Below are 57,671 nucleotides of genomic sequence, written 5' to 3' on the forward strand. Positions count from 1 at the left end.
GTGGAAACGGGGTAGAACCCCCTCGCCTCCCTGATCGAGCAGGTGGCACAAGGTGGCAAGAATGGTATGATCCACACCCTTCGCTGCTCTCCAAATTTGGATATAGTCAGCGAAAGAGGATTTAGGTGAATGACGACACCTTCATGCGTCAGAAATTTTACAAACCCGCTTGTTGGTACATGTGTTGGTATGAAGCAAAACCGAACTGGGATATCTTTATTTATATCAGACAGTTACGCACCCTATTTGAGTCCTCTCCTCGCACCAATTTCGAAAGGGCTCCCAGACGGGGGCCCTTTTTCGTTTCTGGCCTGCCGTCACCCGTCTCCCGACATTCGATGAGGTCGCTATTACCATGATACTGATGCGTAATCTGCTTGCCGCCTGGGTACTGGCCACCGGCCTGTTCCTGGCACCGGTTTCAGCCTGGTCTGCCAACAGCCCCGAACAAGGCGCCCGCAGCAGCGAGATCCATCCGGCCATCGCCGCCGCCGACGCCCAGCGCGAAAAGGAAGCCCGCCGCAAGCGTTATCTGCTGCTGTTCCCTGCCGCAGTGGTGGTGATCACGGTAGGCCTGATCGTCATCACCCGTCGCAAATAGTCCCCCGCCGCCGCCATCGCTGATGGCCACTGCGGCAGACGGATCAATGCGCGTGTGAGTGCGCCGGTGCCTGCATCGGTGTGCCATCGGCCTGATAGAACCCGCTCGCACCATGCTCCACAAAGCCCAAAGCAATCATGCGGCGCAGGAAGGGATCGGCTTCGTTATCCCCGACATCCGCAAAATCCGTGCTCTGCCAGGCCGACCAACGGGCAAAGGTGTCACTCTCGGCGACCTGCTCCAGTGATACCAGCTGCCAGACCGTGTCGTTTTCGGCGATCCGGGCCGGCAGTCCTGCCGTCTCCAGCCACAGCACCCGGGCGCCTTCGGCATTCTCGAACTCACCCGCCTCGCACCCCTGCACGACCGCCACCTGATCACTGACTCGCTGATAACCATTCTCCTGCGGCACCGGCCAACCGGTTACCGCACCCCACTCTGAGGACTTGCCCAGCGCCCGCAAGTCCCCGGCGGGATACCAAATGGTGCGCTGATACTGGGGAAACACCCGCAACAGCGACACCTGATCATCCTGCTGTGACCAGGCACTGATCACGTCTCCACGCTGCCAGGCAACCTGATCATCCCCACGATAAAAGTCCACGCTGTAACGCTGGGTGCCGTTATACACATCATATCGGGCATGAATCACGCTCCCCGCCGCAGGCTGAAGACATTGAGCCTGAGCCAGCGGCGAAAGCACCAGCAGCAAAGCGATCCCAATCGTTTTTTTCATTGTGACTCTCCCATTGGCCACACAACCCAGTTTCATATTAGCTCCATACAACAAGGAGGCCTCGCCGGCCTCCTGTTGCCACTGCCGAAGGGTTACTCGGGCAGCAGACCACCCGCATGGGCCATCACATGGAAGATCAGGCTTTGCTCGTTGGTCCCGGTGAGCAGGTGCGCCCCCGGACCGCGAGCCCACACTCCCACATCTTCACCCGCGTGGGTTTCAGAGCTGAGCGGCACCAGTGTTTCCTGGTGGTAACCCGGGCTCTCGGTGTTGACGGCGGCCAGATCCTTGCGACCGGCATCAATGGCAGAGCCGTACCGGGCGTCCGCATCGTGCTCATCGCCCAGCTCGGCAAAACCCAGGCCATTGGTGTAGCCCAGCGTGGTGTAGGGCATGGAATCCGCAGCCAGGGCGGGGGTGCTTTCCGGCTCACCGCTACCGTCGTTGGTCACCACCTTGCCAAGGATCGGGTTGCCCCGGGTCGGATAGCCCGCAATCGTGAACACATGGCTATGGTCAGCGGTGACGATGATCAGGGTGTCTTCTTCACTGGTCTTGTCCATGGCGGCCTGAATGGCGTTAGCAAACTCCACCGCATCCGTCAGGGCGCTATAGGCACTACCCGCATGGTGGCCATGGTCAATCCGGCCAGACTCGACCATCAGGAAAAAGCCGTCCTCATCCTTGGACAGGATATCGATACTTTTGCTGGTCATCTCAGACAGGGACGGCTCATCCTTGCTGTTGGCCTGACGGTCCGAGTCGTAGCTCATATGGCTGCTACTGAACAGACCCAGCACCTGGGTAGCGCTGGCGGCATCCAGCGCGGCCAGCTCGGTTCCCGTTTGCAGGTAAGAGCCTGAAGGATGCGCGGTTTTCCACTCGTCGGTCAGGTCGCGATTGTCAGTACGCTTGCCTCCGTCTGCGGCAGGCAAGAAGTGACGGCGGCCGCCCCCCATCACCACATCAATACCATCACCAATGTCGAACGACACCAGCTGATCGGCGATGTCCTTACAGCCATTGGTGGCAGCTTCTGCAGTCAGGTTATCGTCGGATTCCCAGTTACGCTCGGGGCTCTTGGAATAGGTAGCCGCCGGGGTGGCATGGGTAATACGGGCAGTGGAAATGATACCGGTGGCCTTACCCTGATCTTCAGCCAGCTCAAGGGCGGTTACCAGCTCCTTGCCCTGACTGGAGGCACAATCAGACCGTACCGCGCCTTCCGCTACGCCAATCACCCCAGCCTTGGTTTTCACACCACTCATCATGGCCGTCATGGTGCCGGCCGAGTCCGGGGTTTGCTGGTTGGTGTTATAGGTCTTGATCAAACCGGTAAACGGCATTTTTTCGAAGCTGAGCTGATACTCTTCACCATCGAGACCCTGCATTTGCCCGGCCAGGATGCGTGCCGCCGTCACGGTGGAGATGCCCATACCGTCACCGACAAACAGAATCACGTTCTTGGCCGCACCCACCTCGTTATTAACCTGTTTCTGTGCCGCCGCGGCAACTACCGCCTCACCCTGCTCGTACCAGTCGCTGGCTACCTGTGACGCCGGGAAAGACAGCGCTGCCTCGCCGCCGACATCGCGGCCACCGTCCCCGTTTTCATCGTTGTTACTGTCGCCCCCACAGCCGTAAAGCAGTGCCGAGGCGGAAATGGCCAGTGCCAGATATTTGATTTTCATTGTCTTGCTCCTTTACTCAGCAGGGGTCACGGAGGTGGCGGTGGTCATGATATGGAACACCGTGTTTTGCTCCACATTCCCCTGCACCATGTACGCGCCGGCGCCGGCGGCATGCAATGAGATATCCTCACCCGCATGGGTTTCAGACCCCATCGGAATCAGGGCCTCCTGGTGATAGCCCGGCGCTTCGGTATCCACTGACGAGATATCATGGCGACCGCCGTTTGGCGCCATGGCATAGATGGCATCCGCATCCGTTTCTGCCCCCAGATCGGCAAAGCCAAACCCGTTGGTGTAGCCCAGTGTGGTGTAGGGCTGGCCATCTGCAGCCAGGTAGGCATCAGATTCCGGCGCACCGGAACCGTCGTTGGTAACAACCTTGCCAAGAATCGGGTTGCCCTTGGTGGGGTAACCGGCGATGGTGAATACGTGGCTGTGGTCTGCCGTCACGAGAATCAGGGTATCCTCAAGGTTTACCTTGTCTTTGGCTGCCTGCACCGCATCGGCAAAGGCGACCGCATCGTGCAAAGCGTTATAGGCATTGCCGGCATGGTGACCGTGATCGATACGGCCGCTCTCGACCATCAGGAAGTAACCGTCTTCGTTCTTGCTCAGCACCTCAATCGCCGCTTCCGTCATTTCTGCCACGGTGGGCTCATCCGCACCGGTTGCCTGGCGGTCAGCGTCGTAGCTCAAATGAGAGGAAGCGAACAACCCGAGCAGCTTGTCGGTGACCGCCAGATCCGCGCTGGCCAGCTCCGTGCCCGTCTCGATGTACAGCGCGCTCTGCTCGGTATCGGCGTAGCGGTCTTGCCAGATCTGGGTCAGATCGCGGTCGTCGGTACGCTTGCCGCCATCGGTGGTGGTCTGAAAATGACGTCGACCGCCGCCCAGCACCACATCAATGCCGTCACCATAATCGTAGGACACCAGCTGATCTGCGATATCCTTGCAGCCGTTGGTTTTGGCTTCATCCGTCAGACTGTCGTCGGACTCCCAGTTACGCTCGGGAACACGGGCATAGGTCGCCGCTGGTGTCGCATGGGTAACACGGGCTGTGCTGACCACCCCCGTGGAGCGCCCGGCTTCTTCCATCAGATCCAGAAAGGTGTTGAGCTCATTTCCCTGAGAGGAAGCACAATCTGCGCGCATACCCGCATCAGAAATGTTGATCATGCCGGCCTTGTTTTTCACACCACTCATCATCGCCGTCATGGTGCCGGCGGAATCCGGGGTCTGCTGATTTGTGTTATAGGTTTTGATCAGTGCGCTGTAGGGAAAGGTTTCAAAGGACAGGTAGTTCTCTTCACCCTCATCACCTGCCAGCTGCCCCTGAAGAATTCGGGCCGCTGTGAGGGTCGAAATCCCCATCCCGTCACCCACAAAAAGGATGACATTCTTCGCGGTCGCGGCCGTACGTTCCAGCTCCGCTTTTTCTTGTACATTTGATTGGCCGTCGGTGAACCAGGCACTACCGGACTGATAAGCCGGAATGGCGACATCTGCATTGGCAGCAGCACAAACGCCAGCAGCCAGCCCACTAAGGGCAAACCGCACGATACGATTAGGCATGACAAATCCCCGATTGATGAATGAACCAAGAGGGCACTATCTAATCGGGAAGTTATTGCAGTTTGATCTCAGCGAAACGGCAAAAGGATGATTTGTGAACCGGATCCGGAATAGATCCTGATTTACACACAGAGCCACAAAAAAGGGCAGCCGAAGCTGCCCTTGCGCATCATGCGAACGGATGTCGCTTGATGATGGTTTCTACCCGGTCCGGGCCGGTGGAGATGATATCGATCGGCGCGCCGGTCACTTCCTCAATACGCTTGAGGTAAGCCTGGGCATTGGCCGGCAGGTCTTCCACTGCCTTGACGCCAAGGGTGGACTCGCTCCAGCCTGGCAGACTTTCGTACACCGGCTTCACTTCTTCGTAGCTGTCCGCATCCCAGGCACACTCCAGGGAGTTGCCTTCCGCATCCTGGTAACCGATACAGATATTCACCTCTTCCAAACCGTCCAGCACGTCCAGCTTGGTCAGGCACAGACCGGAAATGGAGTTGATCTGGATAGAGCGCTTCAGTGCCACCGCATCGAACCAGCCACAACGACGGGCACGACCCGTGGTGGAACCGAACTCGTGGCCTTTCTCGGCCAGGTAGCGGCCATTCTCGTCGAACAGCTCGGTGGGGAACGGGCCGCTGCCCACACGGGTGGTGTAGGCCTTGGTGATACCCAGCACGTAATCCAGATACAGCGGGCCCACGCCGGAGCCGGTAGCGGTCCCCCCAGCGGTGGTGTTGGAGCTGGTCACGTACGGGTAGGTACCGTGATCGATATCCAGCAGAGTACCCTGGGCCCCTTCGAACATGATGTTCTCGCCCTGCTCACGAGCGTGATGCAGTACGGAGGTCACATCGGTCACCATGCCGCGCACGTCTTCACCCAGCTTGAGGGTTTCATCCAGGGTTTTCTGGAAGTCCACCGGCTCGGCGTTGTAGTAATTGCGCAGCACGAAGTTGTGGTAATCCATCACTTCGCCAAGCTTGGCCGCGAAACGCTCCCGGTGATAGATATCACCCAGACGCAGACCGCGACGGGCGACCTTGTCTTCATAGGCCGGACCAATACCGCGGCCAGTGGTGCCGATCTTCTTGTTGCCCCGGGCCGCTTCACGGGCCTGATCCAGTGCCACGTGCACAGGCAGGATCAACGGGCAGGAGGCTGACAGACGCAGACGCTCGCGTACCGGGACGCCGTTTTCTTCCAGGCCGCCGATTTCCTTCAGCAGGGCATCCAGCGCCAGCACCACGCCATTGCCGATGAGGCACTGAACATCTTCACGCAGGATGCCGGAGGGGATCAGGTGCAGGACGGTTTTCTTGCCGTCGATCACCAGGGTATGGCCGGCATTGTGGCCGCCCTGAAAACGGGCCACCAGCGACGCCTGATCGGTGAGCAGATCCACGATCTTGCCTTTGCCTTCATCACCCCACTGGGTGCCCAGAATGACTACGTTCTTACCCATGATTGCTAGCTGCCTGTTGAGTTAACGCTTGCACGCGGCGCGCTTGGCACACGACACGCTTTACCGTAAGTGAAGACCGGACAGACCGGTCACCACCCGTGAATTTACTTGTCCTGGATGACCCAGCCGTTGTCGCCCTGTACCAGCCTGCGCTGACAGCCCAACAGCTGGCCATCATTGTCTGCGCCCGGTAACGCCAGCACGACCCGCTCGCCCTGATCACGCAACGCGGCCACGGCGGCGGCGAAATCCGCATCCTGCAAAGAGCCTTCGGCGAGAATGCCATTATCGCCCGCAGCCACCGTGCGAGCCGACAGCATTTTCAGGTCGGCACTGAAACCCGTCGCGGGACGGGCACGACCAAATACTTCACCAATGTGGTCATAACGCCCACCCTTGGCCACCGGCTCACTTTCGCCGGGCAGGTACGCCGCAAAGACACAACCGGTGTGGTAGTGATAACCCCGCAGCTCACCCAGATCCAGATGCAGGGTAACGCCACGCTGGCTCAGCACCGAGACCAGCGTATCCAGTTCATCCAGGGCTGCCAGCGCTGCGGGGAAATCCTGAAATATCTCCCGTGCCTCGCCCAGCACCGCCGCATCACCCGCCAGCCATGGCAAAGCCGCAAGCGCCTTGCTGGCGGCGTCCGGCAGGCTGCTGTCGGCCAGGAACGTATCCAGCTCGACCCGTGCCTTGCGGACCAGAATATCTTCCAGCTGGGCCTGCTGCGCGTCACTCAGGGAGCAATCCGCCAGCAGGCCACTGAACAGGCCCACATGGCCCAGATCCAGCACGACCTCGTTGTCGACCCCTGCCAGCCGCAGGGTTTCCAGCAACAGGGAAATAACTTCCAGATCGCTGTCCACGCCAGAATGGCCGAACAGTTCAACACCAATCTGGTATGGCAGGCGGGTACCACCGGCCACGGCAGGACGGGTACGCAGGGCACTGGAGCAATAACACAACCGAGTGGGCGCATTACGGCGCAGGCTGTGAGCATCCATCCGCGCCACTTGCGGGGTAATGTCGGCACGCACCCCCATCAAACGCCCGGTAAGCTGATCGGTGATCTTGAAGGTTTCCCGCTCCAGATCCCGGCCAGCCCCATTCAACAGGGATTCCAGAAATTCGATCAGTGGCGGGAAGACCAGTTCGTAACCCCAGCGCTGGTACAGATCCAGGGTACCGCGTCGCAGTTGCTCAATCGCCCGGGCGCGGCCCGGCAAGACTTCTTCCACCCCATCGGGGAGTAGCCACTGTGCTTGCTGATTCATTTCATCACCACCAGAAGGACGGCACCCAACACCATGAGCACCAGCCCCAGTATTCTGAGGGACTGCCCGGGCATCCGCGCCAGCTGAAGCGCGGCCTGACGAGCCCGATCGGGCGCCAGGAAGAGCGGAATGCCCTCGATTACCAGCACCAGGCACAGGGCCTTTATCACTATGCTGAAATCCATGATTCCTGCCAGACAGCCACAAAAAAACCGAACCCTCGGGCTCGGTTGCCGCATTCTATCACGGTCTTACGGTATCAGGTAGGTTGAAGCGGGTGCCCCGGATCAGGGACTAACCCGCACATCGTAGACCACCGCCCCCTGATTACCCGGTAGCAGCTGGCCGCTGAACAACCATTGCAGCGCCCCCTCATAGCCCGCGGTATTGGGGCCATTCGGAGTGGTCAGATTACAACCGCCGAGATCTGCCGGTAAGGGGGTGGGACAAACGGCGGCCTGGCTCAGACTGCTGAACGCGGGCGTGCTGTCATTGATCGTCACCTCGGTCAGCGGCCGCACCCCTTGATTGGAGAAGGTCAGCCGGTAACGCAGCACATCCCCCGGGGAAGCCTGATTGGCGGTCCCGTCCTGGCTGTCCACATCATCGGCCGTGCCGGCCAGACCATCCGGACCGATGTTTCGCACAGTCTTGTCCAGAATCAGCTTGCCTGCCGTCAGGCGAGTGGTATCTAGCACCTGGACTGTGGACTGCAGTGCTGTACCTGCAAAAGTCTGGGTGGCGATCAGCGGACGACTGTGCAGTGCCTCAAGGGGCGCATCGGCAGGGGCAAACACCTTGACCAGCAGACACAGGCTGTCTCCTGCCTGCACCGCCACTCCGCTAACCGGTAGCGCCTCGTCTGCAGCAGACAGTTCGCCATCACAATCCGCATCACGGAACAGGGTATCGGTCCAGGCCGGACTCGCAGGGACGGTTTGGGCTGTACCGAGGCTGAAATCCACCGAACCGGCAGTGCGTGCCGTAAAGCGATGGCTGTAGAGCAGACTGTTACCGGCATCCACCACGCCCTGACGGTCCGGTTCCAGCACCGGCAACCCGGCATCACCAAACAGGATATTGTCCCAATCCACCCCGCTGGGCTGCACCTGCAACAACATTACATCATCATCCGCGGCACCGGTGTTGATGCTGGCTCCGCCATCGCCGGGATTCTCGCTGATGGAACGAAACCCGTTGGCTGTTTGCACGACCAGACAGGCATTCTTGCCCACATCCGCCAGCACCGGGACCAAACGCCAGCCCCCGTCCCCGTCGGTAAGGGTTTCAGCCAGAACCGTGTCGGTGTCTTCACACACACCGTTATTGTCAGCATCGTGATACAACACCACTCGCTGGTTGGCGATGCCGGGTTCGTTACCGGCCTTGATACCATCGTGGGCGGTGGCGCCGTCACCATTGTCCTCGTACACCCAGCCCGACAGAATCCCCCCGGTATTGCCGGAAGAAACAGTCACCAGGTAATCCTCCACCTCACCATCGAACACAACCTGGCCACCCGCCGGCACGTCCGGGGTGCTGGACAGTCGGAAGCGGGAATAGGTGTTGCCGATAAACGCGCCCGGCGGAACAAACAGGTTCAGCTCGATCACCCCCGGACTGCTATTGGCGTCCTGGGCATCATTATCACGAACGTTCAGGGCGATCTGTTCACTGGCATCGTCAAAGTCATTGTCCCGGTTCCAGTCGATCCAGCCTTGAACATAGTTTTCACCAACCACATCTTCGGTAAGGGTCACTGTGATCGTGGCACCCGCACCAGGAATCAGCGGCGGGAAACTGACCCCGTCTTCTTCCGGGCCATCGGCATCCGCGTTGGCGGAGTTCTGGTCTGCATCTTCGGGATCAGGACCAATCTCCCCCAGATAGGGCGTCGCCGGCTGCAAGGTCGCCACCGTCAGGGTATTAACATCCGTATCAGAGGTGGGTTTGCTCCCACCGGTGGCATCACGACGTGACACATGGCCACCGCTTTGCGGGTAACCACCCGCGATATCACCATGGTCTACCTGCAGGAAAACGCCAAACCCCACAGCCTGAACCCCCGAGCCATCCACAATGTGTGAGGTCTGGGTCGCATCTTCAGTCAAGGCGAGCAGAGTACCCGTACCTGGCGCCACCCCTGTAGTCAGCACCAGGCGGCGGGCACCATTTTCAAAACGCGCCTGAAGGTCAGACAGCGGAGCGATCGAGAAAATCTCCCAGGGCTCACCATCGGTCTCCCATGTGAGGCTCTCATTTTCATCTGTGTCTTCCACGTCAGCAGCAATGATGTCTGCCGGCACCCTCTGTCCATTGAGGTAAACTTCCCAACCAATATCAAAGTTAGGCTCTGCCCCATTGGTATTGGCAAGGCCAACCGGGTTGACCCCCTGATACAGATCATCAAAACGGTCGCCCGACCAGTTACCGCTGTTATAGATATTCAGCTGACTGGTAATGTTGTCTACAGTTGCGCGGATTTCCACCGGCCCGAACACCCAGCTTTTGCGAACCAGCTCACCCGGCAGATAATTGTTTTTGGTCCCGCAGTTCCAATCCAGCCAGTAAACGGACTCCCGATATCCTCCGGTGCCTCCGGTGGCGATCCCCCCGCCTGTGGCCTCTGACCCTTGCGGACAAAACACCACTTCCCGGGTATTGATCAGGTAATCTTCGACTTCACCATCATCTGCACCGTCATAGGCATTAAGGTCCTCGGTTGTCGACCAACGGAACCTGGCAATGACGTCATTGGCGTTTTCCGATTGCGCGGAAGGGGGAACCACAAAATCGATAAACCCGTCGCCATCTTCATCCTGGAGATTTTCGGCAATCTGTTCATCTGCATCATCAAAATCGCCATCGCGGTTCCAGTCGATCCAGGCCTGCAGGTAACCTCCTGCACCGGTTACCTCAACTTGCACAGGATCGACTCCCGGCAAGTTGGACGGGAATGTCACCCCATCGTCAAAGCTGTCTGCCCCGGCAGTCGCGCTATCGTAACCGGTCACATCTTCGGAAATATCGGCACCCAGACGAATACCGTCCACAATAATATGAGAAGGATTCTGGTAGCTGGCAGGCGCATCGCCATAATCAATCAACACCTGCTCAGGGGCATCGATTACACAGACTTTCTGTAGATTATTGGATCCCCCTGTGGATGCAGCCCAGCCAAAGAACACGTTCGGGTCACCGGCAAAGTCCAGATTGGTGAAGTCACGATTGACCACCGCCACCAGCGAACCATCAAACCGGTATTGCAATTGGTTGGTAACCGGATCCCAATCCAGCGAAACCGTATGCCACTCCCCATCTTCAATATTGCCAAGGTCCACAACAGAGCTGAGCAGGCTGCCGCCACCGGAACTATCAGTGTAATTGACCGGGTCGTAGATTACGGTGTGATCATTGACGATGTCACCGTAACCGGTACCGTTATTGTAGGTATCAAATTCCACCGCCACTGCGGGATCCAGTCCACCGACACCCAAGGCCCCACCAAACACACCTGTGGCATTACTTCCATCGGGATCACGCTGAAAGGCGAAGGCAATACCGTCTGCACCCGCGGCATCCTTGTCTCCCAGAAAGATCGAAAACTCTACCGTGAAGGGCGCCAACAAGCTGATGCGATTCTGTGACCAGGCAGAACCTGCCTGATTTCCCGACGCCTGGGTCAGCGTAATTTCATTTGTCACACCATCCCTTGAGGCGGTTCCACTCAAAGACAGGTTGCCACTGATTTCGGCATTACAGCTCTGCTGAGCCACCGTTAACCGGTAGTCCTCCACCTCACCGTCATTGGCATTCGAACCAATACCGGGATTGGTATTTCGGGTGAATTTAAAGCGGGCATAGGTCTGCCCCGCAGACGCGTTCTGCGGCACCGTCACGCTGACAGGTGTGGTTGTGATAAAGCTGCTCGAGCCATTACCGGAAGCGGTTTCACCATTATTGGTTACCTGGCGATTGGTAATCACCCGTTCCCCACTATCGTTGAAGTCACCGTCGCGATTCCAGTCAATCCAGGCATTGAGGTAACCACTACCAAACGTCGTAATGGACAGTTCACTTTGTTGACCCGGAAACACCGACGCATTGCTCAAGGTCGAGCCATTGAGAAAGACCCCATCTTCATCGTCGTACTCCGTCGGAGAACCACCACTGCCATCATTATCATCCCCCGTCGCAGCAGTGGTTGGCTGATTGGCAGCATCATGATCCGGCAGCAAGCCGCGCCCCAAACCTAAAGCCGTGGTCACATTCTGGCGTCCGGCTCCGTAACTGGAGGGCGCGTCACCGTAATCCAGGTTACCGTCGACCACGTCTTCAAAGTCGTTGATCCTGAATGACAGGTAAGACACTCGGCGGGCAGTACTCGTATTGGGGTCATTGCCATAGGCATTGTTGTTTTGCACCCTGACGGTGGCGGTGGATGTCTCCGCGAACACCACACTGGCCCGACACTCCGGCTGGGAATTGGTTGCGCCATCATCACAGTTGTCATCACGGCCCCGGATGCGGGTGTTATAACTTCCCGTGCCCGTCGTGGTGACCGTTGTCTGGGTATTGGTAGACACATAGGACCGGGTTGTCGGCCCGGTGGTAAAGTACATGTCATCCGTGTCTGTCTGGGTGTTGTCACTGTTGCGGTCCAGATCGAAACCCGTGACCACCATGCGATCCACGGTGACCGGCGTGGTGGTCCCTTGGGCCACCAGAGTCAGTCGCAAATCTGCGTAGGCGATATTCTCGCCGCTATCCTTGTCTCGCAGGCTTACAAACAGCACCCCACTGTCCACACCCACACACTGAAAGGAACCTGCCTGCTCGTTATCTTCCTGGATCACTTCCACCAGCAAATCCAGAGCCTGACCGCTGTAAGTGGTATTCGTTCCAAAGCGATAGGTCGCAAGCGCACAATCACTGCCGCCGATAACCGTCCGGGTCCCGTTAAGGGCCACACTCACTGCGTAGGCTGGAGCGCTCACCAGGCAGATCCCAACCACCAATACCAGGATCAACATCTGCACAACCAGCAGTCTCATCACCAGCTTGCCTTTGTTCTTGTTGGGGCCTTTGGTTGTCATCGCTACTCTACCCTCAGACCAAAGATCAGCACCGCTTGCTGACCCGCTCTCAACTCACCAATGTTGACCGATACATCGCCGGTTGCAGCGTCCCCCGGCGCCACCACATCACCCGCACAATCCCCGGTGGGCGAAGAGCAGCGAGTTGCGGCACCCAGCATGCTGGTATAAGGCTGGGTTCGATCATTGATGGTTACCTCATACATACTCTGCGAACCGGTATTGGTTGCCGTCAGCCGGTAGATAACGCATTGCTCCCCGGGGGTCGCCTGAAACGGGGTATAGACAAAGCAGCCATCCGCGGAACAACTGCCGGGCCCATCAGGCACGCCGTCACAGTTTCCATCCAGCGCCTGTTCTTTGGTGATGGCCACATCCGTATTGTTAACCGTGGTGGTATCGGTGGCCTGATCAGAAACGGTCTGGGCCGCGCCCTCAGCCGTGACAGTAAGGGTTTTGATATTGACGGTACCGAAAGCGGCATTGGCTGGCGCAAACACCCGGGCAAACACGGAAATACTTTCCCCAACGGTGAGCACGCCATCACTGCCCGCCGTCTGCAATGGCGTCCCGTCAATGATCAAGGCATCATCCGGATCCCAAAGCCCATTGTCATTGCTGTCCTCATACAGGGTCACCGACCAGCCATTGTCAGCCGCCGCAGCCGGACTGGCAGACAGCAGCACGTTCGACAGATCCACGTTCCCGGTATTGGTTAGCTGATGGCTGTAGGTAGTGCTTGCTCCCGGAGCCACCTGCCCTACCTGATCGGGTTGTAACGATAGCGCCGGGCCAGCCACGACGGTAACTGCATCGTGCTTGATATCGCTGACGCCACTGGTCGGGGACAACGCACGCAGATAAAGGGAAACTGTTTGGTCGCCAGACTCGGTATCGGGCACCTTGACCTGAACACACATCAGTCTCTGTCCACCGGCAGGCACCAATCCGGAATTGGTTAGCGCCGGACCGAGACTGCTGCAATCGCCAGTACCACCATCGCGATGCCAGGCTACCTGCCATTGGGCCGGAAGCTGTCCCGGGGAGAAGTTGCTGCTGCTCACCTGAAGCTCATAGGTGTCCTGGCGAGCACCGGTGTTATTGATATAGACCACAAACGCCCCCTGCCCTCCAGGCGCAATGGACAGGGTTCGAACCGGGGTTGCTTCCGGGCCCACACCCTCACCCGGCGCACTACCATTGACCGGCTGGTCATTGGTCAGATCCACATTGTTGGTGGTAATGGCAAGCAGGATATCGCTCACTGCATTGCTGACACTGGTATCGCTTACCGAGCGCGCTATCTTGGTTACGGCAAACGGCCCTCCCAACACATCCGGCGGGAGGATCGCACGCAGGATTACCCGCACCCCGCAAGCGCCATTTACCGTATCGGTGACGTACCGCGCCGGGCACTGACCTGTGACAGCATCGGGCAATGGAATAGGGCCAGTGTCCGCGACGCCGTTACCATCGGTGTCCACCAATGGCGTAGCACCATCAGCCTTGTAGAGCTGAAAAACCGAATTCGCCGGGAAGGGAGTAGCCAGCGCATTGCCCTGACGGTCATTGACGCTATCCACCAGAATATCAAAGCTGTCTTCGCCGTCACCGGTATTCCAGATGAGATTGTCGAACGCGACAGTCCCGCCCTGGCCTACTGCCGCGACTTCAACCCGGTTACCCGTGTCGGAAACATCATCGTTACCGGTGACACTGTCTGACGTGTCATTGTTCGCCACAACCGCTGGCTGAAGCGCGCGGCCGATGACCCGGTAGCTGACGGAATTGGTACTGAAAGGGGAAGGCGAGCCAAACACTGTGTCGCCGGCCTGGTTGGCATAGCGAAAACGGGCGGTATTGCGTACCCGGTCGCCTGCGGCAATACCGCTGTCGATCATGACATCAAAAGTCAGAATGCCGATACCACCCGGCGGCAACTGCTGCACCTCGGCACGAACTCGGTCATGACAATCCGGATTCGTGGCATCCTCATCGTAAGCGCAGTAGTCGATCAGATCGGGAGCACTGCCCTGGCTGCCATCTTCACCATCGTCGGTCAGTACGGTACTCCCTGTCTGACTCCAGCGGGCCGAACCCGCTACGTATGTCATACCTCCGGCCACGCCATCCACCGTCACGGTGGGGAGAATGTCCTCAATAACGATATCTGTTGCTGTCTGATCAGACGCATTGCGATATTCCAGCGTCACCGTAACCGGTCCAGCAGGGGAGCGTCCTTCCCGTTCGCTCAGGGATTTAACCACCTCAATAACGGGACCATTTACGACATCCGCTTCATCCGTATTAGTGGCAACAATGACATTATCCTCATTGCTGCTGGCCAGAAGCCGCAGGGAGGGCTGCTGACCTGCTACTACGGCATTGGACAGTTCGGCTTCAATCACCAGCGAGAAGGTTTCATCGGCAATCAGTGTTCGCGTTAAGGAATCCCAACAGGCGTCGGCATCTGATTGATTGAAAAGGGCGCCACCCACGTCGGGTTGACCGTCACCATCCTCATCCCGATACACCGTCCAGGAGACAAAGTCGCTGCTGATCGTGTCGAGGCAGAATTGATACTGGTCCGGTCCATTCCCGGTATTGGTCAGTACGTGTGAGAAGTAGACATAGCCGCCCGGCACCGCGGGTTTGCCCTGATCACTGACCAGTTCCAGACCCGGCACATTACGAATCAGGGTTTGTACAAGGTTAGAGGTAACGCGCTGCGCCTCAGCCTGTTCGGTACATCCATCATCAAGACAGGCACGGTAACTGGCCGATGCCTGGTTCTTGATCAGGGTGCCCGCTGCCGGCGCAGCGGCCTGGGCCAACGCCCCAGCCATCACCAGACAAACAAGCAGAAAACGTTGCAGCATATTCACCCCGGACCTCCTGTCACTTCACCGGTGCCGGGGCGACAAACTCGTCACCACCGCTGTTGGCGAAGTCGGTACGCATCACCAGCGGACGCCCCCTGGAATCCAGCGGCATGAGTTCCACACGACGATTCACAATGCGTTCATCGGTGGTACTGCCTGCCAGCAGAGGCGCACCTTCACCAAGATAGGTGGCCTTGATTCGGCTGCCGCTGATGCCAGCCTCCTTCAGGTACGCCACCACACTGTTCATTCTTTTTATCGACAAAGCCTGGTTCAGCCCATCATTGCCTTTCTGATCGGTGTAGGCCTGAACGCTGATTTGCAATGCCTCGTAGCGATGCAAAACCGCAACGTTGCTGTCCAGGCGGGCTTTCTCGCTGTCTTTCAAATCGTCCATGTCGAAACCGAAATACACGGCAGGCTCCCAAACCTGACTCTCCGTTGCTCCCGCCGCCACGATTCCATTACCGGTGGTAGCGATCCCGGTCACCATCACCATTCCTGTATTGGTCACCCGAGCCTCTACCGGGCACAGCTCGTCGTATTGAGCGTACAGGGATTCAGTGGTGGCACAACCACTTACCCCCACTATCAACAAACTGGCCATGAGCGCTTTCAGCATATTCATCGCGCATCTCCCATGTAACTGCGCTGACCGGCGGCCTTGCTGCCCAGCCAGCCCAGATCGTCTTCATCAAACTTGTATTCCAGGCCCACATACACGCCTTCGGCGTTGTAGCCTTCCGGATCCAGGTCATCATCACGGAAGCCCTGGAAGTTGTAGCCAACGCCCATTCGCAGGTTGCGACGAATCAGGGCGTTGACGGTAAAACCGTAACTGTAGCGGCGCTCATCAACACCCTCTGTAGTGATCGCACCGGCATGCAAATCAAGATCAAAACGACGGGTCATGTCCCAGATAATGCGACCATCTGCTACATAAGCGTCTGTGTGCACATCCAGCGCACCCAGTTCCGTCTCCTGCCACTTGCCACCCACGCGGCCAGAGAAGATCCAGTCATCGTGAGGCTGGAAGTTATGGTGCGTAGAGAACAGGTGCACAGTGCGATCGGAGCCGGCAGCACCACCCCACTCTTCTTTCCACTTGTACATGAACAGCATGTGGTGACGGTTGTCACGGCGCGGGCGACGGGCCAGCCCCAGGGTCACAATGTTATCGCCTTCTTTGGGGTCAGCATCGAAGTACTGAAGGCGAAGATCGTCGCGAACAACACCGGACCAATCCGTATTCAGTCGCCAGATATTGGCCGCACTCAGACCGTAGTATTCACGGTCGTCCCCAAATCGGGTTTCCACCCGGGCGAGCGTACGACGGTTCTGATTACGGCGGTCTTCCGCACCAATCGACAAGGCTGTGGAATCCTGGCTGGTACTGCCTTCCAGGGTCTGAATCCATTCAAAGGTGGGACTCACCGTCAAACCCGGCTCGATTTCGATATCCGACTTCACACCGTTGGCGGCAGCCACATCCTCGCCACTGACCGCACCACGCAGACGGTACTCGGAGTAGACATCCGTGTTACGTGTCACGGCAGAACGCACCCCGGTGGTGAACTGCTGAGTCTCCACATCATCATCCAGAGTGTTGATTCCATTCAGGCTGTTGATGATTTCGTAACGGCTATACAAGCTGGTTTTCTCGGTCAGCTGCATATCTGCATCCGCTGCGATGCGACGGCGTCCTGAGTCCTGGAAGGCCTGTTCGTATTCACCACCTATCTGGAAAGGCTTGCCCAGCAGCGTAAAACCACGATCCGCACCGAGGATATAGGTCCCGAAACGCTCGGTATCCTGCGCGTCTTTCTGTTCGATACCCCGCACCCCGCCTCGCAATGCGGTGGCACCGATCCGCTTTTCGGCGATAGCGCCCAGGCTATTCTGTTCATCTGATGCATCCAGCTGCTTGGAGCGAATACCTTCGATCTCAACAGAGAAATCGTTGGTAATCATCTGCTCATGCCCCAAGCGCATTTCTTCACGAGCTTCGCTAATGCCTGCCGCAGGGTTGTCAAACCCGCTCTCAGCACGAGCCCAGCGCAATTCGGTGCGCGAACCATCGACCCACAGACGCTCACCATTAATGCTGTAGGCGCGACCTTCTGGCGTACCATCTTCATGCTCCATGGTACCGGTGGAAACATTCACCCGCGTATTTTCATCTACCTTGTACTGTGCTGACACACTGGTGAGATCATAACCGTCGGTATCGTGATCATCCTGGGTTCGGCTCACACCCACCTGCAACTGGTCTGTCAGATCGTAGTTGAGGCGAGCCCCCAACACGGTGTACTCCTCAGCGTCACCTTCCACGTTGTAGTTAACGCGCACGTACACCGGATTCAGGTTTTCATCGCGCGTCGGAATCACATCATGGAAACGGATATCGCCGGTGAAGTAGTTCACCGAATAATCCACGTACCGGGTCAGCGGCGTCGTCTCAACCACCAGCCCGGGGTTATTACGATCGCGAACGATGATTTCCACGGTTTCACTGTCACGGGCGGGGTTATTGCTCAACGTGAAAAGCAGTGCCGTACCGTTGCCGGGAATTTCTTCCGTAACCTGCTCCATTTCCGGACGGGCAGCAAACAACTGGAAGCGGGCGCGGCCGTTGTCATAGATACCATTCAGGCCGGTCAAGGTACGCTGCGTACGACCCAGGTCGTAGAATTCATAACCCGGATCGGTGAGGTAATCCCCCCACATCAGGCTGCTTCGGTCTTTTTCGATTTTTGCGTACAACTTGCTGCGGCTGCGTGCATCGTAACCCCGCACAGAGGCATCACCCGGGATCGGATAGTAATCCGCAGGATTCAAGTCACGACGTACCTCGTCTTCGGTATCCAGATCCTTGTCGGTATCGTAGGCCAGTGTCAGGTGAGCATCGCCACGTACCTGCCCCTTCATGAATACCGCCGCACGGCCATCAACACCGTCGTCAAATTCATCCGCCACATCCGCCGGTGCATTGCCGTTGTCACGCAGTCCGCCCGCGCGGCTCTGTACCTGCAGAAAACCGGTGGCCAGCAAGGGACGCAGCGGCGCAATCTGCTCAATCTGGATGCTGTCACTGAAGCGATCAAGGCTGGCGCGGATACGCACCGGCCCGGTGTATTCGGTGCTGCGTAAATGCACCAGTGCGCGACCATCGACCAGCTTCACCTGATGCCCGGGGGTATCGCTCTGCAGGTCCTCTTCCAGCCACCGGCCGCGATCGGTTTCCACGGTTACGAAGTGGTTGCCAACTGCGGGGTTCCCCGCAGCATCATTGAGTCGAATCCGAATGCCCAGAGTGGAGCGCCCGCCATCGGCAGGCAAAGTATCGGCTTCGGACTCAACCGTGATGGAGGTCGGCGCAGCCGGACGGATGAACGTGCCTTCTGCCATCACCCGGGTGTTACCGAACATGTCTTTGGTAGTCACCGTGAGAGTGTTTTCGCCTTCGGCGAGCTGTACCCCGTACCAGGTCGCCACCTGTGCCCGTTCGCGCTTGTTCACAACCTGCTCGCCCAACTGGGTTTTCGGCACCGGTTTGCCGTTCACATTCAAAATCGGATCGACCCCGGCACGCACCACCACCTGGAAACGACCATCACGGCTCACTTGTCCACGGGGCCACAGCCAGGCGCCCTGCTCGGCCTGTTCACGGGTAATAGTGGCGGCGGCTTCCTTGGTCTCCACCATGGCCGCTTCAGGGGTCTGTTCATCAACCAGCCGGGTCGCCCCGGTTTCTGCGCCGCTGACACGGGAGACCTGATCCCAGGCTTCGTTGAGGGAATCATCACCGGTCTGGGTGTAAACACCACTGCCAAGGTCACCGCTACCATCCGCCTGGCGAATGATCGGGTTGGTGGTCTGCTGGCGCAGCGGATCAAATCGGGCCGCTTCATCCAGCATCCAGTCACCGTTCATAGACGCATTACGCTGCTTGAGCTGTTCTGCCAGCGCCTCAGCCTGATCCCCAACAGGGCAGGACGCGGCAAAGTCCGCACGGTGGTATTCGCCGGAACGCAGGTCCACAAAACGGCTTTCCGGGTCCGCCGCATGACGATTATCAATCGGCTTGAGCTTGACCCCGGCTGGCAGTGTCAGCGGGTCAATCTTGATGGTGTGCAGCCCAGGCTCCAGGCCATAAATGCTGTACTGACCGTTTTCGTCGGTAATTACCCAGGTGCCATCCTGCATGTACAGCTTGACGCCACCGATGGGCCACTCACCGTCGTTCTGCAGGTTATTACAATCAGCATCCACATAGACCTTACCGAACAGCATGGCCTTGTCAGAAAGCACGCCTTCGTTACGGATTTTCACTTCAACCTGGTCTTCATTAGAGCGGTAGGTTGAACCGGAAAGCGTGTTTGCCTGAGCCGTTGCCCGGTTAATGCCGTTGCTGTCGACGGCACCCGCACTAAGACGCAACCCGTAATGCAGCGTGATGGTTTTGCCCGGCTGCAACGCCAGCGCATCCACATTACCACTGGCCAGCAAACGCTCAATCCGGAATGTCAGCTGGGGGCCCGGACGGCCGGCGGGCTCAGGCATTTCCACCCGATTGCCATTGACCTCCAGCCAGGCGCTGTCATTGATGTAGCGAAACCCGTACGGCAACGAGTCGAATACCCGACCCGCATACAATTCATCGGTATGGTTATTGGTAATATCGATGCTGTAGGCCACCACGTCGCCCACGGACGCGCTGTCTTTTTCTGCCCGTTTGTCGATAACCAGATTGCCCGCATTGAGCCCTGCCCCGGGATCAAGCGGAATATTGACAAACACATTGGCAGTACCCAGCAGGAAGGCGCCGTTATTGCTCCCTGCCACTCGTGCAGCCATGCGCCCAACCGGCGCCTGATACCCTTCGATTCCGTAGGAACTGTCATTGACGTCAGGGTAGAAAGCGCCCGCGGCTGCAGGCGCCACTTCTGACGGGAAGGTGTAACCCGCAGGCGGAATGACATCCAGGTAGTAACAATGCCCAGGGGTTGCAAAGGGATACTGGTAATCCCCCAACTTGGTGGTGTTATCGGCATTGGTGGTATTGGTGTTTTCACCATCCAGCGATTCCCCGGTATAGGGATCGGTACCGACTTCGTAATCGCTCTCGGCCAGGTCCGCACAGGAGCCTGCCCCGCTGGCAGACAAGGTTTGCCGGGACTGATAGAGAATGACCCGCGCGCCCCCAACAGGATTCCCATTGGTGGAGTCGAACACGGTACCGGCCGGATCCACCGCCGCGATGTCACTGATTACTTCATAGGTTTCGATGGTACCGCCAGCACCGTACACCGGCAGGGTATAGCGGGCGGTCAAGGTATCACGCTGAGTACTGTTCAACACACAGGCATTGGTCAGCGCATCGAGCGTCGTCGTTTCGCTGTCATACTGACGCACATCTTGCTGACTGGCGTAAGAAGGGCACAGCCGGTTATTCCCTCTTTCCTCTTCACTGAGGACGATGGGGAAAATGCTGCGGAACTCGCCGGTGTTGGCGCCGGTTTCCACCATCACTACCCTCACCGAGTCCCCCGTCAGCCGGGACTCCACGGTGACGATGACCAATTGCTGACCATTGGGGGTCTGCTGCAGAAAATCACGTTGGGTTTGCGATTGATTCAGTTGCGATGCCGTCAGGCGGATATAAACACCATCGTGCAGCACTTCATGGCTGGCTTCGGGCAACAGGCGATAGATATCGGCGGCTTCAAAATCGCCATCATTACTTAGATCCGGAGTGCCCTCGTTGCGCACTACTGCCGGTGTCGGGCGCTCAAAAAGGATGGCAGGTCTGACAGAGCCGCCCATCGTGTTACAGACCGTATTACTCTCAAAATCCGCCAGGCCATCGCCCTCCAGGTCCACATGGGCCTGGTTGAAGATACGGGTACCGGCGGTGGTGCCGGCAGCCACAGACACCCCGAAGGTGTAACTGCCACTCTCGTTCCTTTCGAGTGTCTCTGCCGGCATCAACATCGCAAACCGATCTACCGCCTCATCGGTATCCCATTGGGCGTAACTGATCCACTGATCTTCTGCGTCACCGGCACGGTGGACGAGCGGGAAAGACTGAACCGGAGACACATTGCTCACACTGGAGGGGCGCAGGGTCACGTTCCCGGGGATTTCATCCTCCACCAGCACGCCCTGGTAGGGCACGCCATTTACCAACACGGTACGCGCCTGCGGCGCAGTACTGCCGTTATTGGTAAAGGAAATCCGATAGTCCAGATTCTGGCCTGCCTGCAACGGCGCCTCACAGCTCTGGCTGGCTGATTTCGTAATATTCAGGAATGCCCCGCGGGAGACCGTAACCACATCCTGGCGGGTATCACTGATGGTATTGTCCTCAAGAGAAACGGCGCTCACCTCAAGCCGCAACCGATCATCCGCATTCTGACCAGCCGGAACACTTCCGGTTACCACCAGAGCCACGCTTTCACCCGGCTTCAGCTCGGCAGTTTCAAGCAGCTCCGGCTCACCGGGGTCTGCCTGGCCGTTACCGTTGACATCCAGATAAACGACGAGGTTTAGCAGGTCGCCCTCATCGCCGGTCAAATTACTGGCGCTGATGGCATAACGGTCAGCCACGTTACCGGTGTTGCTGATGACGTGTGGCAAGTTGACCGGCTGACCGGCCGCCACCGTCGCCAGGTTATCGGTATCCAGAGCGACGGCCCGCAACGGAGCGACCACAACCTGAGACAGGTTGGAACGCATGACGATGACTTCGCCATTGACCGGATCGAAATAGCTGACCTCCGCCTGATTGCGCAGAACCGTGCCTGCCTCGGTGGCAGCAACGACAACGCCGCTGGCTATCGCCAGCAGCGTCATCGCTACCATTGTCCACACGAGTCTGTTTTTCACGGTGTTGTCCGTCGTTCCCTGGTGCTGCCCGAATGCCGGGCGACAAATTGTTGGCTTCTTCTTGCTCCCCGGAGGGCTTTCCCAAACGCTGCCATGCAGCCCTTGGGAAAGCCCCCCTCTCCCGAAGGAGAGAGGGGCCCCTTGGGAGGGGCTTAGTTCACTTGCACACAGAACTGCGCATTCGCGCTGTCACCAGCTGCAAGGTCACCAATGACCCACTCAACCACTGGCGCGGTGCCGGAATTGGCCACCGTGTTGCTATCCGAGTTGCGAACAGAATCATTCGCCACCAGGAAAGTGGTGTAAGGCGTGGTTTCATCGGTGATGGTCACGTTCTTGGCCGTGGCCGCACCTTCGTTAGTCGCAGTCAGATCCCAGATCACACACTGACCCGGCTCCACCTGAGTGGTCTGGGTAGCAGCGAACGGGGTATCCGGCGTCCAGTCAGGCGTACCGGCATTACAGCTACAATCCGCATCGACACCGGCCAGCTTGTTCAGACGCACCTGACCCAGAATGACTTCTGTCACGTCGTTGGCAGTAGCCGACGCCGCTGCGCCTGCGGTGGCATCTTCGTTGGTCGCGCTCAGGCTCAAGGTGTCCTGGGTACCTTGCGATGCATTCGCCGGAGCAAATACGGTCACCAGCACTTCAACCTTTTCGCCAGCTTCCAGAGTCAGCTCGGGCAGGTTGTCGTTATCGGCATCGGCAACGCCGATCTGGACCGGGTTACCGGCCTGATCACGCACCCACAGCTGTCCAGCAGTGGCAAGACCGGCAAGCTGGCTCAGTTCACGGTAAGCATCCGGGGTACCATCGTTGTTGGTATCCACGAACAGCTGGGTGGTGTTGGTGAAACCCGCTTCGCTGTTGGTGGCAGACAGCTCAACCGTTTCGGTAGAGTTACCGTCGTTGGACAGCACGTGCGGGTAATCCACGTTACCGCCGGGCTGCACCTGGTTGGCGCCGTCAGGAGTGATGCTCAGATCACGGTCAGCAACCACATCAACCGCATCCAGCTTGCTGTCGTTGATGTTGCTGTCAGACGGAGAGGTCACCGTAAACGTGACGGGATAATCGCCATCGCTATCATTGGTGTTCACTGCGTCACCGCCGGTGTAATCCGCACGGGCCTGGGCCACGTTGGAAGACACAGTTACATTGGCGGTGTAGTGATAAACCGCACCGGCCGGCAGGTTCGGGGTGGCTGTGACCACATCGCCTGCATTGCTGGTGTTATCCACCGTGCCATTCCCATCGGTATCGACACCCACATCCACAAACTGCACAGACCAGCCCGCGGGTACCGTGCCACCCAGGGTGTAGGACTGGGCGTTGCCGGATTCGTTGGCGACATACAGATTGAAAGAAGTCACGGCTCCTGCTGCTGCCGTATTGGTGGTGGTCGGCGTGCCGGTGTTGGCGTCAGCATCAACTGCGCTATCACCCATACCGGTTGCGTTGGCAGTGTTGGCAATATCCACGGCCGCCGCATTGATGGTGCTCAATACGCCAGCAGTGGTATCAGACTGGCCATTGTCGCCCGCGGAGGTCGCCGTCAGGTTGAACTGGTACGGACCGACACCGCTGGCGCTGGCCGGCAAGTCGGCTTTCACGGTGATATTCAGCGCTTCCGCAGGATCCAGCTCACCGGTATCCGGGTTACCGTCACCGTTGGTATCAGTGATCTGAACCGTGCCCGCTGCGTTCCAGAAGGTAAACGTGGTACCTGCCGGGAACGGAGTGGTCGCATCGTTGGCTGCGCTCAGCTCGAACACATCCACGCCGTTACCGTTGTTGGTAATGGTGTGTTTGAAGTCGACCACGGCACCGCTGGCCGCACTGGGCACAGTGTAGATGTCGTCATCGGTGCCATCGGTGGCATCTTCGGTGTCGTTGGCATCCACAGCGTAGATCTGACCAATCACCGTGGTTACCGTATTGGAGCTGACGGCATCCTCAGTGGTCCCCGCATCGTTGTCCAGGTTGCCCTGGGCAGCGAAGGTGTTCTTGATCTCGGTGCCCGCAGGCGCGGTCGGATCAAAGCTCACCTGATACACGATAGAGACCGTGGTATTCACACCCAGGCTGGCATCGGTCAGCAGCACACCGGGAATACCGGTTTCACCAGTGGTGCCGTCACCGTCCAGATCCACACCCGCCGGCTCATCAATGGTCGCCAGGGAACCAGGTGCATACATGGTGGTGGCATCTGCCGGGATACTCTGGTCGGTACCGGTGTTGTCCTCGTAGGTATCGCCGTTCGCCGCCAACAAACCATTCACCGAAGTGATGTCCACGAAGGTGGCATTGGCCGGCACCGCATCGAAGATATTGACATCGGTTGCCGCACGGCCACCGTTGTTCTTCACGGTCAGGGTATAGGTGATGGTGTTGGTGGAGGTGTTAACAGACGCAGACTTGGTCGTTACCAGTACCGCATCGGTGGTTACCGTCACCTGATCGTTGTTGGTGTCGTTACCATCCGCAGTACCGTCACCATCCGCATCGTAGGTGCCAGCATCGCCGTTGGTACCGATATCCTGCACCAGACCACCGTCCGCGGCAGCATACACACCATCGCCCTGCGTGGACTGCGCCAGCAGGGTAGCATCAATGATGGTGCCCGCAGCGGTACCCGACGGCACCGGCACGGCCAGGATCAACTCAACCTGCTGATCGGGGTCCAGATCCACCTGGGTAACAATGTTTTCACCGGCATCAGGCTGACCATTGCCGTTGGCGTCCAGATAGACGTCATAGCTGATCGCCCCTGTCGCGCCGCCAGTACGGCCGCTCAACACAAAGGTGTCACGGGCGTTACCGGTGTTCTTCAGGCTATGGCTGAAGTACACGGTTTCGCCGGGAGCACCGGCTTTGTTGCCGTCGTTACGCAGGGTACCTGCATACACTTCGGCAACAGTGACCACCGCCTCGTTGGACTGGGCGGAGTAACTGTTACCATTGGCGTCTTCATAGGTGACGGTTGCCTTGTTCTTGATGTCCGTGCCGGCTTCCGTGAGTGCCCAAGCTTGCCCTGCGGCAAACAGCAACCCACCAGAAACCAGAGACGCGGCCATTTTCGAAGACAACACACCTTTATTGAAGGCATGTTTCATGGCTTCATCCTCAAAGTTTGATATTTAGACTTACCCTCTAGTTTCAGAAAGCCTTGCGAGAGCGGCCCCTCGTCGAAACGAGTGGTCCGCCCCTCCCCTTGCGGCTGACCATGACGATCAAGCCGCTCGCGCAAGACTTCCTCTGTGGAGCTTTCGCTCCTACGTCAGCCCCCCGGGAGCTACTGCACCTTTACCCGGTAGCGATACTGCTGCTCCTGGTCAGGCTGAAGGCTGCCTTTCGGCTGCCAACGCACCTGGGTGTAATCGCTGGGGGGAACCGTGACGTTCTTGGTCCGGCCGTCCTTGTCTTTCACCTCACGGGTAACAGGCTCAGCCAGAAAACTGGTTCCATTATCAATGCTGACGGTGAACGCGGCGTCCACCTTGGTATCGGCACTACCCCCTACGTAGGCGGTATTGGCCGGAACTGGGCCGGTGATCACAAGGCCGGAAAGCGGCTGTTCACCGGTGTTTTGGTAGGTAAGACGGTATTCCACCACATCACCAGGAGACGCCTGCTCCGTGGCAACAACGGTTTCCTTTCCGTCTTTTTCGGTTACCAGAAAGGTTTCCATCTGACTGGTCAGTGGCCCGTCTGCCCAAAGCAGGGAAGACAGGGACAACAACAGAACAGAGAAAGACAGCTTCATCGCTTGAACTCCCAGTACCCGGCAATATGCCGAAGAAGGTTGCTTACTTCTCGACCAAATCATTATGAAAAGCTTTTCTGTGACCCATATCACACTTTTTTGTAATGTTATGATCGATTTCTGTGACACCCTGCCTATTTTGCACAAAAACCGGGCTCAATGCGTGAACGCATTGTAAAAAAACAGTGAAAGCACTGGGACGGCAGTACATTTTTTGACCGTCCGACCCTCTGTAATCAATCACTTACCCCCGTGTAAGCCATTTCCTACACAGAAAAAAACCCGCCAAAGGCGGGTTTTTCCGGTATGAACGGCAAACAGCACAATCAGGCAAGTCGACCTAGCGACTGCCGCTCGCACCATTTAGGTAGCGGAAGAAGTCACTGTCTGGCTCCAGAATCAGCACGTCTTCCGGATCCTTGAAGCTTTCCTTGTAGGCCTGGAGGCTACGGTAGAAACGGAAGAACTCCTTGTCCTGATTGTAGGCTTTCGCATAAGTGGCCGCTGCCTGGGCATCCCCCTCACCGCGAATGGCCTGCGACTTGCGGTAGGCATCCGCGAGAATTTCGGTGCGCTGACGATCCGCCCCGGCGCGAATTTTCTCGGCTTCTTCCCGGCCCTGGGAGCGGTGAGCCGCCGCATCACGCTGACGCTCCGCGCGCATCCGGTCAAACACCCGGCCACGAACCTGATCCGGCCAATCCACCTGCTTCACCCGGATATCGACAACTTCGATACCCAGATCTTCCATGGTGGACATGTTCACTTCCTGACGGACCTGATCCATCAGCGCTTCACGCTGGTCGTTACCCGCCGGCTCGCCGGCGTCGGCCACAGTCTCTTCACTGTCTTGCTGTCCGGCTTCACGCAGAATGGATTCATCCAGTTGATCGGTAGGCACTTCGGTGGTTTCCCCCGTGGTCGGGTCACGAATAATCGCGGTATCCCCTTCCACTTTTTCCACGTCGCTCTCACCGGCAACCACCTGGAACACTGTGCGCGAGGCAAACTCGTTACGCAGCGCCTCATTTACACGCGGATCCAGCAACTCACGGGCCCGACGCTCCATGATCTGCGGGTTGGCAGAGCCGCCCCCCACACTCACGATATAACGCTGCACATTGTTGATCCGCCAGACCACAAAGGCATCCACGTTCAACAGTTTCTTTTCTGCCGTGAGAAAGGACTGAGTGGGCACGTCGTATACCAGCGCCCGGCCATCCACCTTGACGACCTCCTCAAACAGGGGCCACTTGGGGTAAATCCCCGGGGAAATATCCGCCTTTTCGATTCGGCTGAACTGTTTCAGTACCGCTTTCTCGGTCTGGTTAACAATATAGAAGGAGTCCAACGCCAGCAGGGCGAGGACACCCAGCGCCAGCAGCGCCAACCATCCACGATTATTCATTAGCGCAACTCCTGGGGTCGTGATGTGCTGTACAGGCTACGCGAAGCACTACGCCCGCTGCCTCCGTCATCGGCACCGGCCTTGGCGGCATCGCTACTACCCGCGCCGGGGTTTTGCTGGGGAGTGGACGCTCGCACATCCCGCCCTTTCACCAGCTGCTCCAGAGGCAGGTAAATCAGGCTGTTGCCGTTATCCACATCCACCAGCACTTTGCTGGTTGCACCAAAGACCTGGGTCATGGTTTCCAGATACAGGCGTTCGCGAGTCACATCGGGAGCCTTGCGGTATTCTGAGAGCAAATCGGTAAAGCGATCCGCATCACCCATGGCACCGTCGATCACCCGCTGCTTGTACGCTTCCGATTCTTCGGTCAGGCGTTGCGCCTCACCCCGGGCCTGGGGAATCACCGCATTGCGGTAAGCTTCCGCTTCTTTCTTGAAGCGGTCTTCGTCTTCCTTGGCCTTGGACACGTCGTCAAAGGCATCCCGGACCGCATCCGGGGCTTCGGTCTTGTCCAGCACCACCTGACGCAACACCAGGCCGGTGTCGTAACGGTTCAGGTATTCGTCCAGACGCTGCCGCACCTGCACCCGAATGGCTTCCCGGTTGTCTTTCAGCACATCATCCATGGAGGCAGAGCCCACCACATGACGCAGCGCCGAGCTGGTGGCGTGCTCCAGGATCTGCTCTGGCTGGGCGACCTTGAGCAAGAAGGGACGCGGATCCAGCACCTGATACTGGACCTGCAGGGTCACGCTGACGATATTGGTGTCCTTGGTGAGCATTTCCTCGGTGATCTCGTAGCGGCGGTTCTGCCCCACATCCACCTTCTGGTATTGCTCAAGAATCGGCGCGCGCCAGTTCAGACCCGGCTCGACAATGCGATCGAACTTACCGAAACGCAGCACCACGGCCCGCTCGCGCTGATCCACCTGAAAGAACCCGACCAAACCATAGACCACCAGTGCGATCACGGCGACCACAGCCAGTAGCGGCAGCGGTGAGCCTGATGGCTTGTTGCCATCGCCACCCGGACGACCGCCCTTGCCACCAAACACATTGTTGATCTTGTCCTTGAGGTTCTTCAGCGCCTCATCCAGATCCGGCGGCCCTTGATCACCGCCGCCACCCCAGGGGTCTTTCGGCTTGTTACCGCCGGGTTCATTCCACGCCATGTAGGTCTCCAGTCCGTCAGGGCCGGCATGGCCCATGACTTGTAATGTCAGCTCACCTTGGGCGAGCGTTCTGAATTGTAGGAAGGCCCATCTTCCCCTGCAACCGAGGCCGCCGATTCCGGGGCCGGCACCACCAGTTCGTCTTCGTTCAGACCCTGCTCACGCAACAGGCGTTCAAAATGAACCCGATTGACGTTGATGCGCAGCAGCATGCTGCCATCCATTGCGGCCTCTTCATCCAGCACCTCACCTGCTTCATGCAGACGGGCGCGCAGGCGCCCTGCATGGGCAGGCAAACGCACCCAGCAATCGACCCAGCCTGCGGCCAGCCGCTCCGCAATGGCCTCAAAGAGCAGATCAAACCCGTCACCGCTCTGTGCCGAAATCCATACTCGCCAGGGCTGTCCGTGCTCGTCACGGTCAATCCGTGGCGATTCATCAAGATTGTCTACTTTGTTGTAGACGTGCAGTACCGGTAACTGGTCGCCACCGATTTCTTCCAGCACCTCATTCACCGCGTCCACATTGCTGTCCCGTTCTTCTGCACTGCAATCTGTCACATGCAGCAACAAGGTTGCGTTAGCGGTTTCTTCCAGGGTCGCCCGGAAAGCCTGCACCAAGCGATGAGGCAGGTGGCGAATAAACCCCACGGTATCGGCCAGAATGGCTGGCCCGACACCGGGCACCTTGACCTTGCGCAAGGTGGGGTCCAGGGTGGCGAACAGCTGGTCCGCCACGTACACATCCCCCGTAGTAATGGCATTAAACAGGGTGGATTTACCCGCGTTGGTATAACCGACCAGTGAAATCAACGGCGTTTCGGCACGCTGCCGGGCACGGCGCCCCTGCGCTCGCTGCTTTCGTACCTTCTCCAGTCGAGACTCAATGGCACGTATGCGGTCTCGCAACAAACGGCGGTCGGTTTCCAGCTGGGTTTCACCAGGCCCGCGCAGGCCAATACCGCCTTTTTGTCTTTCCAGGTGAGTCCACCCGCGCACCAGGCGGGTAGATAGATGGCGCAACTGTGCCAGCTCAACCTGCAACACCCCTTCGTGGGTGCGAGCTCGCTGGGCAAAGATATCCAGGATCAGTCCGGTACGGTCAAGCACCCGGCATTTCACCGCCCGCTCCAGGTTGCGTTCCTGGGCCGGGCTGAGCGAGTGATTGAACAGCACCACATCCGCCTGGTGCTGCTGCACCAGTTCGGCCAGCTCATCCGCTTTGCCTGTGCCGATAAAAAGGGCCGGGTCGGGCCTGTCGCGTTTGCCCGTCAATTCCGCCACAGGCTCCACGCCACTGGAGGTCACCAGATGATGGAATTCGTCCAGATCCTCACGGCCCATGGAATCCGGCAGGTCCAGATGCACAAGAATCGCCTGCTCTCCGGCGCCAGTGCGTGATTGCTCTGTACGATCAAATAAGTCCATAGGTGCCTGATATGGGGACAGTAGGCCCAATTGTAAACCGCCGAAAACGAAAAGGCAGGAGGAAGAAACGAAAAGAGCCACCCGAAGGTGGCTCTTTTCAGCAAAAAGGCTCTGGCAATCGCGATTACTGGTTACCGAAGCTCTCTGTGCCCTGTGCACCCGTGGTGCCATTGCCGGTCGACATGGCCGGGTTACCACCTGCACGCGGGTTACGCGCCGGGACCACAGTGGAAATTGCGTGCTTGTAGACCATCTGACTAACGGCGTTCTTGAGCAGAACCACATACTGGTCGAAGGACTCAATCTGCCCCTGCAATTTTATGCCGTTTACCAGAAAGATGGATACCGGGATCCGTTCCTTACGCAGAGCGTTCAGGAAAGGGTCTTGTAGTGAATGCCCCTTTGACATGGCAAGTCTCCTTGAAATAACAGTAAAAAGTGGTGCCCAACACTCGGGCAATATCAGCGCGTTACCTGCAGTGAAGCCGTCCCGAACGGCCACCGCATGCCTGATGCGCCATCAGACATTTTTTTGTCAACAACCCAACAAAATGGTTCCGGACTGGGCCTATATGGGATGACGAAACGAGTATTCAAGATCCCCACCCCCAATTCCTTGGCATTATAGACCAAATAAGCAGCACTCGACCTCAACTAAACACAGATTTACAGATCTTCGCAAGTTGGCCAAACAGCGCATTGCGCTCCTGCTCGTTGTTACTGTCGAACCGTTCCAGGTTCGGCCATTTTCTTAGCCAGGTGTACTGCCTTTTCGCCAGTTGGCGAGTTGCAACCACACCCTTTTCGATCATCGTCTCGCGATCGTATTGCCCCTCCAGGTAATCCCATACCTGGCGGTACCCTACCGCTTTGATCGCGGGCAGGTCCCGGTGCGCTTCCGGACGAGCCATCAAATGGCGCACTTCTTCTTCCAGCCCTTGCTCAAGCATGACCTCAAAACGCCGGGCAATCATCACATGCAACCAGGCGCGGTCTTTGGGCGCCAGTGCCGCACTGTAGACTGGCCAGGGAAGCCCACTGAACTCACTCAGACCATCCTCTCTCATTGTGACAGTCGTATGATGCTCGGCATGAAAGACAGAAAGCGGCTTACCCGTGAGCCGATACACTTCCAGCGCCCTTTGCAGACGCTGACGATCCATGGGCTTCAGCCGATCGGCAGTGGCCGGGTCCACCCGGGCCAGCTCGGCATGCACCGCTGGCCAGCCTTGCTCTGCCGCCAGCGCAGCAATCTCGGCGCGCACCGTTTCATCCGCCTCCGGCAGCGGCGCCAGACCTTCGACCAGCGCCTTGAAATACAGAATGGTGCCTCCCACCAGCAACGGCAAACGCCCAGCAGCATGGACTGCCTCAATTTCTCTCAGCGCATCCGTGCGAAAGTCTGCGGCGGAATACGGTTGGTCCAGGTCACGGAACCCCAGCAGCCTGTGCGGAGCTGCTTGCAACTCGTCGTTTGATGGCCGCGCGGCACCAATATCAAGGTCCCGGTACACCAGGGCGGAGTCCACATTGATGATTTCGATCGGGAGAGATTGCACCGCCTCAATGGCCAGCGCGGTCTTGCCAGAACAGGTGGGCCCCATTAAAAGCAGTACAGGCAAGACAGGCCGGGGATCCCCGTCATTCTTCGGCGAGGGACGGGAGGGCGCCATCACTGCCCCCGCATAAACAGGCGATCCAGATCCTTGAGACTCATTTGAGTCCAGGTCGGCCGGCCATGATTGCACTGGCCCGAGCGCTCGGTGGCTTCCATGTCCCGGAGCAAGGCGTTCATTTCCGGCACGGTCAGGCGGCGGTTGGCCCGTACGCTGCCATGACAGGCCATGGTGGAAAGCAGTTCATCGAGCTTTTGTTCAATGCGCTCGCTGCTGCCTTGGGCAAGCAGATCGGAGAGCACATCACGCACCATGCTTTCGCTGTCGCTATTGCGCAGCATGGCGGGCACTTCGCGGACCACCAGCGTTTCCGGGCCGGCGCGCTCCACCACAAACCCCAACCGGGAAAACACCTCGGGCTGCTCTTCGGCAAAGTCAGCTTCCCGTGACGAGACCGCCAACGATACCGGCACCAACAATGGCTGGCTGCGCACCTTGTCGGTGGACCAGCTTTGCTTGAGCCGCTCATAGGTAATGCGCTCGTGGGCGGCGTGCATATCGACCACCACCATGCCGTGCTGGTTTTCCGCGAGAATAAAGATGCCGTGCAGCTGCGCCACCGCATACCCCAGCGGCGGCACGGTTTCATCATCACTGGCCGGCGGCATGACCGCCGGGGCGCCATCCTCGATGCGCGGCTGAACCAACGCACCGTAGGCATCTGCCTGGCGCAAGCCCTGACCATAGCCACCAGACGCAGGTGGCGGCGTATAAGGGCGGCCAGAGGGCGCGGTAAGCGACATACTGCCCTGGCTCGGCTCACTCACCGGCATGGGCACGTCGTCATACACCACCGCAGGCTCGACACCTTGCCCGGGGCGCACGTCGGCAATGGTCCGGTGCAGGGAGCTGTACAGGAACCCATGCACCATACGCTGTTCGCGGAAGCGCACTTCGTGCTTGGTGGGGTGAACATTCACATCCACCATGGCCGGGTCCAGTTCAAGAAACAGGACATAGGCCGGGTGACGGCCGTGATACAACACATCCGCATAGGCCTGGCGCACCGCATGATTGACCACCTTGTCGCGAATCACGCGGCCATTCACATAGAAATATTGCAGGTCGGCCTGGGAGCGGGAGAAGGTGGGCAGCCCCATCCAGCCATGCAGACGGATTCCATCACGCTCCACCTCCACCGGGATGGCCTGTTCCATAAAGCCCTTGCCGCACAGCTTGGCCACGCGGCCCGCCCGCAGGGTGTCATCCAGACCTGCCGGTAGCTGGTGGATCACTTTCTGGTTGTGGGTCAGCCGGAACGCGGTATTGAATTCACTCAGGGCAATGCGCCGGAACACCTCTTCCAGGTGATTGAATTCCGTCTTCTCGGTACGCAGAAAGCGGCGCCGTGCCGGGGTATTGAAAAACAGGTCGCGCATGGTGACGGTGGTGCCACGGGGATGCCCCGCCGGCGTGACCGACGGCGCCATGTCTCGACCTTCGACCTGGACCTGCCAGCCTTCGGCTTCTCCTTCCACGTTACTGGCCAGGGTCAGTCGCGAGACAGAGCTGATCGCCGCCAACGCTTCACCGCGAAAGCCCAGCGTGCCAATGGCTTCCAGATCGTCCAGCCCGCGAATCTTGCTGGTGGCGTGACGAGACAGCGCCAGCGGCAGGTCATCGCGTTCAATGCCATGACCATTGTCACGCACCTTGAGCAGCTTCACACCGCCCTGCTCCACATCCACATTCACGGACTCCGCCCCCGCATCGAGGGCGTTTTCCAACAGTTCCTTGAGGACAGAGGCGGGTCGCTCGACCACCTCACCGGCAGCAATCTGGTTGGCCAGGCGGGAATCGAGCAATTGGATCTTGGACAAAACGGACCTCAGGTTCGGGGAATTTTCAGCACCTGGCCGACCATGATGCGGTCACCACTGATATTGTTGGCCGCACGGATAGCCTGCTCACTAACGCTGTACTGGCGCGCGATTTCCGACAGTGTATCACCGGGCTGAATCTTGTACTCATCACCTTTGCCACGGCGCTGGGCGGCGTACCAGCTGTTCGGCGGCGGGTGCGAGGTAAAGTAATCATCAATACCGCGCAGGATGGAACGCGCCAGCTTGGTCTGGTGCGCAGACGAGCGCAGGTTACGCTCCTCGGTGGGGTTGGAGATAAACCCGGTCTCCACCAGAATGGACACCATCTCAGGTTCTTTCAGTACCGCAAACCCTGCCTGCTCCACCTTGTCACGCCCGCCATGCAGCTTGGTGACCTTACCCATTTCCTGCAGCACCTGCCGGCCCAGATAAAGGCTGCCCGCCATGGATCCGTTCATCTGCAGGTCTGCCAGCACGCTGAGCAGCGAACTGTCGTCTTCCTCTTCTTCATACACCCCGGCGACCCGGTCGGATTCATTGGCAATCTTTGCCAGATAGCGGGCCTTGGCACTGGTCGCGCCACGATTGGAAAGCGCAAACACCGACGCCCCATGGGCGCGGGCATCGGTAAACGCATCCGCATGAATGGAAATGAACACGTCCGCACCGTGTGTTTCCCGGGCAATTTTTCGGCGCTCTGCCAAGGGGACATAGTAGTCACCATCGCGAACCATCGCCGCCCGCATGCCGGCCTGATCGTTCACCATCTTCTCCAGCTTCTTGGCGATCTGCAGCACCACGGTTTTTTCCCAGGTCCCACTGGGGCCACGGGCACCCGGGTCCTCGCCCCCGTGACCGGGGTCAATCGCCACCACCATCAACCGTTGCTCCGCAGGCGCCGATTGCGCGGCAGGCTTTTTCGGGGCAGGAGTGGACCCTGCAGCCGTGGCAGCGGCCCCTGACGAGGTGCCATTCAATTCCTTGTCGAACAGATCGACCACCAGACGCCAGCCATGCGGCTCGATGGGTTTGAGCAGGTTGGTGCGAGTGCGCACCCCCTCTTTCATATCGAATACCACACGGGTCTTGTCGCTGTGCTTGCCGACCCGGATATTGGCGATGGGACTGGTGGCGTAATCCAGCGTCTGGATGTCGAAGTCCAATTTGGCTTCCTGCAGGTCCAGCACGATACGGTCAGGATTGGCGAGCTTGTCGAGCTTGTGATCCACCGGCGATGGCAGATCAAACACAATGCGGGTGTGGTCCGGTGCCCGGTGCAGGCGTACAGATTCGATGCTGGCCTGGGCCAGGGCAACGGGCGCCCATAGCATGGCAGCCAGCAGGGTGAAGGCGGTCACAAGCCATTTGTTATTGTTACTGCGCATTATCATAGGCGTTCAGTCACCGACCCAGTCCAGGGTCGCCTTTCTTCCGTGGCCATCCACAGCCAGTGTAATGATCAAATCCGGCGGCGGCACCACTCCGGCCCCGCGCTCCGGCCACTCCAGCAGACACAGGTCACCAGAGCCAAAATAATCCCGCACCCCGATCAGTTCCAGCTCTTCCGGATCTGCCAGTCGATACAGGTCAAAGTGATAGATATGGACGTCACCCAGCTCGTAGGGTTCCACAATTGTATAGGTTGGGCTCTTTACCGCCCCCTCATGCCCCATGGCACGCAGGATACCGCGAACCAGCGTGGTTTTCCCGGCCCCCAGATCGCCTTCCAGATAGACACAGCCACCGCCGGTCAGTCGGGCTGCAAGGCTGGCCCCCAACGCCAGGGTGGCGGCTTCGTCAGCGAGGGTCTGGTGTTCAATGGGCATACAGGCTTCCTTCGTTCAGTTGTTCCCGCAGCGCACCCAGCAGATCGGTGGCGAGCAAGCCGCGCTCACCGGCCTGCCGGGCGCACCGGTCTGCCGCCCGGGCATGCGCCATGGCGCCGAGACGGGCAGCATCATACCCGTTCAATCCCTGGGCCCGCAGCGCAGCGATCACCCCGGTCAGCACATCGCCCATACCCCCGCTCGCCATGCCCGGATTGCCGTCCACGATCAGGGCACGACAACGCTGGCCGGCGGAATCCCCCTGAATCAAGGTGCCCAGCCCTTTCAGCAGCACCGTGCCGCCATAACGCGCACTCAGGGTTTCCAGTGTGGCAAAGCGGTCAGACTGTATCTCCGCGTTGCCCACTTGCAGCAACCGTGCCGCCTCACCGGGGTGCGGTGTGAGCACCCAGTCGTGGGCGCCGATGTCGGCATGTGCAGCCAACAGGTTAAGCGCATCGGCATCCACCACCAGCGGCTTGCCACTGGCCAGCACCCGCTCCAGCAACTGCTGCCCCCAAGGCCCCGTTCCCAACCCGGGGCCAACGGCGATGACCGTGGCCGACTCGATCAGTTCATCCGCTTCGCCGCTCTCGTCAGCGCCACGCACCATGATTTCCGGTTGCCGGGTAATCGCCATGGCCACATGCTCCGGCCGCGTCAGCAAACTGACCTTGCCCGCCCCGCAGCGGGCCGCCGCCTGGGCCGTCATGATCGCTGCACCGGGAAAGCCATGATCGCCCCCAACCACCAGCACATGGCCATAGCACCCCTTGTGGCCATCCGCGGCTCGCCCGGGCAAGGCGGCGGGCAGCTCCTCCGGCACCGGGACACGACAATCCGGCGAGACCTGCTGATACACCGAGCGCGGGACCTGCAGATCAAAAAACAGCAACTCGCCAGCGAACACCGGCCCCTGACCGGTTAACAGTCCGCGCTTCATGCCGATAAAGGTACAGGTCAGATCCGCCCGCAGTACCGCGCCCAACGGCATGCCGGTGTCGGCATTGAGCCCGGAGGGAATATCCAGTGCCAAACGGGGCACCGGCAGGGCATCCAGCCCTGCCAGCAATGCGCTCATGTCATCACGCAGGGCGCCCGACAATCCGGTGCCCAGCAGACCGTCCACCAGCACATCCGCCTCCACAGGCAAGGCGTCCTCATGGAGTGGTTGCTGCGGGATCGCCAACCCCTGGCAACGCTGCGCCATGGTCAGCGCATCCCCGCTGAGCGTATCCGGCGCGCGGGTATAAAAAATCTCGGGTTGCAATCCGGCCCGGTGAGCCAACGCCGCGACCACATAGCCATCGCCGCCGTTGTTGCCGCCGCCACACAATACGGCAATACGACGCGCTTCGGGCCAACGCTCACACAGGGCATCGAAGGCCGCTTGCCCGGCCCGCTGCATCAGGTTGGCACCGGGTGTGCCAGTCGCAATGGCAAGGCGATCCAGTTCGCGGGTCTGTTCAGCAGTAAATAGCACTGTGGGCAGTGTGGTCATGGTACCCTTGGTCCTTTGTTGTGCGCCGTTGCGTACCGCAATATCCCTCATTATACCCACGGGAACCGGCCGTTCAGAAACCCATGGATCTTCAGCAGCTAAAGGAAAACATCCAGCAATGGGGCCGCGAACTGGGCTTCCAGCAGATCGGCATTGCCGACACGGATCTGTCCGCCGCTGAAGCGGACCTGAAAGCCTGGTTGGCCAAGGGCTATCAAGGGCAAATGCAGTGGATGAGCGCCCACGGCGACAAACGTTTTCGCCCTGAAGCGCTGGAGCCCGGCACCCTGCGAGTCATCTCTGCGCGCATGGATTACCTGCCACCCGATACGCAACCGGTGAAAATGCTGGGCGAAAAAGACAAGGCCTACGTCTCTCGCTATGCGCTGGGCCGGGATTACCACAAACTGATCCGCAAACGGCTTGCCACACTGGCCGCCCGAATCCGGGCGGAAGTGGGCGACAGTGAACTTGCCCGCGCCTTTGTAGACAGCGCCCCGGTGATGGAAAAGCCGTTGGCGGCCAAAGCCGGGCTGGGCTGGCAGGGCAAACACACCCTGGTGCTCAACCGTGAGGCCGGCAGCTGGTTTTTTCTCGGTGAAATCTACACCGACATCCCCCTGCCCGTAGACCAACCCGGTGAAGACCATTGCGGCAAGTGCAAGGCCTGCATCACCGTGTGCCCCACCGACGCCATCGTCGCGCCCTACCAGCTGGATGCCCGCCGCTGCATTTCCTACCTGACGATTGAGCACGACGGCGGCATCCCCGAGGACCTGCGACGGGGTATCGGCAACCGCATCTTCGGCTGCGACGACTGTCAGTTGATGTGCCCGTGGAACCGTTTTGCCCGGCACACCGGCGAAACCGACTTTCACCCCCGCCACGGACTGGGCGACAGTGACCTGGTGACATTATTCCGCTGGAACGAAGCCGACTTTCTCGAACGCACCGCCGGCTCGGCCATCCGCCGCGCAGGCTATGCAAAGTGGCTAAGGAATATTGCGGTAGCGCTGGGCAATGCCCCCACCTCGCCGGACATTATCCTGGCGTTGAAAGAACGCCTGGATTACCCGGACGAGACGGTACAGGAACATGTGCAGTGGGCGCTGGAACAGCACCGAACGCCTCAGCCGTAGAAGCGACGCTCCTGCGGCGAGAGGTTTGCGTGTTGCGTGCCGCCTGATGCGTTGCCGTCAGGCGTCAATAAAATGCTCGCGGTAATACTGCAGCTCGGTGATGGATTCGCGGATGTCATCCAGCGCCAGATGTTTGTTTTCTTTCTTCAGCCCTTCCAGGATCTCGGGCTTCCAGCGTCGCGCCAGTTCTTTGAGGGTGGACACGTCCAGATTGCGGTAATGGAAGAAGGCCTCCAGCTCCGGCATGTAGTTGGCCAGAAAACGGCGATCCTGACAGATGCTGTTACCGCACATGGGCGACATGCCCGCTTCCACGTACTCTTTCAGGAAATCGATCGTCTGCGCCTGGGCCTGCATTTCACTGATGCGACTTTCCTTCACCCGGGCCACCAGCCCGGAGTTGTTGTGGTGTGTGGTATTCCACTCATCCATGCCATCGAGCAACGCATCGCTCTGGTGCACCGCCAGCACCGGCCCTTCTGCCAGCACGTTGAGCTGGGCATCGGTAACGATAGTGGCGATCTCGATGATGCGGTCGTTTTCCGGGCTCAGTCCGGTCATTTCCAGATCAATCCAGATCAGGTTATTGCGCTTGTCGGTCATGGGTGGCTATCTCTCGCTACGCGGTATTCAGGGGGCATGGTAGCATGCCCCCATCGCAAAGCAGGAAGAACCCGACACCACCGTGGCCAAACGCAAACTCAATCGCCGCCAGCGCTGGCGCATCGAAAAGATCCAGGCAGAAAAGCGCGAACGCGCCCAGCGTCGCAGTGAGCAGCTGGAAGACCTGGTGGCCGACGACCTGGGGGATGAACAGACCGGCATCATTACCGCCCATTTTGGTCAGCAGGTGCTGGTTGAAAGCCCTGATGGCCCGAACGGCAAAGGCAAACAGCTCCGTCGCTGCCATTTTCGCGCCACGCTGGAACAGCTGGTCGTGGGTGACCGGGTGATCTGGCAATCCCCCCAGAGCGAAGGGCTTGGCGTCGTGGTGGCGATCGACCCTCGCGACAACGTCCTCAAGCGCCCGGACCCCTACGGCAACCTGAAACCGGTCGCCGCCAATGTGGATCAGATGCTGGTGGTCTTCGCCCCCCTGCCCACCCCCTCCAGCACCCTGCTGGACCGCTACCTGGTCGCCGCGGAACTGTCTGGCATTCCTGCCACGCTGGTGCTCAACAAGGCCGACCTGATCGACGAAGAGCTGCGCCCGTTCATCGATGACATGAAAGCCATGTATGAACGGCTCGGCTACCCGGTGCTGGAACTGAGCGCCCATGACCCGGCAGGCCTGACTCCGCTGCACGAGGCACTGAAGGGCAAAACCTGTGTGTTCGTGGGCCAATCCGGGGTCGGCAAGTCATCCCTGGTGAATGCCGTGCTGCCCGATGCTGAACTGGATGTGGGCGATCTGTCAGCCAACTCCGGGTTGGGCCAGCACACCACCGTCACCGCCCGCCTGTTTCACCTGCCCACCGGCGGTGAGCTGATCGATTCCCCCGGCATCCGCGAATTTGGCCTGTGGCACATCAGCGAAGAAGAGCTGCTGCACGGTTACCGCGAACTGTCCGAACTGGCCGGTTACTGCAAGTTCCGCAACTGCTCACACCGCAACGAACCCGGTTGCGCCTTCCTCGATGCCGCCGACAGCGGCGCCATCAGCGAGGAACGACTGGCCAACTTCTTCCAGATCGCCGACACCCTGGACGAAGAGGGGCGCGACCGATACCAGTGAACAGTTAACAGTGAACAGCGAATAAGGGACAATGCACCGCAACGCCGATAGCGATATCCTGTTTTCGCTGTTCACTATTCACTGTTAACTGTTCACTGATCCCATGTTGCCTCTGCTGCTAGAACCCGCCGAACTCGCCCAGCATCTTGATGATGACAAGCTGCTGATCATCGACCTGAGCAAGCCTGCGATTTATGTACAGGCACATGTGCCGGGGGCAATCCATCTGGATTTCAAACGCCTGCAGAGCGGCGCGCAGCCGGCGCCGGGAATGATCCCGGATGACGATACCCTCAGTGCCCTGTTTTCCAGTCTGGGGCTGACACCGGATACCCATGTGGTGGCCTACGACGACGAAGGCGGCGGCTGGGCCGGCCGCCTGTTGTGGACGCTGGACGCCGTTGGCCACAAGCACTACAGCTACCTCAACGGGGGTATCCATGCGTGGCTGGCGGAGGGACACCCCACCAGCAGCGACTCGCCCGAGCCAGTGGCCAGCGAATATGAAGTGGGTGAACACGACCCGCTCACGGAAGTGCACCTGGACTACCTGCTCGAGCATCACACCTCGCCCTCACTGGCCCTGTGGGACTCACGCTCGGAAGAGGAATACGCAGGGGTACGCGCCTTTGCCCAGAAAGCCGGCCACATTCCCGGCGCCATTCACTATGAATGGACCGACGCCATGGACCGCAGCAACAACCTGCGCCTGCGACCGCTGGATGACATCCGTGCGGAACTGGAAGCCCGCGGCATCACCCCCGACAAGGAAGTGATCTGTCACTGCCAGACCCACCACCGCTCCAGTTTCTCCTGGCTGGTGGGCAAGATTCTCGGTTACCCGCGCCTGCGGGGTTACGCCGGTTCCTGGGCGGAATGGGGTAACCACCCGGGCACCCCGGTGGCCAAACCCGACTAACCTGTTTGATTACTCTAAGGATGTTCCCTTGAGCCTACGCGACAAGCTTTTTGTGATTCTCCAGTATCTGGTGCCCCAACACGGCCTCTCCCGGCTGGTGGGCTTTCTTGCCCGTAGCGAAGTGCCGTGGATCAAGACCACCTTCATCAACGTATTCATGAAGAAATTCGGCATCGACCTGTCTGAGGCCGAGATTCAGGATGCGGACCAGTTCCCCAGCTTTAATGCCTTTTTCACCCGCGCCCTGAAACCGGACGCCCGGCCCCTGGAAGCGGACGCCGCCAACGCCATTGCCTGTCCGGCTGACGGCGCCGTCAGCCAGCTGGGCGCCATCCGTGCCAATCAGGTGTTTCAGGCCAAGGGGCATGACTACTCCCTGTATGACCTGGTCGGTGGCGACAGCGCCCTGGCCAGCGAATTCACCAACGGCCAGTTCGCCACCATTTACCTGTCACCGCGGGACTACCATCGCGTACACATGCCTTTCACTGGCACCCTGCGCGAAACACGTTATGTGCCCGGCGATTTGTTCTCCGTGAACGAAGCTACCGCCAACGGGGTGCCCAACCTGTTTGCCCGCAACGAGCGTCTGGTGTGTATCTTCGATACCGACAATGGCCCGATGGCGGTGATTCTGGTGGGCGCCATGATCGTCGCAGGTATCGAGACCGTATTCTCCGGCCAGGTCACCCCGCTCCCCAAACAGGTGGTGACCACCGACTACCTGCGCACCGCCCCGGTTACCCTGCAAAAGGGCGACGAGCTGGGCCGCTTCCTGCTGGGCTCCACCGTGGTACTGCTGTTCCCGGAAGGCAAGGCCGGTTTTGAACCCGAGCTAAAAGCCGGCAGCGTGGTCCGGGTGAAAGGCGCGCTGGGCCACTACCACGCCTGATTCCCTCAGGTTACCCGTCAATGACCGTGATGAATGGGGTAACCGCAAGGACGTCAGCGGCGGGCCGCACGGCAAGTGCACCCGCCGCGTTCTTCCCTACAATGGCCGGCCCGAATCACAACGCCGGTGCATTGCATGCTCACTGACACCCTGCAGCAGAAAGCCCGCCCATGGCTTCACCGCCTGGACAATGGCCGTGCTCGCCTGTTCGACGCAGAGCGCCTGAGCCAGGCAGAACAGACCCCTTACGACACCTTGTTCGACGATGGTCTGGTCAAGCTGCGCTACTACCCGCCACTGCAGGAAAAAGCCATTCCTCTCAGTGACGGAACGGTGATGCCCGTCAGCGAACACACCCAGCGCACCCCGCTGGTGTTGGTCGCGCCGCTGGCGGTGAACATGCTGATCTATGATCTGTTCCCGCAACGCAGCCTGGTGCGCTACCTGCGCGCCCGCGGTTTTGAGTTGTACATGGTGGACTGGGGGCGCCCGGGCAAATATCACAACCACCTGAGCCTGAGCAGCTACTTTGCCGACTACCTGCCCAAGATGTTGGTACAAGTGCGCCAACACAGTGGGCAACAGCAACTCAGCCTGCATGGCTGGAGTTTCGGCGGGCTGTTCAGCCTTTGCTACACCGCTCTGGGCAATGATCCGGATATCCGTAATCTGGTGCTGGTCGGCACCCCCTGCGACTACCATCGCAATGGTGCACTGGGCGCCCAGTACCGGCGACTGAGCCGCCAGGCAAAGTGGATTCGCAGCAACACCGGCCTACGCATTCATGACGTGCCGGCGCGCCTGCTTCGCTCCCCCGGCTGGATGAACAGTCTGGCCTTTAAACTCACCAACCCGGTGGGCAGCCTGCAGGGTTACATGAATCTGGTGAAGAACCTCCACGACCGCGAATTCGTGGCGGCCCATGCCACCAATGGCGCCTTTCTCGATGACATGGTGGCCTACCCCGGCGGCGTCATTCAGGACATCGTTCGCTATCTGTGGACCGACAACGTGGTCGCCCATGGCCAACTGCCCATGGCCAGCAGCGAAGGCAACCTGAGCCGCGTCACCGCTAACATTCTCAACATTACTGGCGGTGCCGACCCCATTGTGACCCGTGACTGCAGCCTGGCCATGGACACGCTGGTGCGCAGCAAGGACAAGACCTACCTGACCATCGATGGCGGCCACATGGGCATTCTGGGCAGCAGCGCAGCACAGACGCAAAGCTGGGGCAGGATTGCTGAGTGGCTGATAGAGAGGGACTAGCTGCAAGCGGCAAGTCTGACGCTGCAACACAGATTTGCCCCTGCTTCAGCCCCAAAAACAGAAGCCGCGCTCAAGCATGAGTGCGGCTTTTTTTGTTGCATACCGTAGGCTTGCTCACCTTCGACCGGATGACTTATTGGCGCCAAACTCAACGATCTCGAAGGGATACCCTCTGCTAAAAAGTCGGGAACCACTTTGGGTTTTCCAGTCCAACCAGACGTAGGCCACAGCCGATAGCGCCTTTCCTGTTGTCATCTGCGTGTCACAGGCTGTGGGTAGGCTGGTTCTCCATGTTAAGGATGACACTCCCGCTGCTGCCATGCCTCGCCAGCTGATTCTTTTTCCCTGCAGTCACATGGGTAATCTGCTGATTGCCTTGCCACATCTGAAGGCCATGCTGGCTGCTCAGGAAGAGAGCTTGCTGGTCATTGATCAGCGCTATCAACCCATTATTGCCATGGCGCTACCCGGCGAAACCAGGGTGCTGTGGTACCCGGATGCTGAACTGGCCTCTCACAAGTCCTTTCTGCATCGCTCCCGGCATTATCTGCGTTTTCTGCTTGCCCTGCGTCGCTTTCGCGCTGAACACAGCGTGGATATCGAGGGGGAACAAAAATCAGCGACACTCAGTTTGCTCAGTGGCGCCACCAGCCGCCACGGCCCTACTCGTCGACACAGCCGCTGGTTTTACAGTCACAGCCACGGACGTGATTTATCCGGCCATCGCTGGCAAGACTACGCGAGCCTGAGCTTGCCTGCTGCCACCTCACCCGCTTGCTATCTTGACCTCAACGCTACAAAGGCAGGCCTGCAGGACATTGCCCAACATCCGTTGCAGCCCACCCTGCAACCGACGCCAATACTGATTCACCCCGGTGCCACCAAGACTTACAAGATGTGGCATCCGGAACAATTTGCCAGTCTCTGCCAACGACTGCGCCGGCTGGGCGCGACCCCGATTCTGATCGGTGCCGGCGCAAAGGATCGCGCGCAGATTGAGCGTATTCAGACCTTTCTTTGCGAACCCGCCATGAACCTGTGCGACCAGCTCAGCCTCGAGGCACTGGTGGCCCTGATGCAGCAGAGCCGGGGGTATGTGGGTAACGACAGCGGTCCGATGCATCTGGCTGCAGCTTGCGGGCTTGCCACGGTTGGATTGTTTGGCCCCACCAACGACACACTCTGGTCGCCGCTATCCCGTCGGGCAACGGTGTTACGCCAACGCCAGTGCCATTCGCAATGCCAGCGCAACAGCTGCGTCATGGACAGCTACCCCTGCCTGCAAGGCATCACCGTCGACAGAGTCATTGCTACTCTGGAAACCCTGGGAGCACTGAATGGCGACCAGAGTGTCTGTGGACATCACCGCCCGACGGTGATGCGTTAAACCTCAATACCACGCACTTCCGGGAACTCGCCTCCCACCACGCGCTCTTTTTCTTTCGCCAAAAAAAAACCGCGGAGCAAGCTCCGCGGTTTCGTTCAATCAGGGCGAACCCCAACGATCCTAAAACCGGTCAAACAATCCTGCCAGCAAATTGGTGATCGGCGACAACAGATCCAGCAGCGGCCCCAATGGGCCAAGCACCCGTTCATCCAGTTGTTCCGTCACTTCACGCACCACCGTCAGCAACGTGGAAGACAGTGCATCCCCTGGCAAGGTCGCATAATCCCCCGCTCCTGGAATCTGGTTGAGCCAAAGCACATCGGTCACCAGCGATTCCAGTGTGGCATGAACCGTACCCACCAGCTGCTCCCCGGTGGCCGAGGTATCCAGCATTACCAACTGCTCGAGGGTATTGGCCAGACCAAGCGATACCGTGGACAACACGGACGTCAGCCCTGCCAGCACCGGCACCTCACCAGGCACCTGCTCTTCAATACCATCGAGGATGTTATTCAGGTTACGCGCCAGCGCCACAAGCGGGCCTGCAATAAACGCAATATCGTCGACGGTACTGCCTTCACCCGGCGCGACACCCGCATTACCAAAACCGTCTGCCAAAGACGCAAAGGCTCCGCCCAGCTGGTCGAAGGGAGCAGGCAATGCTTCAGTATCTATGGCTTCAAGCTGCTCGGAAGCCGCCAGCACCGCCTGCAGAGCCTGCTCAATCTCGCCGCTGTCACCGCTCAAAATAGCCGCGGTAGCCGCATCCAGTGCGTTAAACAGGATGTCGGTACCGGCCAACATCTGATCAAACACCTGTCGCTGCTCTTCAGGCAAATGGCTGCCTGCCTGGGTAAATCCGGCGAGCAGGGTTTCACGCAGCTCCTTGAGCGGGCCGGTAAAGTCTGCATCGAAGCCCTCCGGCAACGGCAGCGGCAAGGCATAGCCCCCCAGCGCCTGCCCCGAAAAATCATTGCTTGGGGCGATCATTGCCATGGGTTGTTTTTCGAAGCAATGGGTATAACTGGGGGTGAGCGTATCACTACCGCTCGCAACCACACCGAGTCCTTCTGTGCCGGGCTTCACGGTGTAGGCCTCAAGACACAGGGTGGCCGGTGCCATGGTGTCCGGGTCGGCTTCGGTTGCTTTGACCCAGAAGAAGCCATATTCATCGCCCTGCTGAAAGCGGGCCGCATTGCGTTCCGGGTCATCAATGGAACGGGTCTTCCCGGCTGCACCACTCACCACAAACTCTGTGCGCCCACAGGCCGGAACGGCTTCAAGTACCTGAAGATCATGGTCATGCCCGGCCAGGAAGAAATCGGTTTGATCACACACCGCTTCTTCCATAAAGGCTTTCCAGCGCTCACCAGCCAACACCGGAAGAATTTCACTGGGCACACCATCATAGTTACCGGCGTTGCCATGCGTGCCGTTGGAGAGATAGGGGTGGTGTGCCATGGCAATCTTGAACACCGCATTAGAGCTGCCGATTGCATTCACCGCCCAGTTGCGTTGATCAATACCATAGGTGTGATACGCGTAAGCAATATCCGGGTCGGCAAATCCTCCCGCAATGGGGTTGGAATCCAGCGCGAAGAAATCCACCAGCGGGCGCCCGCCCAGGGTCGTCGTCCCGGCACTGTGTTGGTAGTAACGATCCGGCATGTTCCAACGGTTAGACAATTTGCCGTCAAAATAGGTGTAGTCCACCTGGAACATGCCACGGGCGTTCCCCGCGCCATCACCGCCCACATAGCCGGTGTTGTCATGATTTCCCAGCACCATGTAGAAAGGCAGCTGTACCGGCTCAAAAGGCTTTTCAAATTTATCTTCAAACTGGGGATCATCCACACTGGTCACCCCGGATTCATAGATATTGTCGCCCAGCCCTACCACCAGGTCGCAGCCAGGAAAGGCCATATCGTCAACGAATTCATCCTTGCGGTCACACACCTCGGCAATGGCTTCACCCACCGCATACTGACCTTCTGAGCCGCTACCGGAATCGCCAATCACAATAAAACGCAGGGCGGCGGGGGGATTCCCCGATGCGCTTCCATCGCCCCCTCCCTCGCCATCATCTCCCGCCTCACCACCAGGGTCTGAGGGTTGATTCGGGGTCGCAGAGTTACTGGAGCTGCCTCCGGAGGAGCCCCCGCTATCACCACCACAGGCGACCAATGCAATGGCCGCAACCAGCGGCAATACTTTCCACGGGGACATCATGACAACACCTCTTTACGTGATTTGACCCCACCGACGGGGGAGGAAACAGGAGGATGAAACAGGGCGGTGCGCAGGGTGCGCGGGCGTGACACAGGGCCATCTTCCACGATACGACTATCGCCACTTTTCACCGCAACAACTTTGGTTTTACGGGTATCAATCTGGCCACGCAGATCATAGGAGTCGATGCTTTGCGCGTAATAGAACTCCCCTTGGGCCCGGTCGCGCGTCACATCCACCAGAATGAACCCGCGGGATTTTGCTTCCACGTAACGGATATGCGGATTGACTACCGGAATCAGCACGCCGGCCACCTCGGCCGCCCCCTCCGGAAAGCCCGGACTGGTCACGGCCGGCGTCACAAACTCTGCCGCCAGCGGCTTGTCGAAAAGGTCGCCAAGAAGGGAACCCGGATTACGGTAAATTTCATTGGCCCAGGAGGTATGAATATCACCGGTCAGGATCACCACATTGTCGATGTCGTGATCGTCGATGTGATTGAGAATGGTCAACCGATCGGCTGCATACCCGTCCCACTGATCCATGTTGATGGCGGACAGATTGCCGCGAAGCTGCGCACTCCGCTCATCCAGACTGGGAATTTCCAAAATATTGAGCTGGGCGAACATTACCTGCTGACCGATAAAGCGCCAGTGGGCATCAGACTGGCTGAGCGCCTCCAGCAGAAAATCCATTTGCTCGCTACTGATCAGATGACGGTCTTCATCATTGCGTGCGGGATCCAGCGGCACCGTCAACTGGGCATCACGCCCCTCAAGACGGGTATCAAGCATGGTCAGATCAATCAGATCACCAAAACGGAACTGTCGGTAGATCACATCGTGATTACCCGGCTCGCGGGGACGAATCGGCAGCCATTCGAAATACGCCTGACGGGCAACCCCCTTTCGGGTTTCCCAGTCGCCTTCCGTCAGCGGCTGGTGGTTACTGGCACCATCGCGGTAACTGTTATCGGTGGACTCATGATCATCCCAGACCGCAATCATCGGGAACTGCTGATGTACCGCCTGCAGATCTTCATCGGTTTTGTACTGGGCATGACGCAGGCGGTAATCCGACAGGCTGACCATCTCATTAGAAGGCTGCGGATCCCGCTCGGGGAAGTCGCCGTATTCGCCGGCCCCATACTCATACACGTAATCACCCAGGTGCAGCACAAAATCCAGGTCACCCTGGTTGGCCACCGCCCGGTACACCGAGAAAAAACCATAGGGAAAATTCGAACAGGAAACGACGGCAAAACGGGCGCGATCGATGAAATCTGCGGCGGCGGGAAAGGTGCGCGTCCGCCCCACTGGAGACTGCGTCTCCCCCACCTGAAACTGGTAGTAATACCAACGCCCGGCATCCAGCCCGTCGGCATCAATCTTGACGCAGTAATCCGCATCCGCATTGGTGGTGGTCGTATACGAGGAGACCATCTGCTGCATGGCCGGATCGCTGGCGACCTTCACCTCCACCGGCACCACCACGCCGGATTGGTCCGGGGTCACACGAGTCCACAGGATCACTCTGTCCGCCAGCGGGTCTCCAGAGGCCACACCATGCAGAAACGCCACAGATGGCAACGCATCCGGACCGCCGGGCGGCTCAGGATCAGCAGGAACATTTGGCGCGGGATTATTGACCACCGGGGTGGAGGAGCTGCTTCCCCCGCCACAGCCTGCCAATGCCAGTGTGGTGCCGGCCCCGATAGCCTGCACAAGATTACGACGGATTCGATCCATGCCTTACCCCCTGAAAAGCTGTCATCAACAACAGCTTTCCAAGAGTAGGCAGGAAATTGCACGGCAACAGTGAGCCTTGGGTAGTAGCACTGTAGTGCTATGTAGCGACCTGTAACCGCCCAGTTAAAGGTGACGAGGGTGTGACATACGCATGTTTAAACGATGGCAAATGCGCCCGGCAAATGCTGGCGAAGGGTCAACAGATTTTCTTCGCGCACGTCCATATCCCCAAAACAATTGGCCATGGTGCCGGCGTACTGCAAGCCGTCCTTTTCAATCGCTTCAGCCGTCAGCAACGCATGGCTGATGCAACCCAGCTTCATGCCCACCACCTGAATCACCGGCAACGCCAACTCCTTGGCCAACCCTGACAACATTTCCCGATCATTCAGTGGGACCCGCCAGCCCCCGGCACCCTCGATGAGAATCAGATCGGCTTTGTGCGCATTCAGCGCCCCTCGCACATAACCTGCCAGTCTGGCCAGCGTCACCACCTTGCCTTCCTGCTGCGCAGCAATATGTGGCGCAATGGCCGCTTTGAGAGCGACGGGATTCACCGTCTCATAGGGAAGCTTCACCGAGCTGGCCGCCATTAACTGCAGCGCGTCCTCGTTCTGCCAGCCATCAGCTGTCGCTTCGCAGCCAGCCGCAATCGGCTTGAGACCGTAGCAACTCAGCCCCGCTTCACGGGCACGCTCCAGCAGGCGACAACTGACCCAGGTCTTGCCAACTTCGGTGTCGGTGCCAGTGACAAAGAAAATGCCTTTCAGGGCAGGAAGGGGTGGTTTCTGATTTTCCATGGCGTTCTGACTCAAGAGTGGGTAGCTAACGGCTGATCCGTTGAACTTTCAACTCACGACTTTTCCGCTTCCAGAAACAGCACATTCCAGGTGAGCGGCAAGCCTTGCGAGGTTCTTTTCGTTTCGTATTCGGCCACCATTGCCTGCCAGGCATTTTTTCCCGTCAGGCCGGTGGCGCCACTGACGTGGTCGGCACCGGTTGCCTTCAGGCGGCGGGCGATGGATTTGACCGAGTCGTAGTATTCCACCATCACCTGCTGCTGCAAATCCGGATCGGCAAAACCTGCCTTGAACGCCGCGTTTTGCCAGTCGTTGAATGTCGGTAATGCATTCACATGGGGGCGTTGGTTCACCGCCTGCCAGCTTTGCTGCAGTTCCTGCAACGAACCACCCAACGGCACCGCCAGCAGCACACGCCCAGCTGGCGCCAGCACCCGGGAAATGTCTTGCAACACGGCCTGCGGATCACACCACTGCAGGGCGAAGCAACTGAACACCAGCCCCTGACTGGCCTCGGCCAGCGGCAGCTGTTCCGCATCGGCACACAGAGGCTGATAGCGTTCATTCAGGCGGCCACGCACGGCCGCTTCTGCCAGCATGGCTGGAGACAAATCCACCGCCTGCCAGTGCACATCCGGCAGAGCCTGCTGCTGGGCCCGGGCAAAGGGCGCGGTGGCGCAGCCCAGGTCCAGTGCATGATTCACCGGCAACTGCGCCGGCAAGCGCTGCACCAGCGAGCGCCCCACGGCCAGCTGCAGGATCGCGTGCTCATCGTAGCTGCGCGCGGCGCGGCTGAAGTGCTGGCCGACCAACTGCTTGTCTGCTGTCGCTTGAATGCTCGCGCTCCTTGAAACAAGTCAGACGTCTGTGGTCGGACGTCTGACGACAATAATCAAACCATCAAATCAGAATAATTTTGTGTCCGGCGTCAGACATCCGACGTCAGAGCATATTCCCGCCAGAAGTCATAGATGGCCTGGGTGAAGGTGTCCGGTGCTGACAGGAACGGCACATGGGCCACCTGCTCGATCAAGGCCGTGCGACCGGTATTGATCAAGGCCTCACTGGCCGCCATGGCGGCCGCAGGAACAATATGATCGTTTTCGCCAAACACCATCAGCACCGGCATGGGCAGCGTCGGCAACACCGCGCGCATATCCGCATCACGAAGAATATCCAGCCCGCCCCGCAAGGCTTTGGGCGCAGGCAGTCCGCAGAAATAAAGAATCTCCTTGAGCCGCGCCGTATCGGCGCGCATGGAGGCACTGCCCTTGCAGTTGAGGGCCAGAAAACGCACCAGGGTGCCCTCCTGATCCTCAGCAAACATTTCCGCAAACTTGCCGAGAATGTCCGGCTTCATGGCGGTGCCCCAACCCTCTGTCGAGGTAAAACGAGGAGACGCCGCTACCGTAACCACCGACTGCACCCGCTGCGGTGCCTTGTCCGCCATGGCCAGCGCCACCAGGCCACCCAGCGACCAGCCCAGCACATGGGCTTTCTCCGGCATGATCCCCAGCATCTGATCCGCCAGAAAATCCAGGGTGTAATCCGCCGCTGGCAGCGGGCTCTGGCCCATGCCGGGCAGATCCACCACCGTCACCCTGAACCGTTCCAGCAACGCCGGCACGATGTCATCGAAAACGATGGCGTGCAGCCCCCAGCCGTGAATCAGGACGACATCCTGCGCCTCGGCATCCTCTACGCCAGTGGCCTTGTAGGTGTTGTGGTAGGGAATCAGCTTGGGCATCAAAGATCCTTTGGTCACGGGTCTGACGTCGGAAGTCTGACGGCAGAAGTAAAACAGGCTGGCCGTTTTGAGCGTCAGGCGTCCGACTTCCGACGTCCGACTTCATCAAGCGCTGCCAGCAACGCATCCACATCCGCCAGTTCATGGGCCGCAGACAGGGTCACGCGCAAGCGCGCTTCACCTTCCGGCACAGTGGGCGGGCGGATCGCGGTAATCAGAAAACCTTTTTCCCGGAGGGCCGCACTCAGCGCCATGGCATCGGCATCGCTGCCAATCAGGATCGGCTGGATCGGTGTCTGCGAGTCCATCAGGGTGTAGCCCAGCTCGCTGGCACCGGCACGAAAGCGCGTGACCAGCTCCGCCAGTTTTTCCCGGCGCCAGTGTTCCTGCTGTGATTTCTTCAGGCTGGTGAGCGTGGCCGCCGCCACCGCCGCCGGCATGGCGGTGGTGTAAATGAAAGTGCGGGCGAATTGTATCAGGGTCTCGATCAATTCATGACTGCCAGCCACAAAGGCACCACCGGTACCCTGCCCCTTGCCCAGGGTGCCCATCAGAACCTGCACGCGATCATTGACGCCCTGGGAGAACAGTGACCCTCGCCCCTGCTCATCCAGCACGCCAATGCCATGGGCATCATCCACCATCAGCCAGGCGTCATTGGCCTCGCACACATTCGCCAGCGCCGCCAGGGGTGCTTCGTCGCCATCCATGCTGAACACGCCATCGACCACCGCCAGTTTGCGGCGCGCTTCGCTGCGCTGCAGCAGGCGCTCCAGTGCAGTAGGGTCGTTGTGGGCGAAGCGACGAAAACGGGCGCCGCTGAGCAAGCCTCCGTCGAGCAGGGACGCATGATTAAGCCGGTCTTCGAAGACCGCGTCAGACTTGCCCAGCAGCGCAGACATCACACCCAGATTGGCCATATAGCCCGTGGAAAACAGCAAGGCGCGTTCACGGCCGGTGTGCGCTGCCAGCGCCTCCTCCAGATCCTGGTGGGGACGCTGATGACCGCACACCAGATGAGAAGCGCCGCTGCCCACACCCCAGCTACCGGCTGCCTGCTGAAAGGCAGCAACTACCTCCGGGTCATTGGCCAGTCCCAGATAGTCGTTACTACAGAAATTCAGGTAATCACGCCCTGCCAAGCGCGCAACGCGACCACAGGGGCCGTCCATAACCAGCGGCTCGCGAAAGCGATGTTGCTGGCGGCGCTTTTCAAGATCGGCGGCGAGATCAAAGGTCATTGCGAAACCCGTAGGGCGGAAATTGGCGTCAGCCAATCTCCGCCGCGACGTAAGCGCCAATCAATGGCTGGAGAAAATGGATACCCGGCATGGCCATCAGCCACCGGTGGAGATCGGCTCACGCCGGTTGCCACCCTGCGGAGAATCAATGCTCGGCAGCAGCAGGGCGGCCTGTGTCCTTGTCGAGCACGTGCTTCGCGGAACGTTTGTCCATGGCGTTATAGAACAGTCCAGCATCTTCCGCCTCCTGCTCGGCCACCTGCGCCTTGATGGCTTCTTCATGGGCTTCGTCAGACGCTTCATGACGCGGATCCAGCGGATGAATGCCCAAACGCTTGAAGAGCTGCTGGTCGTGATTGGCTTCCGGGTTGTCGGTGGTCAGCAAACGCTCACCGTAGAAGATGGAATTGGCACCGGCCATGAAACACAGCGCCTGGGCCTCATCGTTCATTTCCTGACGACCGGCAGACAACCGCACGTAGGATTCAGGCATCAGGATGCGCGCCACCGCCACGGTACGCACGAACTCGAAGGGATCCAGATCTGCCACATCCGCCAGCGGTGTACCTTCAATCTTCACCAGCATGTTGATCGGCACCGACTCCGGATGGTGCGGCAAGTTGGCCAGCTGCTGCAGCAAACCGACGCGGTCATCACGCTGCTCGCCCATGCCAACAATGCCCCCACAACACACCTTCATGCCGGCATCACGGACATTGGCCAGGGTGCTCAGACGATCATTGTAGGTCCGCGTGGTAATCACCTTGCCGTAATACTCCGGCGAGGTGTCCAGGTTGTGGTTGTAGTAGTCCAGTCCGGCGTCCGCCAGCGCCTCGGCCTGGCCCTGATCCAGCATACCCAGAGTCATGCAGGTTTCCATGCCCAGCCCTTTCACCTGGCGGATCATGTCGAGCACAAACGGCATGTCTCGGTCGCGGGGGCTGCGCCAAGCCGCCCCCATGCAGAAACGGGACGCCCCTTTGTCGCGGGCAGCTTTGGCTTCTTCCACCACGCGGGCGACTTCCAGCAGCTTTTCCTTTTCCAGCTCGGTGTTGTAGTGGCCGGACTGGGAGCAATACTTGCAGTCTTCCGGGCAAGCCCCGGTCTTGATCGACAGCAGGGTGCTGACCTGCACCGCATTCGGATCGAAATTGGCCCGATGGATAGCCGCTGCCTGGAACAACAAGTCATTGAACGGCAGAGCAAACAGGGCTTCGATCTCACTACGCTTCCAGTCATGGCGTACAGCCGTTTGCGACTCTGGCGTCTGGGTAATGCTGGCGGTGGCGGGCATGGTGTCTCTCCTGAACGGGAATCAACAGGCTAGGGAGCGACATGCCACCTGTCAACTGGAAAGCCGCAACAAAAGTTTACTGCAGGTCATTTTTTGATCATTTCTGCCCTTGCCTGCTATGCGGAAAAATGAGCCGTAGCCTGCTCTGTGCCCAGTGCACGGTGCTGCTGCCCTCCTTGCAGGGCCCACTCTGCCGCTGCAGCCTGCCCATGCCTGGCGCAAACAACAGCCAGCCTCCGCCGCTGTGCGGTCGCTGTGTTCGCCGGCCGCCCCCTTTTGCCGCCAGCCATGCCCCGCTGATCTATAGCCATCCGCTGGATCGCCTGATTCAACGCTACAAGCACCACGGAGACCTGGTCTGCGAAAACGCTCTGGAACAATTGTTGGCAGACATGCCCTTACCCTGGCCGGACACTGACGCCCTGTGTGCCCTGCCTGCTCACTGGCAACGATGCTGGTGGCGGGGCTTTGATCAAAGCCAGCGACTTGCCAGCCAACTTTCCCGCCTCTGGCAGCGGCCGCTGTTGCCCGCATTGTTACGCCAACGTGCGACTGCCAGCCAACAAGGGCTGAAGCGCACTCAACGGGAACGGAATTTACGCCAGGCCTTTCGCTGCGTTCTGCCGATGGCAGGCTTATCCATCACTCTGATTGACGACGTTATGACCACCGGCAGCAGTGCCAGAGCCGCAAGCCGCACCCTCCTGGACGCAGGCGCTCGTGAGGTCAATGTCTGGACATTAGCCCGCACACTGCCACCCTCGCGGCGCTAAGCGCCCCTTTTCCGATACGTCCGTTCACAATGGGTGAAACCCCATCGCAGCCTAGGCATAATAACGGCTTGTTGATGGAGGGAATGAAATGAAAACAATAACAAGCTTGCTGGTTGCACTGCTGGTTCTGCCACTGACGGCCATTGCCGAAGACCGCTATAGCGGCGTCACCCTTATCAGGGGCACCGTGTTTTCAGTGGGTCGTGTCGACCCTACCGAAAAAATCGACACCGGTTTTTTCGTCGACGCCAACTACAGCAGTGTGGCGATCAATGGCGGCGTGGCCACCAAGAAATTTGGCGACTCACCGCTGCGGTCAGAAAAAGTGGATGAGTTTTCTGAAGCCGATGGTGAGCGCGTAAATAATGTCTATCTCGGCACTGGATTCGGCCGCATCGCCCAAATCCAGTACGGCCACGGTAATCATGACGGACTCATTCGCTTTCGGTCCGACTTCAACTATCGCTCTATCGTCGATTTCTTCACTGGCAAACGCACCCCAAAAGACCGACTCACCCTGGGTGACCGACTGACCTTCACCATTGCCATTGAGCAGTACCTGGAAGACGAGGAAGAAATTTTCGACAACGCCACCTGGGGCATTGGTCTGTTGTTCTAGCCCACCCCCGCGAGCCGACATGGAAATACATATTGCTCAAGGGCATAACCCGCCCCATAACATTCACGGCATCACGGTTGTAATCGATGTGATTCGTGCGTTCACCACCAGCCACCATGCTTTCCGCAAGGGCCTGCGTTGTATCTGGCCGGTGGCCAGTGCGGAACAGGCTTTTGCCCTGCGCGATGAGCATCTGCCCAATGCCCTGCTGGCCGGTGAAGTGGATGCCCTGCCCATCAAGGGCTTCGACTTCGGCAATTCCCCCTGGGAGATTGATCAGGCCGAGCTGGCCGGTCGGGAAATGATCATGAGGACCACCAACGGGGTCGCTGCCACATTACGTGCCCGCGACAGCCGGGAAGTGCTGGTGGCCGGCCTGGTCAATGCCGAAGCTACCGCCAACTACCTGCGCCAACAGAACCCGCCCACGGTGGTGCTGGTGGCTTCCCACCCCACCGGCGATGAGGATGTGGCCTGCGCCGAATACATTCGCCATTTGCTGGGTGGAGAGGGCATCACCTACGAACAGGCCAGGGATCGCACCCTGAACGCCCACGCCGCCCAGAAGTTTTTCAACGGCACCCACCCACGCCTGCGGGCCGCCGACATTGAAGCCGCCGCCAGCACCGAGGGCCCTGACGCCTTGGTCATGCGCGTCCGCTTCGATCCCTTCCCCTGCATCACCGCCCAATAACGCTCCCCTGACCAGGGGTCTGCCCGAACATCTGCACCCTTTGACGCTCGGGCATTGATCCCGAACGTCAAGATTTCCGTCCGTTATGATCAATGCGACCCCAGGAAAGATCTTGTTAATGTGGGGACAACCTAATACGGACAGGACACCCCCATGATTCAGTGGTCAGAACAACAACAGATGATCCAGAAAATGGTACGCGACTTCGTGGAGAAGGAAGTCGTGCCAAAACTGGATGACATCGAATACAACGGCGTACCGCCTTACGACATCCTGCGCAAGCTGATCAAGACATTTGGCATGGATGTGATGGCCCAGCAGAGTTTTGAAAAACAGCTGGCCAGAGAAAAGGCCATCGCCGCCGGCGAGGCCGTAGAGAAAAAGAAGAAAGAAGGCCCTTCCGCCATGGCCGGAGAAGAAGCCGCCATGCGCATGATCCCCATTATCGAGATCTGCCGCCATGCGCAGGGATTGGTGACCGCCATGGGTGTCTCCATGGGCCTCGCCGGTGGCGCCATCATGAGCAAAGGCACCATTGAACAGAAAGAACGCTGGGCGCTACCGCTGCTGACCCTGGAAAAAGTGGGTGCCTGGGCAATCTCTGAACCCAATGCCGGCTCCGACGCCTTCGGCCAGATGAAAACCGTGGCCCGCCGCGACGGCAATGGCGGTTACATCATCAATGGCAGCAAGACCTGGATCACCAACGGTCCCTTTGCCGACACCATTATCCTGATCTGCAAGCTCGACGAGGAAGGCGTGCCGGCCGAGCAACGCAAAATCGTTTCATTCATCCTCGACAGCGGTATGGAGGGTCTGGAACAGTCCAAGCCATTCAAGAAGATGGGCATTGGCTCCTCCCCCACCGGCGAGCTGTTCCTGTCCGACGTGAAAGTCGGAGCAGATCGTCTGCTTGGCGGCAGCGAAGACAGCTACGGCCGCAGCGGCGCCAAGGGCACGTTCATGCAGGAACGCGCCGGCGTTGCTGCCATGGCACTGGGCATGGTGGAGCGCGCCATGGAGCTGTCTGTCCAGTACGCCAACGACCGTAGCCAGTTCGGCCGTCCGATCGGCCAGAACCAGCTGATCCAGCTCAAGCTGGCCAAGATGGAAGTGGCCCGTACCAACCTGCAGAACATGGTATTCCGCTATATCGAGATGACCGCCGAAGGCAAGCAGATGACCCTGGCCGAAGCCTCTGCCATGAAACTCTATGCCGCACAGACGGCCATGGAAGTCGCCACCGAGGCGGTACAGATTCATGGTGGCTACGGCTACATGCGAGAATCCCGTGTCGAGCAACTGATGCGCGACGCCAAGATCCTGCAGATTTATGCCGGGACCGACGAAATGCAGGTGATCGCTATCGCCCGAGACCTGTTAAGCCGAGCCTGAGCTGCTGGCGCCCCACCTGTGGTGGGTGGGGCGCCTTCTGAAATGCAGAATCGCGCATATCCCGGCAGGTACAAGCGTACCCATATTGACCAAGGCGCCCAAACCTCTGGTTAATGTGGTCTTCATCACACTTTGTGATGCCTCTAAACTCACGCCTTCTTCGTAGTGGGCGCCAGACTTCTGGCCCAGGTGAGTGAGATGTTAGTACGCTATAGGGCTGATCGTGCCGCTGTTGCCCTGGTGTTGGCGGTCTTTTTCATTCAATGCATGCTGTTTTTCTTCAGCTCAGGGCTGACAACCTGGCTGGCCGTACTTGCATTGATGCCGGTTCAGGTCTCCTGTGGCGCCATCTGCCATAACCATCACCACGTGAATACGTTTGTCAGGAAGCCCCTGAATCGCCTGTTTGAATGCATTCTCTACCTGCAAACAGGAACCAGCCCCCTGAGCTGGACCCTGCACCACAATATTGGCCACCACAAACTCTATCTGGACCCGGAAAACGACCCCTCTCCGTGGCAAATGGCTGATGGCAGTTTAATGCCTCGTTGGCGCTATGTGCTGATCAATACACTGCGTATCTACCCGGAAATTCACCAGATCGGAAAACGACACCCTGTGCTTTACCGCCGCTTTCTCCGATTGTTGGTACTCGCTAACCTCCCTCTGATCGCCGCCCTGCTGTACGACCCGCGCAATGCCCTGCTGGTATTCGTCCTGCCGATGGTTTCCATGCTGTTCATGCTGCTGGACAATACCTACGGTCAGCATGCGGGCACCGGCTTTGAAGACCATTTTCATGCGTCGCGCAATGTGGAGCTCAAACGCTACAATTTGCCGTCATGGAATCTGGGCTACCATACCGCGCACCATATGCTGCCTGGCCTCCACTGGAGCCAACTCCCCGAACTGCACGAGCAGATTCGTCACCGAATTCCCGAGCACCTGATCACCGAAAACGTGCTGCTGCAGTGGGAGCC

The 57,671-nt window shown here is 59.0% G+C and carries 41 protein-coding genes (1 of these 41 running past the window's edge); 12 read left to right on the forward strand and 29 right to left on the reverse strand.

All coding sequences use genetic code 11. From position 1 onward, the window contains the following. Nucleotides 1-364: 364 nt before the first annotated feature. On the forward strand, nt 365-601 hold the full coding sequence (locus Q672_RS25160) for a hypothetical protein (protein ID WP_022985236.1): 237 nt from the start codon (nt 365-367) through the stop codon (nt 599-601). A gap of 43 nt (nt 602-644) precedes the next feature. Here Q672_RS25160 and Q672_RS25165 read toward each other — a convergent pair whose 3' ends face one another. The 21 genes from Q672_RS25165 to Q672_RS25265 all read right to left on the reverse strand — a co-directional run bounded on the left by Q672_RS25165 (nt 645) and on the right by Q672_RS25265 (nt 36,810). Beyond that, nucleotides 645-1,337, reverse strand: a complete 693-nt coding sequence (locus Q672_RS25165; protein ID WP_152521825.1) for a hypothetical protein — start codon at nt 1,335-1,337, stop codon at nt 645-647. Between the two features lie 92 nt (nt 1,338-1,429). Next, nucleotides 1,430-3,028 carry an alkaline phosphatase gene (locus Q672_RS25170; protein WP_022985238.1) on the reverse strand — a complete coding sequence of 533 codons (1,599 nt, stop codon included), beginning with the start codon at nt 3,026-3,028 and terminating at the stop codon, nt 1,430-1,432. A gap of 12 nt (nt 3,029-3,040) precedes the next feature. Beyond that, nucleotides 3,041-4,600, reverse strand: coding sequence for an alkaline phosphatase (locus tag Q672_RS25175; RefSeq protein ID WP_022985239.1), 1,560 nt, complete (start codon nt 4,598-4,600; stop codon nt 3,041-3,043). Nucleotides 4,601-4,769: 169 nt separating this feature from the next. Next, entirely contained in the window at nt 4,770-6,062 is a 1,293-nt protein-coding gene (locus tag Q672_RS25180; protein WP_022985240.1) for an adenylosuccinate synthase, read from the reverse strand. Nucleotides 6,063-6,166: 104 nt separating this feature from the next. Next, the gene (locus Q672_RS25185) at nt 6,167-7,339 is read right to left on the reverse strand and encodes an ATP phosphoribosyltransferase regulatory subunit (RefSeq protein WP_022985241.1); all 1,173 of its coding nucleotides are present in this window, start codon (nt 7,337-7,339) and stop codon (nt 6,167-6,169) included. After that, nucleotides 7,336-7,524 (reverse strand): DUF2065 domain-containing protein, encoded by a 189-nt coding sequence (locus Q672_RS25190; protein ID WP_022985242.1) that lies wholly within the window; start codon nt 7,522-7,524, stop codon nt 7,336-7,338. The genes Q672_RS25185 and Q672_RS25190 overlap by 4 nt, the downstream gene beginning before the upstream one ends. A gap of 102 nt (nt 7,525-7,626) precedes the next feature. Then, a complete protein-coding gene (locus Q672_RS25195; RefSeq protein ID WP_022985243.1) occupies nt 7,627-12,435 on the reverse strand; it encodes a CshA/CshB family fibrillar adhesin-related protein in 4,809 nt (1,602 codons plus the stop codon). A gap of 2 nt (nt 12,436-12,437) precedes the next feature. Then, a complete protein-coding gene (locus Q672_RS25200; RefSeq protein WP_031226402.1) occupies nt 12,438-15,314 on the reverse strand; it encodes a COG1470 family protein in 2,877 nt (958 codons plus the stop codon). A 19-nt stretch (nt 15,315-15,333) separates the two neighbouring features. Then, nucleotides 15,334-15,945: an OmpA family protein gene (locus tag Q672_RS25205; RefSeq protein WP_022985245.1), complete on the reverse strand. Its 612-nt coding sequence runs from the start codon at nt 15,943-15,945 to the stop codon at nt 15,334-15,336. Next, on the reverse strand, nt 15,942-22,205 hold the full coding sequence (locus tag Q672_RS25210; RefSeq protein ID WP_233552425.1) for a hypothetical protein: 6,264 nt from the start codon (nt 22,203-22,205) through the stop codon (nt 15,942-15,944). The genes Q672_RS25205 and Q672_RS25210 overlap by 4 nt, the downstream gene beginning before the upstream one ends. Nucleotides 22,206-22,357: 152 nt before the next feature. Further along, on the reverse strand, nt 22,358-25,324 hold the full coding sequence (locus Q672_RS25215; RefSeq protein WP_022985247.1) for a beta strand repeat-containing protein: 2,967 nt from the start codon (nt 25,322-25,324) through the stop codon (nt 22,358-22,360). 179 nt (nt 25,325-25,503) lie between these two features. Beyond that, entirely contained in the window at nt 25,504-25,974 is a 471-nt protein-coding gene (locus Q672_RS25220) for a DUF11 domain-containing protein (RefSeq protein WP_022985248.1), read from the reverse strand. 340 nt (nt 25,975-26,314) lie between these two features. Beyond that, nucleotides 26,315-27,382 carry a protease modulator HflC gene (hflC, locus tag Q672_RS25225; protein ID WP_022985249.1) on the reverse strand — a complete coding sequence of 356 codons (1,068 nt, stop codon included), beginning with the start codon at nt 27,380-27,382 and terminating at the stop codon, nt 26,315-26,317. Beyond that, nucleotides 27,382-28,557 (reverse strand): FtsH protease activity modulator HflK, encoded by a 1,176-nt coding sequence (gene hflK / locus Q672_RS25230; protein ID WP_031226405.1) that lies wholly within the window; start codon nt 28,555-28,557, stop codon nt 27,382-27,384. Before hflK ends, hflC begins: the two co-directional genes overlap by 1 nt. Before the next feature lie 47 nt (nt 28,558-28,604). Beyond that, complete coding sequence (gene hflX, locus Q672_RS25235; protein ID WP_022985251.1) at nt 28,605-29,984, reverse strand: ribosome rescue GTPase HflX; 1,380 nt, start codon at nt 29,982-29,984, stop codon at nt 28,605-28,607. A 124-nt stretch (nt 29,985-30,108) separates the two neighbouring features. Beyond that, nucleotides 30,109-30,393 carry an RNA chaperone Hfq gene (gene hfq, locus Q672_RS25240; RefSeq protein ID WP_022985252.1) on the reverse strand — a complete coding sequence of 95 codons (285 nt, stop codon included), beginning with the start codon at nt 30,391-30,393 and terminating at the stop codon, nt 30,109-30,111. 241 nt (nt 30,394-30,634) lie between these two features. Continuing rightward, nucleotides 30,635-31,657: a tRNA (adenosine(37)-N6)-dimethylallyltransferase MiaA gene (miaA, locus tag Q672_RS25245; RefSeq protein WP_022985253.1), complete on the reverse strand. Its 1,023-nt coding sequence runs from the start codon at nt 31,655-31,657 to the stop codon at nt 30,635-30,637. After that, nucleotides 31,657-33,480 carry a DNA mismatch repair endonuclease MutL gene (gene mutL / locus Q672_RS25250; protein ID WP_022985254.1) on the reverse strand — a complete coding sequence of 608 codons (1,824 nt, stop codon included), beginning with the start codon at nt 33,478-33,480 and terminating at the stop codon, nt 31,657-31,659. The genes miaA and mutL overlap by 1 nt, the downstream gene beginning before the upstream one ends. 8 nt (nt 33,481-33,488) lie before the next feature. Next, entirely contained in the window at nt 33,489-34,868 is a 1,380-nt protein-coding gene (locus Q672_RS25255; RefSeq protein ID WP_022985255.1) for an N-acetylmuramoyl-L-alanine amidase, read from the reverse strand. A 12-nt stretch (nt 34,869-34,880) separates the two neighbouring features. Further along, entirely contained in the window at nt 34,881-35,309 is a 429-nt protein-coding gene (tsaE, locus tag Q672_RS25260) for a tRNA (adenosine(37)-N6)-threonylcarbamoyltransferase complex ATPase subunit type 1 TsaE (protein ID WP_022985256.1), read from the reverse strand. Next, the gene (locus tag Q672_RS25265; protein ID WP_022985257.1) at nt 35,299-36,810 is read right to left on the reverse strand and encodes a bifunctional ADP-dependent NAD(P)H-hydrate dehydratase/NAD(P)H-hydrate epimerase; all 1,512 of its coding nucleotides are present in this window, start codon (nt 36,808-36,810) and stop codon (nt 35,299-35,301) included. The genes tsaE and Q672_RS25265 overlap by 11 nt, the downstream gene beginning before the upstream one ends. An 83-nt stretch (nt 36,811-36,893) precedes the next feature. Between Q672_RS25265 and queG the strand changes: the two genes are divergently transcribed. After that, a complete protein-coding gene (queG, locus tag Q672_RS25270; RefSeq protein WP_022985258.1) occupies nt 36,894-37,949 on the forward strand; it encodes a tRNA epoxyqueuosine(34) reductase QueG in 1,056 nt (351 codons plus the stop codon). 57 nt (nt 37,950-38,006) lie between these two features. Here the strand turns inward: queG and orn are convergent, their stop codons facing one another. Continuing rightward, nucleotides 38,007-38,552 (reverse strand): oligoribonuclease, encoded by a 546-nt coding sequence (gene orn / locus Q672_RS25275; protein WP_022985259.1) that lies wholly within the window; start codon nt 38,550-38,552, stop codon nt 38,007-38,009. Nucleotides 38,553-38,634: 82 nt separating this feature from the next. Here orn and rsgA point away from each other — a divergent pair, with 82 nt between their 5' ends. From rsgA to Q672_RS33800, 5 genes are all read left to right on the forward strand, one after another. Further along, the gene (gene rsgA / locus Q672_RS25280; RefSeq protein ID WP_022985260.1) at nt 38,635-39,684 is read left to right on the forward strand and encodes a small ribosomal subunit biogenesis GTPase RsgA; all 1,050 of its coding nucleotides are present in this window, start codon (nt 38,635-38,637) and stop codon (nt 39,682-39,684) included. A gap of 103 nt (nt 39,685-39,787) precedes the next feature. After that, on the forward strand, nt 39,788-40,603 hold the full coding sequence (locus Q672_RS25285; protein ID WP_022985261.1) for a sulfurtransferase: 816 nt from the start codon (nt 39,788-39,790) through the stop codon (nt 40,601-40,603). A gap of 28 nt (nt 40,604-40,631) precedes the next feature. Then, nucleotides 40,632-41,495: an archaetidylserine decarboxylase gene (gene asd, locus Q672_RS25290; protein ID WP_022985262.1), complete on the forward strand. Its 864-nt coding sequence runs from the start codon at nt 40,632-40,634 to the stop codon at nt 41,493-41,495. Nucleotides 41,496-41,630: 135 nt separating this feature from the next. Further along, nucleotides 41,631-42,764 carry an alpha/beta fold hydrolase gene (locus Q672_RS25295; protein WP_022985263.1) on the forward strand — a complete coding sequence of 378 codons (1,134 nt, stop codon included), beginning with the start codon at nt 41,631-41,633 and terminating at the stop codon, nt 42,762-42,764. Between the two features lie 355 nt (nt 42,765-43,119). Next, a complete protein-coding gene (locus Q672_RS33800; RefSeq protein ID WP_235047191.1) occupies nt 43,120-44,151 on the forward strand; it encodes a glycosyltransferase family 9 protein in 1,032 nt (343 codons plus the stop codon). Nucleotides 44,152-44,271: 120 nt separating this feature from the next. Here the strand turns inward: Q672_RS33800 and Q672_RS25305 are convergent, their stop codons facing one another. The 7 genes from Q672_RS25305 to bioB all read right to left on the reverse strand — a co-directional run bounded on the left by Q672_RS25305 (nt 44,272) and on the right by bioB (nt 53,210). After that, nucleotides 44,272-46,380, reverse strand: a complete 2,109-nt coding sequence (locus tag Q672_RS25305) for a metallophosphoesterase (RefSeq protein ID WP_022985265.1) — start codon at nt 46,378-46,380, stop codon at nt 44,272-44,274. Further along, nucleotides 46,377-48,128, reverse strand: a complete 1,752-nt coding sequence (locus tag Q672_RS25310) for an alkaline phosphatase D family protein (protein WP_022985266.1) — start codon at nt 48,126-48,128, stop codon at nt 46,377-46,379. Before Q672_RS25310 ends, Q672_RS25305 begins: the two co-directional genes overlap by 4 nt. 155 nt (nt 48,129-48,283) lie before the next feature. After that, on the reverse strand, nt 48,284-48,928 hold the full coding sequence (bioD, locus tag Q672_RS25315; protein ID WP_022985267.1) for a dethiobiotin synthase: 645 nt from the start codon (nt 48,926-48,928) through the stop codon (nt 48,284-48,286). Between the two features lie 53 nt (nt 48,929-48,981). Beyond that, complete coding sequence (bioC, locus tag Q672_RS25320) at nt 48,982-49,740, reverse strand: malonyl-ACP O-methyltransferase BioC (RefSeq protein ID WP_022985268.1); 759 nt, start codon at nt 49,738-49,740, stop codon at nt 48,982-48,984. 116 nt (nt 49,741-49,856) lie between these two features. Then, complete coding sequence (bioH, locus tag Q672_RS25325; protein WP_022985269.1) at nt 49,857-50,675, reverse strand: pimeloyl-ACP methyl ester esterase BioH; 819 nt, start codon at nt 50,673-50,675, stop codon at nt 49,857-49,859. Between the two features lie 74 nt (nt 50,676-50,749). Then, nucleotides 50,750-51,916, reverse strand: coding sequence for an 8-amino-7-oxononanoate synthase (gene bioF, locus Q672_RS25330; protein ID WP_022985270.1), 1,167 nt, complete (start codon nt 51,914-51,916; stop codon nt 50,750-50,752). A gap of 145 nt (nt 51,917-52,061) precedes the next feature. Beyond that, nucleotides 52,062-53,210 (reverse strand): biotin synthase BioB, encoded by a 1,149-nt coding sequence (gene bioB, locus Q672_RS25335; protein WP_022985271.1) that lies wholly within the window; start codon nt 53,208-53,210, stop codon nt 52,062-52,064. Nucleotides 53,211-53,419: 209 nt separating this feature from the next. On the opposite strand from bioB, the gene Q672_RS25340 reads away from it, so the two are divergent. The 5 genes from Q672_RS25340 to Q672_RS25360 form a co-directional block, all read left to right on the forward strand. After that, nucleotides 53,420-53,983 (forward strand): ComF family protein, encoded by a 564-nt coding sequence (locus Q672_RS25340; protein WP_235047192.1) that lies wholly within the window; start codon nt 53,420-53,422, stop codon nt 53,981-53,983. Between the two features lie 88 nt (nt 53,984-54,071). Next, nucleotides 54,072-54,602 (forward strand): hypothetical protein, encoded by a 531-nt coding sequence (locus Q672_RS25345; RefSeq protein ID WP_022985273.1) that lies wholly within the window; start codon nt 54,072-54,074, stop codon nt 54,600-54,602. Between the two features lie 19 nt (nt 54,603-54,621). Then, a complete protein-coding gene (locus Q672_RS25350) occupies nt 54,622-55,296 on the forward strand; it encodes a 2-phosphosulfolactate phosphatase (protein ID WP_022985274.1) in 675 nt (224 codons plus the stop codon). A gap of 153 nt (nt 55,297-55,449) precedes the next feature. Beyond that, nucleotides 55,450-56,691 (forward strand): acyl-CoA dehydrogenase family protein, encoded by a 1,242-nt coding sequence (locus tag Q672_RS25355; RefSeq protein ID WP_022985275.1) that lies wholly within the window; start codon nt 55,450-55,452, stop codon nt 56,689-56,691. A gap of 198 nt (nt 56,692-56,889) precedes the next feature. After that, nucleotides 56,890-57,671, forward strand: partial view of a fatty acid desaturase family protein gene (locus Q672_RS25360; protein ID WP_022985276.1) — the 5' portion only. It continues 34 nt past the right edge of the window; only the first 782 of its 816 coding nucleotides appear in the window; its start codon is at nt 56,890-56,892; the stop codon falls past the right edge of the window.

This window comes from Alcanivorax sp. P2S70 (assembly GCF_000475295.1).
Taxonomy (GTDB): Bacteria; Pseudomonadota; Gammaproteobacteria; order Pseudomonadales; family Alcanivoracaceae; genus Alcanivorax; species Alcanivorax profundi.

Bases quoted from the DNA above. Each gene is read 5' to 3' on its own strand.
- Q672_RS25160 (WP_022985236.1), top strand. From the start codon at position 365: ATGCGTAATCTGCTTGCCGCCTGGGTACTGGCCACCGGCCTGTTCCTG.
- Q672_RS25165 (WP_152521825.1), bottom strand. From the start codon at position 1,337: ATGAAAAAAACGATTGGGATCGCTTTGCTGCTGGTGCTTTCGCCGCTG.
- Q672_RS25170 (WP_022985238.1), bottom strand. From the start codon at position 3,028: ATGAAAATCAAATATCTGGCACTGGCCATTTCCGCCTCGGCACTGCTT.
- Q672_RS25175 (WP_022985239.1), bottom strand. From the start codon at position 4,600: ATGCCTAATCGTATCGTGCGGTTTGCCCTTAGTGGGCTGGCTGCTGGC.
- Q672_RS25180 (WP_022985240.1), bottom strand. From the start codon at position 6,062: ATGGGTAAGAACGTAGTCATTCTGGGCACCCAGTGGGGTGATGAAGGC.
- Q672_RS25185 (WP_022985241.1), bottom strand. From the start codon at position 7,339: ATGAATCAGCAAGCACAGTGGCTACTCCCCGATGGGGTGGAAGAAGTC.
- Q672_RS25190 (WP_022985242.1), bottom strand. From the start codon at position 7,524: ATGGATTTCAGCATAGTGATAAAGGCCCTGTGCCTGGTGCTGGTAATC.
- Q672_RS25195 (WP_022985243.1), bottom strand. From the start codon at position 12,435: ATGACAACCAAAGGCCCCAACAAGAACAAAGGCAAGCTGGTGATGAGA.
- Q672_RS25200 (WP_031226402.1), bottom strand. From the start codon at position 15,314: ATGCTGCAACGTTTTCTGCTTGTTTGTCTGGTGATGGCTGGGGCGTTG.
- Q672_RS25205 (WP_022985245.1), bottom strand. From the start codon at position 15,945: ATGAATATGCTGAAAGCGCTCATGGCCAGTTTGTTGATAGTGGGGGTA.
- Q672_RS25215 (WP_022985247.1), bottom strand. From the start codon at position 25,324: ATGAAACATGCCTTCAATAAAGGTGTGTTGTCTTCGAAAATGGCCGCG.
- Q672_RS25220 (WP_022985248.1), bottom strand. From the start codon at position 25,974: ATGAAGCTGTCTTTCTCTGTTCTGTTGTTGTCCCTGTCTTCCCTGCTT.
- hflC (WP_022985249.1), bottom strand. From the start codon at position 27,382: ATGAATAATCGTGGATGGTTGGCGCTGCTGGCGCTGGGTGTCCTCGCC.
- hflK (WP_031226405.1), bottom strand. From the start codon at position 28,557: ATGGCGTGGAATGAACCCGGCGGTAACAAGCCGAAAGACCCCTGGGGT.
- hflX (WP_022985251.1), bottom strand. From the start codon at position 29,984: ATGGACTTATTTGATCGTACAGAGCAATCACGCACTGGCGCCGGAGAG.
- hfq (WP_022985252.1), bottom strand. From the start codon at position 30,393: ATGTCAAAGGGGCATTCACTACAAGACCCTTTCCTGAACGCTCTGCGT.
- miaA (WP_022985253.1), bottom strand. From the start codon at position 31,657: ATGGCGCCCTCCCGTCCCTCGCCGAAGAATGACGGGGATCCCCGGCCT.
- Q672_RS25255 (WP_022985255.1), bottom strand. From the start codon at position 34,868: ATGCGCAGTAACAATAACAAATGGCTTGTGACCGCCTTCACCCTGCTG.
- tsaE (WP_022985256.1), bottom strand. From the start codon at position 35,309: ATGCCCATTGAACACCAGACCCTCGCTGACGAAGCCGCCACCCTGGCG.
- Q672_RS25265 (WP_022985257.1), bottom strand. From the start codon at position 36,810: ATGACCACACTGCCCACAGTGCTATTTACTGCTGAACAGACCCGCGAA.
- queG (WP_022985258.1), top strand. From the start codon at position 36,894: ATGGATCTTCAGCAGCTAAAGGAAAACATCCAGCAATGGGGCCGCGAA.
- orn (WP_022985259.1), bottom strand. From the start codon at position 38,552: ATGACCGACAAGCGCAATAACCTGATCTGGATTGATCTGGAAATGACC.
- Q672_RS25285 (WP_022985261.1), top strand. From the start codon at position 39,788: ATGTTGCCTCTGCTGCTAGAACCCGCCGAACTCGCCCAGCATCTTGAT.
- Q672_RS25295 (WP_022985263.1), top strand. From the start codon at position 41,631: ATGCTCACTGACACCCTGCAGCAGAAAGCCCGCCCATGGCTTCACCGC.
- Q672_RS33800 (WP_235047191.1), top strand. From the start codon at position 43,120: ATGGGTAATCTGCTGATTGCCTTGCCACATCTGAAGGCCATGCTGGCT.
- Q672_RS25305 (WP_022985265.1), bottom strand. From the start codon at position 46,380: ATGATGTCCCCGTGGAAAGTATTGCCGCTGGTTGCGGCCATTGCATTG.
- Q672_RS25310 (WP_022985266.1), bottom strand. From the start codon at position 48,128: ATGGATCGAATCCGTCGTAATCTTGTGCAGGCTATCGGGGCCGGCACC.
- bioD (WP_022985267.1), bottom strand. From the start codon at position 48,928: ATGGAAAATCAGAAACCACCCCTTCCTGCCCTGAAAGGCATTTTCTTT.
- bioH (WP_022985269.1), bottom strand. From the start codon at position 50,675: ATGCCCAAGCTGATTCCCTACCACAACACCTACAAGGCCACTGGCGTA.
- bioF (WP_022985270.1), bottom strand. From the start codon at position 51,916: ATGACCTTTGATCTCGCCGCCGATCTTGAAAAGCGCCGCCAGCAACAT.
- bioB (WP_022985271.1), bottom strand. From the start codon at position 53,210: ATGCCCGCCACCGCCAGCATTACCCAGACGCCAGAGTCGCAAACGGCT.
- Q672_RS25340 (WP_235047192.1), top strand. From the start codon at position 53,420: ATGCCTGGCGCAAACAACAGCCAGCCTCCGCCGCTGTGCGGTCGCTGT.
- Q672_RS25345 (WP_022985273.1), top strand. From the start codon at position 54,072: ATGAAAACAATAACAAGCTTGCTGGTTGCACTGCTGGTTCTGCCACTG.
- Q672_RS25350 (WP_022985274.1), top strand. From the start codon at position 54,622: ATGGAAATACATATTGCTCAAGGGCATAACCCGCCCCATAACATTCAC.
- Q672_RS25355 (WP_022985275.1), top strand. From the start codon at position 55,450: ATGATTCAGTGGTCAGAACAACAACAGATGATCCAGAAAATGGTACGC.